The organism is Piscibacillus salipiscarius (genome assembly GCF_042685285.1).
GTDB lineage: Bacteria > Bacillota > Bacilli > Bacillales > Alkalibacillaceae > Piscibacillus > Piscibacillus salipiscarius.
In genome coordinates, this window is sequence record NZ_JBHUMZ010000021.1 from 115,344 (window position 1) to 173,014 (window position 57,671).

60 protein-coding genes and 1 riboswitch (1 of these 61 only partly in view) are annotated in these 57,671 nt (G+C 39.8%); of the genes, 9 read left to right on the plus strand and 51 right to left on the minus strand.

Annotation, left to right across the window (positions count from 1 at the left end):
* Positions 1–53: 53 nt before the first annotated feature.
* The 14 genes from ACFSW4_RS09230 to gnd form a co-directional block, all read right to left on the minus strand.
* Entirely contained in the window at positions 54–959 is a 906-nt protein-coding gene (locus ACFSW4_RS09230) for an ABC transporter permease (protein WP_054751797.1), read from the minus strand.
* A 14-nt stretch (positions 960–973) separates the two neighbouring features.
* Complete coding sequence (locus tag ACFSW4_RS09235; protein WP_377328837.1) at positions 974–1,978, minus strand: ABC transporter permease; 1,005 nt, start codon at positions 1,976–1,978, stop codon at positions 974–976.
* An 83-nt stretch (positions 1,979–2,061) separates the two neighbouring features.
* Complete coding sequence (locus ACFSW4_RS09240) at positions 2,062–3,744, minus strand: ABC transporter substrate-binding protein (protein WP_377328839.1); 1,683 nt, start codon at positions 3,742–3,744, stop codon at positions 2,062–2,064.
* A 53-nt stretch (positions 3,745–3,797) separates the two neighbouring features.
* Positions 3,798–4,769, minus strand: a complete 972-nt coding sequence (locus tag ACFSW4_RS09245; protein ID WP_377328841.1) for an ABC transporter ATP-binding protein — start codon at positions 4,767–4,769, stop codon at positions 3,798–3,800.
* The gene (locus ACFSW4_RS09250) at positions 4,766–5,758 is read right to left on the minus strand and encodes an ABC transporter ATP-binding protein (protein ID WP_377328843.1); all 993 of its coding nucleotides are present in this window, start codon (positions 5,756–5,758) and stop codon (positions 4,766–4,768) included. Before ACFSW4_RS09250 ends, ACFSW4_RS09245 begins: the two co-directional genes overlap by 4 nt.
* 619 nt (positions 5,759–6,377) lie before the next feature.
* Entirely contained in the window at positions 6,378–6,695 is a 318-nt protein-coding gene (locus tag ACFSW4_RS09255) for a cytochrome-c oxidase (RefSeq protein ID WP_279401256.1), read from the minus strand.
* Positions 6,696–6,809: 114 nt separating this feature from the next.
* Positions 6,810–7,706 (minus strand): AEC family transporter, encoded by an 897-nt coding sequence (locus tag ACFSW4_RS09260; RefSeq protein WP_377328845.1) that lies wholly within the window; start codon positions 7,704–7,706, stop codon positions 6,810–6,812.
* 78 nt (positions 7,707–7,784) lie between these two features.
* The gene (locus ACFSW4_RS09265; RefSeq protein WP_054751803.1) at positions 7,785–8,048 is read right to left on the minus strand and encodes an HPr family phosphocarrier protein; all 264 of its coding nucleotides are present in this window, start codon (positions 8,046–8,048) and stop codon (positions 7,785–7,787) included.
* Between the two features lie 24 nt (positions 8,049–8,072).
* Complete coding sequence (dgoD, locus tag ACFSW4_RS09270; protein ID WP_054751805.1) at positions 8,073–9,221, minus strand: galactonate dehydratase; 1,149 nt, start codon at positions 9,219–9,221, stop codon at positions 8,073–8,075.
* Between the two features lies 1 nt (position 9,222).
* Positions 9,223–9,870, minus strand: coding sequence for a bifunctional 4-hydroxy-2-oxoglutarate aldolase/2-dehydro-3-deoxy-phosphogluconate aldolase (locus ACFSW4_RS09275; RefSeq protein WP_054751808.1), 648 nt, complete (start codon positions 9,868–9,870; stop codon positions 9,223–9,225).
* 206 nt (positions 9,871–10,076) lie between these two features.
* Entirely contained in the window at positions 10,077–11,357 is a 1,281-nt protein-coding gene (locus ACFSW4_RS09280; protein WP_054751810.1) for a TRAP transporter large permease, read from the minus strand.
* Positions 11,332–11,892, minus strand: coding sequence for a TRAP transporter small permease (locus tag ACFSW4_RS09285; protein ID WP_054751811.1), 561 nt, complete (start codon positions 11,890–11,892; stop codon positions 11,332–11,334). Before ACFSW4_RS09285 ends, ACFSW4_RS09280 begins: the two co-directional genes overlap by 26 nt.
* A gap of 130 nt (positions 11,893–12,022) precedes the next feature.
* On the minus strand, positions 12,023–13,081 hold the full coding sequence (locus ACFSW4_RS09290; RefSeq protein ID WP_054751813.1) for a TRAP transporter substrate-binding protein: 1,059 nt from the start codon (positions 13,079–13,081) through the stop codon (positions 12,023–12,025).
* 37 nt (positions 13,082–13,118) lie between these two features.
* Positions 13,119–14,015 (minus strand): phosphogluconate dehydrogenase (NAD(+)-dependent, decarboxylating), encoded by an 897-nt coding sequence (gnd, locus tag ACFSW4_RS09295; RefSeq protein WP_054751815.1) that lies wholly within the window; start codon positions 14,013–14,015, stop codon positions 13,119–13,121.
* Between the two features lie 178 nt (positions 14,016–14,193).
* Between gnd and ACFSW4_RS09300 the strand changes: the two genes are divergently transcribed.
* On the plus strand, positions 14,194–15,051 hold the full coding sequence (locus ACFSW4_RS09300; RefSeq protein WP_054751817.1) for a MurR/RpiR family transcriptional regulator: 858 nt from the start codon (positions 14,194–14,196) through the stop codon (positions 15,049–15,051).
* A gap of 12 nt (positions 15,052–15,063) precedes the next feature.
* On the plus strand, positions 15,064–16,527 hold the full coding sequence (locus ACFSW4_RS09305) for a gluconokinase (protein WP_377328850.1): 1,464 nt from the start codon (positions 15,064–15,066) through the stop codon (positions 16,525–16,527).
* 385 nt (positions 16,528–16,912) lie between these two features.
* Here the strand turns inward: ACFSW4_RS09305 and ACFSW4_RS09310 are convergent, their stop codons facing one another.
* The 12 genes from ACFSW4_RS09310 to ACFSW4_RS09365 all read right to left on the minus strand — a co-directional run bounded on the left by ACFSW4_RS09310 (position 16,913) and on the right by ACFSW4_RS09365 (position 28,844).
* On the minus strand, positions 16,913–17,968 hold the full coding sequence (locus ACFSW4_RS09310; protein ID WP_377328852.1) for an N-acetylmuramoyl-L-alanine amidase: 1,056 nt from the start codon (positions 17,966–17,968) through the stop codon (positions 16,913–16,915).
* Positions 17,969–18,117: 149 nt separating this feature from the next.
* On the minus strand, positions 18,118–18,972 hold the full coding sequence (locus ACFSW4_RS09315; RefSeq protein ID WP_377328854.1) for an N-acetylmuramoyl-L-alanine amidase: 855 nt from the start codon (positions 18,970–18,972) through the stop codon (positions 18,118–18,120).
* Between the two features lie 194 nt (positions 18,973–19,166).
* A complete protein-coding gene (locus ACFSW4_RS09320; protein WP_377328856.1) occupies positions 19,167–20,012 on the minus strand; it encodes a fumarylacetoacetate hydrolase family protein in 846 nt (281 codons plus the stop codon).
* Between the two features lie 20 nt (positions 20,013–20,032).
* Positions 20,033–20,860, minus strand: a complete 828-nt coding sequence (locus ACFSW4_RS09325; RefSeq protein ID WP_377328858.1) for an aldo/keto reductase — start codon at positions 20,858–20,860, stop codon at positions 20,033–20,035.
* Between the two features lie 143 nt (positions 20,861–21,003).
* Positions 21,004–21,537, minus strand: coding sequence for a chromate transporter (locus ACFSW4_RS09330; protein WP_377328860.1), 534 nt, complete (start codon positions 21,535–21,537; stop codon positions 21,004–21,006).
* Positions 21,534–22,091, minus strand: a complete 558-nt coding sequence (locus ACFSW4_RS09335; protein ID WP_377328862.1) for a chromate transporter — start codon at positions 22,089–22,091, stop codon at positions 21,534–21,536. Before ACFSW4_RS09335 ends, ACFSW4_RS09330 begins: the two co-directional genes overlap by 4 nt.
* A 478-nt stretch (positions 22,092–22,569) precedes the next feature.
* On the minus strand, positions 22,570–23,562 hold the full coding sequence (locus ACFSW4_RS09340; RefSeq protein ID WP_377328864.1) for a C-terminal binding protein: 993 nt from the start codon (positions 23,560–23,562) through the stop codon (positions 22,570–22,572).
* Positions 23,563–23,580: 18 nt separating this feature from the next.
* Positions 23,581–24,546, minus strand: a complete 966-nt coding sequence (locus ACFSW4_RS09345) for a sugar kinase (protein WP_377328866.1) — start codon at positions 24,544–24,546, stop codon at positions 23,581–23,583.
* A gap of 32 nt (positions 24,547–24,578) precedes the next feature.
* A complete protein-coding gene (gene rpiA, locus ACFSW4_RS09350; protein ID WP_377328868.1) occupies positions 24,579–25,256 on the minus strand; it encodes a ribose-5-phosphate isomerase RpiA in 678 nt (225 codons plus the stop codon).
* Position 25,257: 1 nt separating this feature from the next.
* Positions 25,258–26,262: a LacI family DNA-binding transcriptional regulator gene (locus ACFSW4_RS09355; protein ID WP_377328870.1), complete on the minus strand. Its 1,005-nt coding sequence runs from the start codon at positions 26,260–26,262 to the stop codon at positions 25,258–25,260.
* A 238-nt stretch (positions 26,263–26,500) separates the two neighbouring features.
* Positions 26,501–28,111, minus strand: coding sequence for a gamma-glutamyltransferase family protein (locus ACFSW4_RS09360; protein WP_054751838.1), 1,611 nt, complete (start codon positions 28,109–28,111; stop codon positions 26,501–26,503).
* A 280-nt stretch (positions 28,112–28,391) separates the two neighbouring features.
* A complete protein-coding gene (locus ACFSW4_RS09365; RefSeq protein ID WP_054751840.1) occupies positions 28,392–28,844 on the minus strand; it encodes a DUF2188 domain-containing protein in 453 nt (150 codons plus the stop codon).
* Between the two features lie 99 nt (positions 28,845–28,943).
* Here ACFSW4_RS09365 and ACFSW4_RS09370 point away from each other — a divergent pair, with 99 nt between their 5' ends.
* Complete coding sequence (locus ACFSW4_RS09370) at positions 28,944–29,780, plus strand: YitT family protein (protein ID WP_377328872.1); 837 nt, start codon at positions 28,944–28,946, stop codon at positions 29,778–29,780.
* Positions 29,781–29,813: 33 nt separating this feature from the next.
* On the opposite strand, the gene ACFSW4_RS09375 is transcribed toward ACFSW4_RS09370, so the two are convergent.
* Positions 29,814–30,185, minus strand: coding sequence for a hypothetical protein (locus tag ACFSW4_RS09375; protein ID WP_054751844.1), 372 nt, complete (start codon positions 30,183–30,185; stop codon positions 29,814–29,816).
* A gap of 59 nt (positions 30,186–30,244) precedes the next feature.
* Complete coding sequence (locus tag ACFSW4_RS09380) at positions 30,245–30,499, minus strand: DUF2188 domain-containing protein (protein WP_054751845.1); 255 nt, start codon at positions 30,497–30,499, stop codon at positions 30,245–30,247.
* A gap of 224 nt (positions 30,500–30,723) precedes the next feature.
* Here ACFSW4_RS09380 and ACFSW4_RS09385 point away from each other — a divergent pair, with 224 nt between their 5' ends.
* A complete protein-coding gene (locus ACFSW4_RS09385; RefSeq protein ID WP_054751847.1) occupies positions 30,724–31,377 on the plus strand; it encodes a peroxiredoxin in 654 nt (217 codons plus the stop codon).
* 15 nt (positions 31,378–31,392) lie between these two features.
* Entirely contained in the window at positions 31,393–31,611 is a 219-nt protein-coding gene (locus ACFSW4_RS09390) for a winged helix-turn-helix domain-containing protein (RefSeq protein ID WP_054751849.1), read from the plus strand.
* A 1-nt stretch (position 31,612) separates the two neighbouring features.
* Here the strand turns inward: ACFSW4_RS09390 and ACFSW4_RS09395 are convergent, their stop codons facing one another.
* The 4 genes from ACFSW4_RS09395 to ACFSW4_RS09410 all read right to left on the minus strand — a co-directional run bounded on the left by ACFSW4_RS09395 (position 31,613) and on the right by ACFSW4_RS09410 (position 34,783).
* Positions 31,613–32,803, minus strand: coding sequence for an MFS transporter (locus ACFSW4_RS09395; RefSeq protein ID WP_377328874.1), 1,191 nt, complete (start codon positions 32,801–32,803; stop codon positions 31,613–31,615).
* A 187-nt stretch (positions 32,804–32,990) separates the two neighbouring features.
* Positions 32,991–33,512 (minus strand): hypothetical protein, encoded by a 522-nt coding sequence (locus tag ACFSW4_RS09400; protein ID WP_054751853.1) that lies wholly within the window; start codon positions 33,510–33,512, stop codon positions 32,991–32,993.
* A 61-nt stretch (positions 33,513–33,573) separates the two neighbouring features.
* Positions 33,574–34,527: a nucleoside hydrolase gene (locus ACFSW4_RS09405; protein WP_054751855.1), complete on the minus strand. Its 954-nt coding sequence runs from the start codon at positions 34,525–34,527 to the stop codon at positions 33,574–33,576.
* An 82-nt stretch (positions 34,528–34,609) separates the two neighbouring features.
* Positions 34,610–34,783, minus strand: coding sequence for an anti-repressor SinI family protein (locus tag ACFSW4_RS09410; protein WP_377328876.1), 174 nt, complete (start codon positions 34,781–34,783; stop codon positions 34,610–34,612).
* A riboswitch (cyclic di-GMP riboswitch) is annotated at positions 34,764–34,853 on the minus strand. (Overlaps the previous gene by 20 nt.)
* A gap of 100 nt (positions 34,854–34,953) precedes the next feature.
* Between ACFSW4_RS09410 and ACFSW4_RS09415 the strand changes: the two genes are divergently transcribed.
* The 3 genes from ACFSW4_RS09415 (at position 34,954) to ACFSW4_RS09425 (ending at position 38,071) form a co-directional block, all read left to right on the plus strand.
* A complete protein-coding gene (locus ACFSW4_RS09415) occupies positions 34,954–35,679 on the plus strand; it encodes a Crp/Fnr family transcriptional regulator (RefSeq protein WP_054751857.1) in 726 nt (241 codons plus the stop codon).
* A gap of 65 nt (positions 35,680–35,744) precedes the next feature.
* The gene (locus ACFSW4_RS09420) at positions 35,745–37,100 is read left to right on the plus strand and encodes a hypothetical protein (protein WP_377328878.1); all 1,356 of its coding nucleotides are present in this window, start codon (positions 35,745–35,747) and stop codon (positions 37,098–37,100) included.
* 416 nt (positions 37,101–37,516) lie between these two features.
* Complete coding sequence (locus ACFSW4_RS09425) at positions 37,517–38,071, plus strand: hypothetical protein (RefSeq protein ID WP_054751862.1); 555 nt, start codon at positions 37,517–37,519, stop codon at positions 38,069–38,071.
* 96 nt (positions 38,072–38,167) lie between these two features.
* On the opposite strand, the gene ACFSW4_RS09430 is transcribed toward ACFSW4_RS09425, so the two are convergent.
* From ACFSW4_RS09430 to panD, 15 genes are all read right to left on the minus strand, one after another.
* Entirely contained in the window at positions 38,168–38,926 is a 759-nt protein-coding gene (locus ACFSW4_RS09430) for an IclR family transcriptional regulator (RefSeq protein ID WP_054751864.1), read from the minus strand.
* A gap of 23 nt (positions 38,927–38,949) precedes the next feature.
* Entirely contained in the window at positions 38,950–40,266 is a 1,317-nt protein-coding gene (locus ACFSW4_RS09435) for a hypothetical protein (protein WP_377328880.1), read from the minus strand.
* Positions 40,267–40,293: 27 nt separating this feature from the next.
* Positions 40,294–40,695, minus strand: a complete 402-nt coding sequence (locus ACFSW4_RS09440) for a PaaI family thioesterase (protein WP_377328882.1) — start codon at positions 40,693–40,695, stop codon at positions 40,294–40,296.
* Positions 40,696–40,710: 15 nt separating this feature from the next.
* Positions 40,711–41,685: a hydroxyacid dehydrogenase gene (locus ACFSW4_RS09445; protein ID WP_377328884.1), complete on the minus strand. Its 975-nt coding sequence runs from the start codon at positions 41,683–41,685 to the stop codon at positions 40,711–40,713.
* Between the two features lie 284 nt (positions 41,686–41,969).
* Entirely contained in the window at positions 41,970–43,157 is a 1,188-nt protein-coding gene (locus ACFSW4_RS09450; RefSeq protein ID WP_377328886.1) for a thiolase family protein, read from the minus strand.
* A gap of 14 nt (positions 43,158–43,171) precedes the next feature.
* Complete coding sequence (locus tag ACFSW4_RS09455) at positions 43,172–44,323, minus strand: acyl-CoA dehydrogenase family protein (RefSeq protein ID WP_377328888.1); 1,152 nt, start codon at positions 44,321–44,323, stop codon at positions 43,172–43,174.
* A gap of 14 nt (positions 44,324–44,337) precedes the next feature.
* The gene (locus ACFSW4_RS09460; RefSeq protein WP_054751874.1) at positions 44,338–45,117 is read right to left on the minus strand and encodes an enoyl-CoA hydratase/isomerase family protein; all 780 of its coding nucleotides are present in this window, start codon (positions 45,115–45,117) and stop codon (positions 44,338–44,340) included.
* Positions 45,118–45,129: 12 nt separating this feature from the next.
* Positions 45,130–45,975 (minus strand): 3-hydroxyacyl-CoA dehydrogenase, encoded by an 846-nt coding sequence (locus ACFSW4_RS09465; protein ID WP_054751876.1) that lies wholly within the window; start codon positions 45,973–45,975, stop codon positions 45,130–45,132.
* Between the two features lie 15 nt (positions 45,976–45,990).
* Entirely contained in the window at positions 45,991–47,958 is a 1,968-nt protein-coding gene (locus ACFSW4_RS09470; protein ID WP_377328890.1) for a TRAP transporter permease, read from the minus strand.
* 26 nt (positions 47,959–47,984) lie between these two features.
* Positions 47,985–49,037, minus strand: coding sequence for a TAXI family TRAP transporter solute-binding subunit (locus ACFSW4_RS09475; RefSeq protein WP_377328892.1), 1,053 nt, complete (start codon positions 49,035–49,037; stop codon positions 47,985–47,987).
* Between the two features lie 17 nt (positions 49,038–49,054).
* A complete protein-coding gene (locus tag ACFSW4_RS09480; protein ID WP_377328894.1) occupies positions 49,055–49,708 on the minus strand; it encodes a 3-oxoacid CoA-transferase subunit B in 654 nt (217 codons plus the stop codon).
* The gene (locus ACFSW4_RS09485) at positions 49,695–50,378 is read right to left on the minus strand and encodes a CoA transferase subunit A (protein WP_377328896.1); all 684 of its coding nucleotides are present in this window, start codon (positions 50,376–50,378) and stop codon (positions 49,695–49,697) included. Before ACFSW4_RS09485 ends, ACFSW4_RS09480 begins: the two co-directional genes overlap by 14 nt.
* A 264-nt stretch (positions 50,379–50,642) precedes the next feature.
* Positions 50,643–51,380, minus strand: a complete 738-nt coding sequence (gene nfsA / locus ACFSW4_RS09490; RefSeq protein WP_054751879.1) for an oxygen-insensitive NADPH nitroreductase — start codon at positions 51,378–51,380, stop codon at positions 50,643–50,645.
* Between the two features lie 161 nt (positions 51,381–51,541).
* On the minus strand, positions 51,542–52,525 hold the full coding sequence (locus tag ACFSW4_RS09495) for a M20/M25/M40 family metallo-hydrolase (protein ID WP_054751881.1): 984 nt from the start codon (positions 52,523–52,525) through the stop codon (positions 51,542–51,544).
* Between the two features lie 195 nt (positions 52,526–52,720).
* Positions 52,721–53,116, minus strand: a complete 396-nt coding sequence (gene panD, locus ACFSW4_RS09500) for an aspartate 1-decarboxylase (protein WP_054751882.1) — start codon at positions 53,114–53,116, stop codon at positions 52,721–52,723.
* 140 nt (positions 53,117–53,256) lie between these two features.
* On the opposite strand from panD, the gene ACFSW4_RS09505 reads away from it, so the two are divergent.
* Positions 53,257–53,430, plus strand: a complete 174-nt coding sequence (locus ACFSW4_RS09505; RefSeq protein ID WP_279401269.1) for an aspartyl-phosphate phosphatase Spo0E family protein — start codon at positions 53,257–53,259, stop codon at positions 53,428–53,430.
* A 151-nt stretch (positions 53,431–53,581) separates the two neighbouring features.
* Here the strand turns inward: ACFSW4_RS09505 and uxuA are convergent, their stop codons facing one another.
* The 4 genes in view from uxuA to ACFSW4_RS09525 are tightly spaced (at most 27 nt apart) and all read right to left on the minus strand, a layout consistent with a single transcriptional unit that may run on beyond the window.
* Positions 53,582–54,610, minus strand: a complete 1,029-nt coding sequence (gene uxuA / locus ACFSW4_RS09510) for a mannonate dehydratase (protein ID WP_377328898.1) — start codon at positions 54,608–54,610, stop codon at positions 53,582–53,584.
* 5 nt (positions 54,611–54,615) lie between these two features.
* Positions 54,616–55,230, minus strand: a complete 615-nt coding sequence (locus tag ACFSW4_RS09515; protein ID WP_054751885.1) for a bifunctional 2-keto-4-hydroxyglutarate aldolase/2-keto-3-deoxy-6-phosphogluconate aldolase — start codon at positions 55,228–55,230, stop codon at positions 54,616–54,618.
* A gap of 19 nt (positions 55,231–55,249) precedes the next feature.
* On the minus strand, positions 55,250–57,055 hold the full coding sequence (gene uidA, locus ACFSW4_RS09520) for a beta-glucuronidase (protein ID WP_054751888.1): 1,806 nt from the start codon (positions 57,053–57,055) through the stop codon (positions 55,250–55,252).
* Between the two features lie 27 nt (positions 57,056–57,082).
* Positions 57,083–57,671, minus strand: partial view of an SDR family oxidoreductase gene (locus ACFSW4_RS09525; RefSeq protein ID WP_377328900.1) — the 3' portion only. 251 nt of this gene lie beyond the right edge of the window; only the last 589 of its 840 coding nucleotides appear in the window; its start codon lies off the right edge, out of view; the stop codon is at positions 57,083–57,085.

A 57,671-nucleotide genomic window follows, 5' to 3' on the forward strand; every position in this document is an offset into this window, starting at 1 on the left:
TAAAGACCCAAGCTAAACGTCACCGTTCTAGTTTGGGCCTTTTTATGAACCTATTAACTTTTCATCTTCGGATCCAGAGCATCACGCAAACCGTCTCCCATTAAGTTAAACCCTAACACAGTCAGCATAATTGCTAAACCTGGGAAAATCATCGTCCATGGAGCAGAAACGATATATTGCTGCGATTCACTTAACATCATTCCCCAGTCCACTTTTGGCGGCTGCGTTCCTAACCCTAGGAAACTTAATGCAGCAATTTCAATAATAGCTGTTGCAATCGCAAGCGTCCCTTGAACCACCACTGGCGTAATGCTATTAGGAATAATATGTTTAAATAATATACGCCTGTCGTTCATGCCGACAGCCCGTGCTGCGGTAATAAATTCTTCTTCTTTTACACTTAAAACTCTGGAGCGAATTAAACGTCCAAAATTCGGTACGTTAATAATCGCAATCGCAATTAAAGCGTTTTGTAAAGTTGGTTCAAGAATCGTTACAATCGCAATCGCAAGTAGAATACTAGGAAACGCTAGTAAGACATCGAATATACGAGAAATTAACGTATCCACCCAGCGACCGTAGTAGGCTGCAATAACCCCTAGCAAACTACCGACAATAATCGATCCAAATACTGCAGCAAACCCACCTGTTAGTGAAATTCTAGCACCGTGAATAATACGAGATAAAATGTCTCTACCAAAATCATCTGTCCCAAGCCAATGATCACTTGAAGGCGGCTGAAGCCTGTCGACTAATTGACCAGATGAATGGCTATAAGGTGTTAACCATGGAGCAAATATTGCCATGATTGTAAAGATCAATACAATAATCGTTCCAGTAACGGCTATTTTATTCTTTTTAAAATTCCTCCAGGCATCTTTCCAAGGAGAAGCAGGCTGCGTGACAGCTTGTTGATTTTTTACTTTTACAGTATCTTTCTTTACTTCAGTTTGTGGCATGACTTCTCCTCCCCCTAGTTGTATTTAATCCTTGGATCTACTAAGGCATAAAGTAAGTCCACAATAAGGTTGATAAATACAAAGATTGTTGCAACTACTAATATACCTGACTGTATAACTGGATAGTCTCTTGCTAATATCGCGTTATAAATATAAGTCCCTAAACCAGGCCATCCGAAAATAGTTTCGGTTAAAATTGCCCCACCAAGTAATAACCCTGCTTGAAGCCCAATAACCGTCATAACAGGAATGATGGCATTTTTTAAAGCATGTTTATAGACAACAATAAAACCTTTAACACCTTTTGCTTTAGCCGTTCTAATATAATCCGATTTCATGACATCTAACATACTCGACCTAGTGATGCGGGCGATAATTGCCATAGGAATCGTCGCTAAAGCTACACTCGGTAACACAAGATGACTCAATACGTCCTTAAATTGCCCCCATTCACCTTGTATAAGCGTATCTATAAAATAGATGTGGGTGATGGGATCTATTTGCGTCGCTGCATTGGTCCGGCTTGTTGATGGTAGCCACCCTAACTCAACAGAGAAAACATACTGCTCTAGTAATCCTAACCAGAATACCGGCATAGATACACCAACTAATGCTAACACCATAACGGCATAGTCTAGCATTCTATTATGAAACCAGGCACTGATTATACCAGCATTAACCCCGATAAATATCGCAATTCCCATTGCCACAATGGTCAGTTCGACCGTCGCCATTAAGTGTGGAAACAACTCTGAAGCGATGGCGCGATTCGTCTCAATAGATATTCCAAAATCCCCTGTTAAAAGACCACCAACATACTCAAAATATTGAGTATACCAAGGCTGATCCAATCCTAAGTGCCTTTCCATTTCAGCGATCGCCTCTGGAGATGCACGCTGTCCTAATTTAATTTGTGCTGGATTACCTGGAATTAAGTAAATAATTGAAAATACGAAGACACTCATACCAAACAGAACGGGAATTAACATGAATAACCTTCGTAATATATATGATGTCATGTTGCCCATACACCTCCTATGTTGAATAATGCATATGTATAAGATAAGGGAGTGTTAAAACACCCCCTTATTCCAAGTCAAACTTATTTTTTCTCAACATTTGTTACAGCTTCAGAGCCTGTTGCGTGCGGAACATATCCTTCAATGTTTGAACCAACAGCAACTACTGGTGTTGAGTGTACAAGTGGAACCCATGGTGCATCTTCATTTACAACTTCTTGAGCTTCTTTATAAATCTCAATACGTTCTTGTTCATCTGTAATACGCTGAGCTTCTAATAACATCTCGTTATACTCTTCGTTTTCGTAATCTGTGTAGTTACTACCACTACCGATTCCTAATAGCGTGTGTAAGAAGTTATCAGCATCACCGTTATCTCCAGTCCAACCTAATAAGAATGCATCAAAGTCACCAGCGTCAGCTTTTTCGATGTAAGTACCCCAGTCAATTGTTTGAAGGTTAGCCGTTACACCAATTTCTGCAAAGCTTTGGCGTAGTACTTCAGCAATTTTCTGTCCTTCTGGAATGTAAGGACGAGGAACTGGCATATACCATAAATCGAATTCAAATCCGTCGCCATAACCAGCTTCTTCAAGTAGCTGCTTCGCTTTTTCTAGATCATACTCATAGCCTTCTAAACTGTCATTATATCCAGCGATACTTGGAGGCATATAAGTTGTAGCTGGTTCTGCTTGACCATAATAGAACGCATCAATTAAGTCTTTTTTAGGTACCGCATGACTTAATGCCTTACGAACCTTTACGTCTTGTAATGGATTATCGCGTCCCATTGTGAACCCTAAGTACCCAATGTTCATCGATGGACGCTCTAATACTTTAACGTCTGGATTTTCCTTAATATCTGCTACTTCTGACGGGTTAACGCCATCTACAACGTCAACTTCACCGTTTTTAAGAGCGTTTAGACGAGCTGTGTTATCAGGAATAACTGTATAGATTACTTTATCTAACTTAGGTAATCCATCTCTCCAGTATTCGCCATTTTTCTCTAACACGATTTGCTGATCCGGCTTCCACTCTACGAACTTAAATGGACCCGTACCAACTGGGTTAGAAGTATAATCTTCACCATGTTCTTCAATCGCTTCAGGGCTAGACATTCCGAATGGACTCATAGATAAGTTCTTTAAGAACGTCGCCTGTGGTTTATTTAGCTTGAATTCAACTGTATAATCATCAACAGCTTCAACAGACTTAATCACGGCTCCATCTTCCCCTTTAAAACCACCAAACATCGTGAAGTAAGGGAATTGACCAGCATCACCGTTCATCCAACGTTCAAAGTTAAAAACAACATCTTCAGCATTAAAGTCTGTGCCATCATGGAATTTAACGCCTTCTTCTAAGAAGAATTTATACGTTAAACCATCATCAGAAACTTCCCAATCATGTGCTAACGATGGTACGACTTCAGTACTATCTTCAGCAAATGTTACTAATCCTTCAAAAATATTTTCAGTAACACGGAACGTTTCACCTTCAGTCGTTGTGATTGGATCTAACGCTGTAGAGTCCCCACCACGTGCATAAACTAACGTGTTACTATCTCCTGCAGCACTCTCACCTTCAGTTGATTCGCCTTCTGAAGATTCACCCTCTGATTCGCTTTCAGATTCAGTGCCCTCTTCACTACCTTCTTCTGGCTGTTCTTCCGTTTCGCCTGATTCGCCGCCGCTACAACCTGCAACAGCTACAGCTAAAAAGGCAGCCATCAATAACATTAATAGCCAAGATTTTTTGACCATGTGCTTTATTCCCCCTTATGAATAATTAAAATATATTTCATTAATCGCTAGAATCATTCATATAAATGACAAGCGACGTAATGACCAGATTCTTTCTCCTCAAAAGCAGGCCTTACTTCCTTACACACATCCATTGCAAATGGACATCTTGTGTGGAATGCGCAGCCTTTTGGCGGATTAGAAGGACTCGGAATTTCACCGCCAATAACATCTTCATCCTCAACTTCAAGTTCTGGGTCTGGAATAGGCACTGAACTTAACAATGCCTTCGTATATGGGTGAAGCGGATTGTCATACAGTTCATCTACATCTGTAAGCTCCACTAAACGCCCTAAATACATAACTCCAACTCGATCGCTAATGTGACGCACAACACCTAAGTCGTGTGCGATGAAAATATAAGTTAAGTTAAATTTCTCTTGTAGGTCTTTTAATAGATTTAAAACCTGTGATTGAATCGAAACGTCTAATGCCGACACTGGCTCGTCTGCAATAATTAACTTCGGACGAGTCATTAGTGCCCTCGCAATCCCAATTCTTTGACGCTGCCCGCCACTAAATTGGTGTGGGTAACGCTTAGCATGATATTCATCCAGACCTACAACCTCAAGAATCTCTTTAACCATTTGTCTGCGTTCTTTCTTATCACCGATCTTATGTACAATTAACGGCTCTTCTAAGATTTTCTCAACGGTTTGCCTTGGGTTTAAAGAAGCTAATGGGTCTTGGAAAATGAGCTGCATTTCCCTTCTAAGCTTTTTCATTTCAACATCTGATAGGTTCTGAACCTCTTGATTTTCAAAAGATATAGTGCCTTCGGTAGCTTCTAGTAATCTTAATAACAAGCGGCCCGTTGTCGACTTACCACAACCCGATTCACCGACTAAACCAAGTGTTTCCCCTTGCTTAACCTCAAAGGAAACACCATCGACCGCTTTAACCTCTCCTACTTTTCTACCAAATACACCGCCTGTGATAGGAAAATACTTTTTTAGATTTTTAACTTCCATTAATGTTTCCGTCATGATTGTTCCCCCTCTTCATCAAGCAAGAAACAACGTGCTGTATGATTTGGATCTTTTGTTTCGTATAATTCAGGATTTTCTTCAAAACAGCGATCAAAGGCGAATTCACACCTCGGTGCAAATCGACACCCTGCTTTGATTGAGCCAGGTTTAGGTACGTTACCTGGAATAGAATATAAATGGCTAACTCTGTTTCTGATGTCAGGAATCGAAGCAAGAAGACCTTTTGTGTATGGATGCTGAGGATTGTTAAAAACCGTTTTAACATCCGCTTCTTCGACCACTTTTCCTGAATACATGACTGTTACCCTGTCGCAAACCTCTGCGACTACACCTAAATCATGGGTAATCATAATAATCGCCATGTTTAGCTTTTCATTTAACTCTTTCATTAATTTTAATATTTGCTTTTGAATCGTCACATCTAAAGCTGTAGTCGGCTCATCTGCGATTAATACTTTAGGGTCACACATAAGCGCCATCGCAATCATGACTCTTTGTCTCATACCACCTGATAATTGGTGTGGATAATCATCTAACAGCTCTTCAGCTCGTGGTAATCCAACTAGCTTTAATTTATCGATTGCTCTCTGACGTGCTTCTTTTTTACTAATCCTTTTGTGTGTCAGTAATGCTTCAACTAGTTGATCTCCAATTCGGAACAATGGATTTAACGATGTCATGGGTTCCTGGAATATCATTGCAATGTCATTACCACGCAACTTACGCATCCTTTTTTCAGAAGCATGGACTAAATTTTCGCCATTAAACAAAATCTCACCACCGACGATCTTTCCTGGTGGCTTTGGAATTAACCCCATGACTGAAAGGGAGGTAACACTTTTTCCGCATCCGGACTCTCCGACAATTCCGAGAATCTCCCCTTCTCTTACGAAAAAGTCAACATCATCAACAGCTGGCACTTCACCATCATCTGTAAAAAAAGATGTTCTTAACCCTTTTACCTTAAGCTCATAATCTTTCAGCATATTGATCCGCCTTTCTCTCTATCGATGCCTCAGGCTATGTATTCACTAAAACATATAAGGCTTATCCTAACCGTGGGCAAAGCCATTTTGTTAATAAAATATGTACAAATTCACAATAAAAAGAATTTAGTGAAAATTCATATGTTTGTGATTATAAATATTATAAAAATATTCTGTAATTGTCAATATAATTATGTCTTAAATATAGGCTAAATTAATTATTTAACTCCTAGTTTGATGTTAATACCTAAGCTCACACGCAATTAAAAAAGATTAAAAAAGACATATGACTAAATCATCATATGTCTTTTCCAAACTAGATATTCATTTAATTTAATTCTGTAAATACTTATATGCGGACAAAAATCATGCCATGGAGACTGTTCATGGTCTCATGCGATCAATTCTCCTCGTAATACAAACAAAACTCTGCTCCAATACAAACACTTTCACCAAGAATACGGACAATTAACACGAAAATACGAACACTATACCACAAAATGCAGACAAAACTCTCACTAATGCGAACAAAACTCACAAAATTGTGGACACTCACCTCATCACGAGTACACCCCTCAAATATAATGAAAAAACTAGCCTCTCCGGCTAGTTTTTACCATTAATCTCTCACATTAACAAACACGTTGATTAGGAATAAGATGACACCGAGCACTACAGCGTAGGACATCATCATTCCAAATGCGACGAACCCTGCAAATTCAGCTCCTTGAATATACTGAGCTAGGGCAATCATCATAAGTGGTAACCCGATAGTATGAAGCCAGAAATGGGTTTTTGCCATCCAGCTCCCAGCTGCTTTTGGATATAATTTATAGATGACGGCAGCTAAAGCAAATGATACCCAGCCAATAAGATTAATATGCACATGTACGCCTGTGAGCGCGTAGTCATGTGCTTGAGACATGTATTGCCCCATCAAAACGCCTACTAAAAAATATAAGACCGAAAGCCTAAACATCCATACGACCATGCAATTCACCTTCTCTCATAAGGTTTTAAACTAATTCATCTTATGAAAGAAAGTTCCATTTTATACTAAAAATATGAGTAATACGGACAGGGACACAATGCTTAATAATGTCGTCACTAACGTTACACTTGAAACAAGATCAGGCCTTGATCTGAATTCCAATGCAAACATCGTAGTGGTCGCAGCTGTCGGCATGGCAGCTAAGATAATTAATACTTTTCCTAGTAAATCCGACACTGGTAACAACATCACACAAACCCACGCAATCACAGGCATGATGATCAGTTTGATGGCTGTACCTAAAGCTACTTTTCCAGTTTCAAACTGTTTAAATTTAATGTTCGCAAGCTGCATCCCTAACACAATCATCATAAGTGGCAACGCGACTGCTGCCATGAAATCGACCATTTCAACGACGCGCGAGTGCAAGTTAACACCTGTAAAATTAAGGCCAAGCGCCACGATAATCGCATAAGTTGCAGGCATTTTGAACACTGAATAAACGGCGTATCGAATCTCATAATTGCCTCTAGAAGCATAATAGACGCCAAATGCATTCATGATAATGGTCTGAACAGCCATAAATAAGATCGCATACCTAAAAGCCTCTTCTCCTAAAGCAAATAGTACAATCGGCGTTCCGTAATTTCCTGAATTCATAAAAGCAGTTGCTAAGATCATGCCACTTTCTTCGCTGCGTTCCCATTTATTAATCAAAGCAAATAATTTAGTAATCGCTATAATAGCAAACAGTAAAACAAAATTTACGAGGACAATGATGGAAAATTCGCCACCAAAATTTTCATCATAAAAAGCTTGAAACACTAAAAATGGGATGAAAACATAAATGGTGACAGCTGAGACAGGTTTGACGTCTAGCTTTTTCCACATTTGTAATAAGTACCCGATTATAAACACACTTATAATTGGCAGCACAACTTGAAGAAAGATCCCCATAAGTACACCAGCTTCCTATCAAATATCTTGATGTTTAATCAAAAGGAAAGCGCCTGATTACAGACGCTCCCACAAAAACTATTGATTTAAAAAATCTTTAATCGCTTCTAACGCTTCTTTAGCATCCGGCCCTTCACAAATAATCGTCACTTCATCATCACCTGACAACTGAAGATTTATTAAGCCTAGGATACTTTTTAAATTCGCTTCTCTCATACTACCATGAACATTCTTTTTTAAAAATATCTCTGCATCATATTTTTGTATTAACTGACTTAAATCCATAATCGTTTGAGCATCAGTCAACTGAATGCGAATATTCTCACTAATGGTTTCTGACATAAGAGCACCTCCAAATTGAATTGATTACCACTCGGCAACGGTTCCGTCTTGATGTCTCCACACAGGGTTGCGCCAGCGATGACCTTTTTCAGCCATTTCTTTAACATAATCTTCATTAATCGTAATTCCTAGCCCAGGACCTTGAGGCAACTTCACATGTCCGTTTTGATAGTCAAAAACGGATCGGTCTTCAATATAGTCTAACAAGTCGTTACCTTTATTATAATGAATGCCTAAGCTTTGTTCCTGAATAAACGCGTTATGACTTGTCGCATCCACTTGTAAACACGCAGCAAGCGCAATTGGACCAAGTGGACAGTGAGGAGCTAACCCCATATCATAAGCTTCAGCCATGCTTGCAATTTTCTTAACCTCTGTAATACCACCAGCATGTGATAAATCCGGCTGTATAATATCAACGTAACCATCTTCAAAAAGAGGTTTAAAATCCCATCTTGAATACATTCGTTCACCTGTCGCAATTGGGGTGGCTGTATGATTCGCAATATCTCTTAATGCTTCATTATGCTCAGGAAGAACGGGTTCTTCAATGAACATAAGCCTGAATGGTTCAAGTTCCTTTGCTAACATTTTAGCCATTGGTTTATGAACTCGTCCATGAAAATCAATACCGATTCCGATGTTTGGCCCTACTGCATCTCGAACAGCTCGAACGCGTTCGACAACTTGATCCAGTTTATCGTGCGTATCGATATACTGAAGCTCTTCAGTTCCGTTCATTTTAATCGCATGAAAACCTTTGTCTACAACTTCCTTTGCAGCCGCTCCAACGTCAGACGGCCTATCACCGCCAATCCATGAATATACCTTAATGGACTCACGGCAAGCACCACCCATCAACTCATAAATAGGCGCGTTATAATACTTACCTTTAATATCCCATAACGCCTGATCAATTCCTGCAATCGCACTCATTAAAATAGGGCCTCCGCGATAAAAGCCAGCACGATACATAACATTCCAATGGTCTTCAATATGAAGAGGGTTTTTTCCTATTAAATAGTCTTCAAGTTCATGAACCGCAGCTTGAACTGTTTCAGCGCGCCCTTCAATGACAGGTTCACCCCAGCCAACGATACCTTCATCTGTCTCAATTTTTAAGAAGCACCACCTCGGCGGCACGACATACGTCGTTAGCTTTGTAATTTTCACTTTATGCACCCCTTCCTTTACCGACCTCAGTTTTAAACGCTTCAGCTTTCGCTTTAAGACCAGCCCAGTCTTCTTGTTCGATTAAAGTTTTATCAATTAAAGATCCGCCAATTCCAACAGCAACGGCCCCATTTCGTATGAAGGATGCTGTATTATCAACATTCACACCACCTGTTGGAACCATCGGAATATGACCTAATGGGCCTTGCAGATCTTTTAAGTATTTTGGACCAACCGCTGATGCAGGGAAAATTTTCACAACATCAGCGCCGACACGGTGAGCCTTAACCATTTCAGTTGGTGTTAAAACACCAGGAATCGAAATAACGTCACGGTCCGCACTCACATTAACAACATCCTCATCAAAAGATGGTGAAAAAATAAACTGCGCCCCTGCATCTATTGCTTGAGTCGCTTCCTCAACAGTCAATACCGTACCGGCACCAATTAAAGCTTGATCATTAAAATGGTCTCTTAATTCCTTAATGGACTGGTAAGCATCTTCACTATCAACCGTAAGCTCAAGCACATTAACTCCAGCACTCACTAGCGTTTCAACTAACGGAAATAATTTGGTCTTTGGGACACGTCTTAGTACCGCAACAACGCCTGATTCCTTAAGTCGCTTTAGGTCTTCCAACTTACTCATATCATGCACTCCTTAGATGTTAAATAAGATATCTATGTGACAGGCGGCGCTTTCCGCGGGCACGACTCGAGCCTCCTCGAGCTCATACTTCGCTCTGTGGGGTCTCGAGACTCGTGCTTTTCCCGCAGGAGTCGCCGCCATCATTCAACAACTGTTATATAAAAAGCAACTGACAGAATGGTCATGACCACTCTGTCAGCTAATGGTTAGTCTCCAAATGAGATTAACCATAATGAAATTTCAGGTATAAACACGATCATTAAGACAGAGAACACCATTGCGAAGAAAAAAGGTATAACAGCCTTCGAAATCCGTTCAATCGAGAGACCTGAGATTCCCGATGCAACGAACAAGTTAACCCCAAGCGGTGGAGTAATGAATCCAATCGCAAGACTCACAACCATGATGATACCAAAGTGAATCGGATCATACCCAATATTTGAGGCAATTGGAAGTAAGATTGGCGTTAAAATAATGATCGCGGCTATTGTATCCATGAAACAACCAACTAGTAATAATAGGGCTGTAATCAGTAGAATTAGAATAATTTTACTATCAGTTAAGGCTAACATCCACTGAGCGATCTGATTTGGAATTTGTTCAATCGTTAATAGCTTACCAAATGCATTTGCCGTACCAACGATAATTAATACTGTTGCCGTTGTTAAAGAAGAATCAGCAATGATTTTTGGTAAGTGTTTAATTTTCAACTCTCTGTGTAGGAATAAGCCTACAAGCATTCCATAAACAACTGCTACAACAGCTGCTTCTGTTGGTGTGAAATAACCACCATAGATTCCACCTAAAATAATAATTGGTATGATCATCGCCCATTTAGCATCCCAAAACGTGTTCAGAATATGGCTAAACGTTACCTTCTCAAGCGTACCTTTGTAACCTTTCTTCTTCGAGTAAATATACGCCCACGCCATTAGACCAACAGCAACTAAAATACCAGGTAAAATCCCAGCGATAAACATATCACCGACTGATGCACCACCAGTTACACCGTAGATGACCATCGGAATACTTGGCGGAATAATAACACCGAGCGAGCCTGCTGCTGCAACGGTTGCCGTCGCAAATGGCTTATCATACCCTTTACGGACCATTGCTGGAATCATAATTGAACCAATCGCTGCAACGGTTGCAGGACCAGAACCTGAAATCGCTGCAAAGAACATACAAGTGATAATAGTCGCTATCGCGAAGCCACCTGTTTTACTACCAACGAGTGCGTTTGCGAAATTGAATAACCGCTCCGAAATACCACCTTTACCCATGATCTCTCCTGCTAAAATAAAGAATGGTACCGCCATGATCGGGAATGAATCCAATGACGTAATTAATTCCTTCATTAAGAAGAGGATTGGAACAGATTCAGAATACATAATCGTAACTAGCGTTGAGATCCCTAACGCAATTCCAATCGGAACACTTAGAAGTAATAATAATGCGAAACTACCGAACAGGACCGTTACTGTCATCTGTTAACTCCTCCTCTTCTTCTAAAATTCTTTCTCGTTCGTCAGCGACGTCTATTTCTTTTTTACCAATAAGCATGAGCACTTGATGATACATATTTTGCAAGAGACGGATTACAGTAAGTCCCATACCAATTGGTGCTGCTAAATAAACAATTCCCATTTCAACCTGTAAGGCAGGTGACTTTTGCCCAAGTCTTAATAAGTTAGAAGAAATTTCTGAACCGTAATAAACCACTAATGCTGCAAACACTAGGAATAAAATATTCGCAATGAGTGATAATACAATTTTCCATTTATCTTTTAATAAAACTAACATGACATCTACTTTGATATGCCTTTGTTTCTTAACGCCATAACTAATACCGATATAAACAAGCCATATAAAGCAGTAACGACCTAATTCTTCAGACCAAGAAAGAGAATTTCCCGTCTCCCTCATTACAACTTGTAGAAAAATAACCGCAGTCATAACCGATCCTAAAATAACGAGCAGCCATTCTTCTAAATGTTGTTCAATTTTCTTTAAAATGACCATGTTTTCACCTCAATGCTTACCAATTTCCCCGTATTATAAAGTTTTAAATAATAAGGCAAAACTCTTGCCACCCAATTGGGCAGCAAGAGTTTAGGTGGGGCACCTGTTGTTATATCATGTGATTGATCAATTATTCTGCTTTAGCTTCCTCTACAGCTTTCATAATGCCGTCAACTGTTTCTGCTCCGATATCACTCTTAAATTCTTCGATAACAGGCTGAACAGCATCTACCATTTTCTGACGCTCTTCATCGCTAATTTCTGAATACTCCATACCTTCTTCTTGTAAATTCTTTAGGTATTTAGCGTTAGCTTCACGGTTTAGTTTGATCTGATGCTTACCAGCTTCTTTAGCTGCAGAACGAACGATTTCTTGCTGTTCTTTAGAAAGTCCATCGTAGAATTGCTTACTCATTAAGAATACGAATGGGCTATAAACATGGTGCGTGTTAGACACGTAATCTTGTACTTCATAGAATTTCTCTAAATAAATTGTTGCGTATGGGTTTTCCTGACCGTCAACTGTACCTTGCTGTAGTGCAGTGAATAATTCAGTAAATGCCATTGGTGTTGGGTTCGCACCTAATGCTTTAAATGCTTCAAGGTGTAGGTCATTTTCCATAGTACGGATTTTTAGACCTTCAAAATCTTCAATTGTTTTAACAGGACGTACGCTATTTGTTAGGTCACGGAAACCGTTTTCCCAGTAAGCTAGTCCAACTAAGTCTTTCTCTTCAAGCTTTTTAAGTAGACCCTGTGCTACATCACCAGCTAACACTTTGTCTGCTACTTCTTCGCTTGGGAATAAGAATGGAATATCGAATACACTGAATTCTGGAACAAAGTTAGCAATAGGTGCTGTCGATGGAATTGTTACTTCCTGAGTACCTAATTGTAATGCTTCAGTCATCGTACGGTCGTCACCTAGCTGACCACTATGATAAGTTTCCACTTTAATCGCACCATCAGTTTCTTTTTCAACAATCTCTTTAAATTTTAGTAGTCCTTTGTACTGTGGGTGCTCAGAGTTTAGACCAATACCAGCTCGGATCACCTTTTCGCCACCTTCTGACTCTGAAGCGCTTTCATTTTCACCATTCTGTCCTTCACTTTCGCTATCTCCACCACCACAAGCAACTAATACAAATGCTAGTAGTGATAAAGCAAATAAAGTCATTAACTTTTTCACTTCATACAACCCCTTTAATAAATTTTTATAAATAAAATTATTTCTTCACAACTTCATGTCCACCAAATTCGTTTCTTAATGCTGCAACCACTTTACCAGAGAACGTGTCATCTTCCTGCGAACGATAGCGCATCATAAGTGACATCGCGATCACTGGCGCAGCCATTTCAAACTCGATGGCGCTTTCAACAGTCCATTTACCTTCACCTGATGAGTTCATAACGCCTTTAATGGATTCTAAGTTGCCATCTTTAGAGAACGCGTTTTGCATGAGCTCAATCAACCATGAGCGTATGACAGAACCATTGTTCCAAACTTTTGATACCGCTTCATAATCATAGTCAAATGGACTCTTCTCAAGAATTTCAAACCCTTCAGCAATGGCTTGCATCATGCCATATTCAATTCCATTGTGAACCATCTTTAAGAAGTGGCCACTCCCACTACGGCCCGTGTAAAGGTAACCGTTTTCAACTGCGGTGTCTTTGAAGATTGGCTCGATTTGTTTAAACTGTTCCTGGTCCCCACCAATCATGTAGTTTCCACCATGACGAGCTCCTTCAGTACCACCACTTGTTCCTACATCGAAAAGGAAAATTCCCTTTTCCTGTAGCGACTCTGCAAGACGAAGGCTATCTTTATAGTTGGAGTTACCACCATCTATCACTCGATCACCCTCATCAAGCACATGCTTGAGCTGATCAACTACCTGATCGGTAACCTCTCCAGCTGGAACCATAACCCAAACGGTTCTTGGTTTCTCAAGCTTGTTTACCAGTTCGTCCAAACTGTTAGCTGGTGTTGCTCCAGCCTCAGCGATGCTCTGGACTTGGTCTTTATTTACGTCATTAGCTACAACCTGATGTCCATGGTCCATGAGATTTAATGCTAAGTTATATCCCATTTTCCCAAGACCAATTAATCCAACTTGCATTTGGTAACTCCTTTCTCGAAACAATATGAAAATTTTTTTCTCAACTTTGATTATACAATAAATTTTTCTTACATCAATACTTTTATTAAAATTTTTTTCACATTTATCTCTTCATTTTGAAAAAAATTTCGTTTAGGCTATTATTATAGTAGTAAAGTTATAGTGCGGAGGTTTTATCATGACTGAACAATCTCAAAAATTTGTTCTCAATCGAATCAGAGGATCGATGAGTCAATTTAGTGAAAAAGAAAAGCAAATAGCTACATATATTTTGCGTAACCCTCAACTAATTATCCATACAACCATTAATCAGGTAGCAGATGATCTCGGAATAGCTGAGGCAACGGTATTTAGGTTTTGTAGACGATTAGGTTTTAAAGGCTATCAGGCATTAAAAATTGCACTTGCAGCCGAGGTTGTAGCACCTATTGAAGATATTCACGAGGAAATTAGTGAAGATGATTCAGTTCTTGAGATCACTGAAAAAGTCTTCCAATCAAATATTCAGGCGATTGAGCGCACCAAAGAAATTCAAAACGGCAACACACTGGAACAAGTCATTGATCGCATAATAAAATCTGATTGCGTTTATTTTTTTGGAAATGGTGGCTCTGGCATTGTGGCGCAAGATGCTCAGCATAAGTTTTTAAGAATCGGCGTCAATGCTCATGCCTACGCTGATACGCATTTGCAGCTCATGGCAACATCTCAAATGACCAAAAATAACATCGCCTTTTTTATTTCACATACAGGGGCGAATATTGACTTATTAGATGTGGTTGAAATGGCAAAGGAACGAGGCGTCTTTACAGTTGCCATCACAAACTTCGCAAAATCACCACTCTCTGAAGCAGTTGACGTACCGTTATACACGGTGTCAGAGGAAACAGAGTATCGCTCAGAAGCTTTAGCTTCAAGAATCGCGGAACTCAGCATCATTGACGCACTTTATGTCAATTATCATATTAAAACATTAGAAAAATCCACTTCGGCTGTGAATCGTATGCGACAAGCCATCTCAAAAAAACGTTTATAAAGGATGTTTTCAATGACATGCATACTAGGTTTAGACATCGGAACAACAAGTGCAAAAGCAGTTTTATTTGATTTAAATGGAAAGGTATTATCAGAAAGTGAAAAACCTTACCCAATCCTTCACCCTGAAGCTGGCTGGGCTGAACAGGACCCTGCTCAGATAGAGAAAGCTACAATTGAGGCTATTCGTGAAACCGTCTATGAACATTCAGACAATCTAATTGGAATTGGCTTTTCAACGGCTATGCATTCCTTGATTGCGATGAATCAGAACGGTCAGCCATTATCGAATGCTATTATTTGGGCGGATAAACGAAGCTCGGACGAATCACCCGAGATCTCATCAAGCATCTATTTGAACACAGGCACACCGCTTCATCCGATGAGTCCACTAGCTAAATTAAAATGGCTGAATAAATATGAGGTTGAGTATTACCAAAAAGCCGATTTTTTTGTTTCAGTAAAAGAGTACTTGATTTATCGCTGGTTTGGTGAAAAAATCGTCGACTATTCAATGGCTGCTGCAACAGGTCTGTTTAACATTCATGAACTTAAATGGGATGAGGCAGCCTTAAAAGAAGCTCACTTATCTAAAGATCAATTGTTTGAGCCCGTTTCACCTTATACCTCTTTAACGAATATGCGCAAAGAAACTGCAGAACAAATGGGGATTAACCGACACACACCAATTGTGTTGGCCGGAAGCGATGGTCCACTAGCCAACCTCGGAATTGGAGCGATTAATCCTGGTGAAACTGCCATTACAATTGGAACAAGCGGTGCGATTCGTCAGTTTTCAAGTGAACCGTTACTTGATTCGAAGCAAGAAATTTTCTCTTATTCATTTACAAAAGACTCTTGGATTACCGGCGGGCCGACGAATAACGGAGGGATCGTTTTAAAGTGGGTTCAGGATTTACTGTCAACCGAACATCACCTTCTCTCCATGGATGAGATGACGCAGCTAGCGAAAACAGTTGAAGCAGGTTCTGAAAAACTATTATTTATGCCTTATTTAAACGGTGAGCGTGCTCCGTTTTGGGATGCCAAGGCAAAAGGTAGCTATATTGGATTACAGCCACACCATCAAAAACAACACCTTATTCGGGCAAGTATGGAAGGTGTTATTTACTCGATCTATCACATTGGTCACGTTTTGGAACGATTAGGGAATCATCACGAAACACTCTTCGCAAGTGGTGGTTTCGCCCGTTCTTCCCTTTGGTTACAAATGTTGGCTGATACATTTGGAAAACCTGTTAAAGTACCTGAAAGTCATCAAAGCTCTGCTTGGGGCGCGGCCTGGGTTGCATTATGTGCGATTCAGAACTATCAGCTTGAAGATATTAAACAGTCGATTCCGATGAAAACAGAAATTGAACCTGATTTAGCGAATCATCAAACGTATCAAGAGCTATTTGATATTTATCAAGGGTTGTATGAACAACTAAAAGATACATTTCATCGGTTAAGTTAAGAAAGAAGGATGGGACAAAAGAAAAATAGCTTTTCTTTAAACGAATATTGAGTGTAATTAGCGTAGTCAAAATGCAAGACTCCTGGTCGGCTAAGGTCGGCCACGTCCTGCGCCTGCGATTACTCGGCGCAAACTTAAGCAAAGAAGTAATGCAAGTAGCATTTGTGGCCAACGCCGACACTAGATCGTCCAGATCGTCGCAGAACAGCACGAGCTGAAAATCACGCCAAACGAACAGGAGAGAGTTTGGCGAAGCCCGCGCCGTGCCTGCGGAAAGCGAAGCATTTTGACACAGCTAAAAAATGAAGACGAATATTAGGGATTGACCTCTCCTCTAATATTCGTCTTCTTCTAGATTAAACATACTTTGTCCCAGCATCCTTATTTAGTCAAAATACTTTAGAAGACCGTTTTTAATGGCTTCGGCAACTTCTTTATGATAACTTTCACTTTGAATAATCTCTAATTCACTTGGATTCGTAATGAACCCTAACTCTAACAATACAGACGGAGACTTCGTATTCGTTAACACTTTATATAAAGCTTTTTTAGCACCTCGACTTTTAATTGACGGATCATCATCTAAGGCTAGTTTCATAGATTCAGCTAACTCACCGTCTCTATGATAGAACACCGTTGTCCCGCTTACTGTAGAATCATAGAATGAATCATAGTGAAGGCTGACAAATGCATCAGGATTATGCTTTTTACTTATTTCCACTCGTTCTTCTAAAGTTAAGTAATGGTCCTTCTCTCGAGTTAAAATAACCTTCGCACCAGCATCCTTTAGCTTATCCGCTACGACAAGACCAGTATCTAATAATAAATTCTTCTCTAAAACACCACCTACACCGACAGCACCAGCATCTTTTCCGCCATGCCCTAGATCTAGTACGATTTTACGACCTTCTAAAGAATTATCCTTTGATTCTCCTGGTTTCGTCATTAAAAATCCAGCTATCCAGCCTGTTTTGCTATCACCTAAATCAACTTCAACCCAATCACCTTGCTTGCTAACTAAACGAAACTTCTCACCTTTTTTTGAGAAATCAATAATCTCATGGTCAACACCTGGACCTGATCGGATATTAATTTGTCCTACGTTAACTTTAATCTTTTTAGATTTCTTAGCAGTATCCGTATTCTTTTCTTTATCGTTTTCCTTTTCTTGTTTAACTTTCTTCAAAAAGTGCATCGACACCCAAACTTCTTCACCATCATAAAACGTTTTTGCCCAGCCTGACTTTTCCGCAAACTTTCTTATTTGATCACCTTTACTCAAGACAGCTACGATCGTGGAGTCAGCATTCGGCTTCTCACGAACATTTAAATAATCAGCTGTCACTTCATAGACTGGTTGCTCGTCCGCTTGTACTGTTAGTGTCATAGAAAACAAGATTACTAGACTAAGCACCAGTAAAACTTTCGTAGAAAATTTCATCTACAAACCCTCCCTTTCAATGAGTTGATTCTAGTTATGTCCAATCTCTCAAATAAATAAACATGCGATTGATATTTTTTAAGATTAATAGTTTGTAAGCACAAAAGAACCGCACTATGAGTTCCATAGTACGGTTTAAACTCTCAATATTAATTAAAGTAATCAATCAACCCATTCTTCACAGCATCTGCAATATTTTGCTGGTATTGATTAGTTTGAATGATGGATAAATCAGTAGGATTAGAAATAAAACCTAATTCAATTAAAGCTGAAGGAGCTTCAGTATGAGTTAATACTTTGTAGAACGCAGGTTTGATCCCGCGATTTTTTAGTGATGTATAATCGTCTAATGAATGATGTAATGATGATGCAAGGTTTGAGTCATTAAAATAGAATACGGTCGTTCCGCTTGCTGATGAATTTCTGTAGGAATCATAATGAAGGCTGATAAAAGCGTGCGTCAGATATAAATTACTTAATTCAGCTCGTCTTCCCAGGGATAAAAAAGTATCATCTTGACGGGTTAGAATGACAGTGGCACCAGCTTCCCTGAGTTCTTCTGCAACTTTTAAACCAGTTTGTAATAACAAGTCTTTTTCAAAAACTCCGCCAGCACCAATGGCACCGACATCCTTACCACCATGACCAAAATCGAGCACAATATTGTAACCATCTAATGTTGCTGAAGTGGAGTTGATTGGATTACTTGATTGATGATGATTAACTTCTGTCTCACTCGCATGACTGTCTAGCTTTACGAGATAATGTTTAGCAACCCAAACTTCCTGACCATCTAAATAAGTCTTGACCCAACCATAAAACTCTTCAAACACCCTAACTTGATCACCTTCGTCTAATTGGGCCAACACATCTGCTTGGTAAGACGGTCCTTCTCGTACATTCAAGTTATCCGTTGTTACTTGATAGATTTGCTCTTCAGCCTGGATGGTTAAAGGAATAAATATTATGGCTAATAATACGGCTAAATATATAACCTTTTTCATTTATCCACCTCCATTTAATAGTTTTACAATATATTACCGTAAGCTCACTCTAGTAAACTAAAATGGAGTAATTTCATACAAAAAGACTATGTAATAAGTAAATCTAATTATAAAGTTCTATTAATAGTAAAAATCCGTACTTAGATGAGTCATCTAGTACGGATCTTTTTATTGACTAAATAGATAATATTCTACTAACTTACTATAGTATTAGTTAGTGTACCAATTCCTTTAACCTCAATGGAAACAGAGTCTCCTGCCTTCAGAAACTTAGGCGGATTAAAACCTTTACCAACTCCACTTGGGGTCCCCGTTGCGATGATATCTCCTGGTTCCAGAGTCATCCCTTGCGAGAGTATTTCAATAAGTTTTGCTACTGAAAAAATCATATCTTTCGTGTTGCCATTCTGTCTAACTTCGTCATTGATCTTCGTCACGATTGACAGTTCTTGTACATCCTCAATCTCATCAGCAGTTACAATATATGGACCCATAGGCGCAAAGGTATCCAAGGACTTCCCTTTAAAGAATTGCTGGTGCTTCTTCTGAAGATCACGAGCTGTTATATCATTCATGATAGTATACCCAAACACATAATCTAAGGCGTTTTCCTTAGTAATATTTATTCCTTTTTTGCCAATAATGACGGCTAGTTCACCTTCATAATCTAACTGTTCTGTTACATGGGAATGAGCCTTTACAGGTTGTCCATCTCCAATCACACTAGATGGCGACTTCGTAAATACAACCGGATCTTTTGGAATCGAATTAGGATCATTCGTCATTTCCATGGCATGTTCAGAATAGTTCTTCCCAATACACATGATGTTTTTATTTGGTCGATATGGAGGTAAAATTTCCACCTCATCAAGCTTTACAAACTTAGTCAGATCTTGTTCCAGGTTTAAGTGATGAAAATTTTCGATGATGGAACCCATATTAGGGAAAAACTGAATCAGATGATCTGAATAATAAATTCCATCTTCTTTTAGTACGCCCCAGTAAGTCGTATCTTGATACTTAAATGTCAATAGCTTCACAGGAAGCAGCCCCTCTCCCATTAATCAAATTCATTTGGATTCATACCTGTACGATCATTTTGATTCATGCGATTAATTTGATCCATTTCATCTTCTGACAAATTAAAATCAAAGATATCTGCATTATCACGAATTCGGCTCGGAGTAACTGATTTAGGGATCGTGATGACATGATTCTGCACATCCCACCTGAGAATGACTTGAGCTGGTGATTTACCGTGTCGTTCGGCAATTTGAGTAATTGTTGGATCTTCAAATAGTCTTCCTCTTTTTAATGGAGACCAAGCTTCCATTTGAATATCCTCTTTGTCACAAAATGTCTTTACTTCTTGTTGTGTAAGGTGTGGATGGTATTCAATTTGGTTAATGACTGGTTTGACATTAGCTTTTGTGAAAAGCTTCTGCAAATGATGAACATGAAAGTTACTCACGCCAATCGATTTAATCACACCTTCTTCATATAAACGCTCCATCGCTTTCCAAGTGTCTTGGAAGTGTTCTTTGACTGGCCAATGAATTAAGTATAGATCAAGATACTCCTGATTGAGTCGTTCTAGACTTCTTTCAAAAGCACGCAATGTTTCATCATAACCTTGTTCATCATTCCAAACTTTTGTTGTAATAAACAGATCTTCACGAGCAACATCTGTTTCACGAATTCCCTCGCCTACACCTGTTTCATTACCATAAAATGAAGCTGTGTCGATTAATCGGTAACCATGATTCACTGCAGTTCTTACAGCTTCGACAACTTCTTTTCCTTCTTCTGCTTTATAAACACCAAGCCCGAAACCTGGCATTTCGACTCCGTTGTTTAATTTTATCCGATCCTGTAGAGATTGAATCATCATACATCCTCCTTTTGAATCTAATTATATCGAAACATGAATCAAACGTTCAATCAAATCAATGCTTAATCGACATCTTGGGGAAATTTGAAATATTTCCTCGGAAATATTGTAGAAAATTGAAAAGGCTGTTTCGACAAACATTATGACAGGAACACAGCGCCATAAATTAATGACCCAGCTACAACCCAAGCTGGATGAATTTTCAACTTTTCAAGTAGGAATAAACTGACTCCAACTAAAACTATAGTTTGAACCCAGCCTGCTGATTCGACGGATGAATCAAAGAACTGAAAGGTTAAGAAGCCCATTAAAACAGCAATAATTGGTCTGACGTAAGCCGTAATTCTTTTGACTTTTGGCGAATCTTTGTATTTTGTAAGTAGACCTAATAACAAAATCATTGCAAGTAACGATGGGACAATCGTCGCCAGCAAAGCAACCGTTGAACCTAGAGCTCCAGCTACTTCATAGCCAATATACCCTGCCATTTTTGTTGCAATCGGCCCCGGAAGTGCATTCGCGAGTGCTAACACTTCCCCAAATTCCGTTGTTGTCATAAACTCATAATTTTTAACAACTTCATGTTCCACAAGGGGAATTGACGCAGGTCCACCACCATAGCCAACAACCCCGGGTATAAGAAAGGCAACAAATAACTCCCATAGTTCCTTCATGATGACTCACCTGCCTTTTGGTTAGGCTTAAAGATCGCAAATAAAATTAGTGCCGCGATCAAGATAGCAGGGTGAACACCCATTATGTACAGAATTGTTCCAACTACAATAAGCATTATTGCATACAACCAACCTAGGTCTTTCTTTGATTTTTTCACAAAAGACCAGGTTAAAGTGAGTAATAGCACTCCAACAACTGGCATGATCGCAGAAGTCATCCCTTGCACAATGCTTGAATCACGGAATTTAATTAAAAATCCGATTAGGAAGATCATAATTAAAACCGTTGGCAAGACAGATGAAATTAGAGCCGATAGCATCCCGATCACTCCGCCGACCCTATAGCCAATATACCCTGCCATTTTAGTTAAAATTGGCCCAGGAAGCGTGTTAGAAATCGCTAGTAAATCACTAAATTCTTCATCCGTCATCCATTTATATGTATCGACAACTTCTTTATAAACTAAAGGGATTGTAGAGGGTCCTCCACCATATCCCAGCATGCTAGATCGAAAAAAACTGATAAAAATATCTTTCTGCAACGTCCAGTTCATGTCGTTCACCTCATCTTTACGTATTATATCACGGTGATGAACGCGATGAAAATTTAGGGTAATGTCTCTCTATCGATGCGCTTGTGCCCTCTAACTACATTTGCCGTTTCCCTATCGACATTCGCAGCTTCCCTATTTACATTTTGACGCTCCCCTATTGACACTCTGACGCTCCCTATTGACATTCAACTCTCCCTAATGACGTTCATGCATTTTCTATTAACATTTATGTGTGATTTCAGCATCATAGAGACAAAACTTTAGCTCATGCGAACAATTTAGCCGTATATACGAACACTTTCCCTTGGAATGCGAACAATTAACCTGTATATACGGACAATACCTCTGTATATGTGAACAAAATAGACAGAAATATGAACAAATCTCTCAATCATGCGAACAGTTCTAGCTATTATGCAGACAGTCTCCGACTCAGTCCATTAAAAAAGCTATCCAACAAAGGATAGCTTTTCATATATTATTTTTCTTTCAAATCGACGTGGTCCTTAACGTCTTGATTAACTAAGTAAGTCGGGAAATAGCCTGATAGCACATCGGCTACATTTTGTGCTGCTTTACGCTTTAACTCCGCTTCTGATTCAACTGAATAAAAAGCAGAGTGCGGGTTTAAAATGACTTGGTCCATGTTAAGGAATGGATGGCCTTCAGGAATTGGTTCGGTCTCAAGCACGTCTAACCCAGCACCTGCGATTTCTCCATTTTCTAGTGCTTCAACTAGCGCATCCTCATCGATGACTGGCCCGCGTGCTGTGTTAATGATAAACGCATGCTCTTTCATCTTTTTAAATGCATCGTGACTGACAAGTTTCTCGGTATGCTCATTTAATGGAAGGTGAACAGATACATAATCAGACTGCTCATACAGCGTATCAAGCTCAGCTAGTTGAACATTCATAGATTCCGCTACTTCTTCCGGCACAAATGGGTCATAAGCAATCACGTTAATGCCAAATGCCTGCGCCTTCTCGGTTAATCGCTGAGGAATGTTGCCAAAACCAATTAAACCAAGCGTACTGCCACGCATGCGGTAAATTGGAATGGCCACTTTATAGTCCCAGTTTCCATTTTTCACTTCATTGTTCATCAGCGTCACTTTACGCACACTAGATAACAATAAAGCCATTGCGTGATCCGAAACCTCATCTAAGCAGTAGTCGGTTACGTTTGAAACTACCACCCCACGTTCAGTTGCGGCATCAAGATCAACCGTATTGAACCCGATTCCGTAACGAGCGACTATTTTTAAGTTAGGAAGGTTTTCAATAACCTTACGAGAGATGGGTGCATACTGATTCAGAATGGCATCTGCATCATGACACCTTTCAATCACTTCATCCTCCGTTTGGCATTGTTCAAGTGTTAGCTCAATTCCCATTTGTTCAAGCACTTCTTTTTCTGGGGCAAATGTATGGTAATTGTAATCTGTCACGACAACTTTAAATTGACTCATAAGTCATACTCCTTTGTATTAACGTTTGACATCTCGGTTTTCATCATCTGGCTTCATGAAGCGTTCAACAGCGCTAAGTGTCGGCAGCCCTTCAATATCGCCTTTCATTCCGACAACCATTGCACCAATCGCATTCGCACGTCTCACTACAGTTTGAAGTGGTTCATCCTTTAACAAACCACTAATCACGCCTGCGGCAAACCCATCTCCTGCTCCAACTGGGTCTACCACCTGCTTAACAGGAAACCCTTCCACATAAGCTTGCTCATCTTTTGAATGAATATAAGCACCATTACTTCCTAGTTTCATGATGACCGTTTTGTCACCATGATGGCTCAGGCTTTCTGCAACTTCCTGAGCAGACTCTAGCCCTGTCATAAACTGACCTTCATCAAGTCCTGGTAAAATAACATCGGCTTGATCTGCGATTTCATTTAATACTTGTTTCGCCTTCTCTTTAGACCAAAGTTTCAAGCGTAAATTAGGATCAAACACGATTTTCAACCCATGTTCTTTTGCAATTTCAATTGCTTTCATCACTGTTTGATACCCTGTTTCACTAAGTGCTGGTGTAATCCCAGTCACATGTAACACCTTAGCCTGAGAGATGTATTCAAGATTCAGTTGTTCTGGTTTCATCAAACTCGCAGCTGAGTTTTGACGGTAGTAATAAACATTTAAATCCTCAGGAGAAAGCTGTTCTTTAAAGAGCAACCCAGTCGGCGCTTCGTTTGTGAATTGGCACGACGACACGTCCACGCCTTCACCGCGAATCGTTTTTAACACATATCTTCCGAAAGGATCATCGCCTAATTGACTAAACCACCCTACCTGATGACCCAGTCGTGCAAGGCCAATTGCGACGTTGGATTCTGCTCCGCCAATCTTTTTTGGAAAATGACTAACATAATCTAATGGAGCCATTTGATCAGGCTGAAACAGCACCATCGTCTCGCCTAATGTAAATACATCAATCTGACTCATGTTAAATCCACCTTTATTTATATTCGTATACGCTATCTTTTTAATACTTCAACGCCATCATCACGTCCAATTAAAACGTCATCGACGATGTCAAAAAACAATCCCGTTTCTACTACGCCTAATAACTGCTTTAACTGTTCGTGGAGTTTTTTCGGTTCATGAATGGCTTCGAACTGACAATCTAAAATATAGTTATCATTGTTCGTAATAAATACCTGACCATCTTCTTCTCTTAAAACTGTCGAGCAGCCTAATGCTTCGATGTTCTTTTTCGTCAGCTGCCATCCAAACTGGACAACTTCAATAGGTAACGGAAAGGCACCAAGACGGTCGACTTGTTTTCGGTCATCCGCGACGACAATAAAGCGATCAGCTGCCATGTCAACGATTTTTTCACGAAGCAGCGAACCTCCGCCGCCTTTTATTAAATTAAAAGCTGGGTCAATTTCATCTGCCCCATCTATGGCTATGTCTAACTGATCAACCTCTGAAAAGTCAGTGAGTGGAATACCAAATTCATTTGCCCACTTTTCGGTTTTAACCGATGACGGAACCCCGCGGATATGTAGGCCTTTCTTCACGCGATCTCCAAGTGCCTGAAGCATGTAATACATCGTAGTTCCAGAACCGAGACCCACTAACATCCCATCTTGAATGTATTCTGCCGCTTTTTCACCTACAGCTTGTTTTTTACGATCAACATGTTCCATATTAAACCCTCCATGCTTGAGTGGTTTCTCGTTCAACTAAATGAACGGGTACAACGATTCGCCCGTTCGAGTCCAAATGGTTCTCTTGCATTGACTGAATTAATCGTTCAGCAGCTTTCTCACCTAACTGATCTGTCGATTGGTGGATGGTAGTTAGTGCAGGATAACTGTACTGGCTAAATGTGACATTATCAAACCCAATAATTTGAACGTTATCCGGCACTTGAAGACCATGTTGCTGAAGAGCTTTTAACGCTCCTATTGCCAAAATATCTGAGCTCGCAAAAATCCCATCAAATGACTTACCGTTCTTTAATAAGTCAGCTATTTCTTTTTGTGCGGCGTCGACATTAAATGGAATTCTGCTGATGTGTAACGGTCTTAGATGTTGCTCCTTCAATCCTGCCTTGAATCCTTGTTCACGTTGGTTAATTGGTAAAATATCACGCTCATCTCGCAGCATAATGATTCGTTCAGTTCCGCGTTCAAGCAAAGCCTTCGCAGCTAAATATCCACCATACTCGTGATCCGACTCAATGACTGGCATCGTCTCATCCATTTTTTCTAACTGATTGACGCATATAACTGGAATATTTAACTCTTTAACTCGATTAACCTGATTGCGATATCCTGAAACATAAATTAAACCATCCACACCACGCGACTCTAAATCACGCAACATGAGTTCTTCCTTATTAGCATCTTCACTCATGTTGTAAATATTAATAGAATACCCTTTTTTCATAAGAACACGCTCAATCGCAACTGCAATTTTCGCAAAATATTCATTCGTTAAATCAGGTAGTACGACACCAACACTATTCGTCTTCTTCGTTCTTAACCCTTTGGCCATCGCATTCGCTTGGTAGTTATACTGTTTCAGCACATCAAGAACTCGTCTCTTTGTCTCCTCAGAGTAGCCTCCAGAGTTATTTAAAACCCGAGAAACTGTCGCCGTCGACACTCCAAGAATATCTGCGATCTCTTTAATCGTCACCTTCGCCATAACCGTCACCTAACTATTCACAAATTACGTAATCGATTACGTAATATAGTAAAAAATACGTTTCATATCTTGTTGCGTAATCGTTTACGTAACTTATCATACATTTTTTTGATTAAAATTTCAACGTGGAATCTATTAGTCGTAATGTATATAGGCATTAGTGCCCTTTCTATGGGTGTTTGTCCTTTCGATGCAAAAAAACTCTCACGCCATCACTAGACGCAAGAGTTTTCCAACATTATAGTACCGCTATATGACCATCGGTTCGTGGCTCTGTTCCTCCGCACAAGACGCCCGTTTCCGGATTTCGCCAAATAATTTGACCTCGTCCAAACTCACTATGATATAAGCTTCGTTTAATCACGTGGCCTCGCCTTTGAAGTGCTTGAGCGAGATGTTCGGGAAATGTCGGGTCTACATGCACGACTTTTTCCTTCATCCACTGCCACCTTGGGGCATCGAGTGACGCCTGAGGGTTTAAACCAAAATCAACCGTATTCATTATAACCTGTACGTGACCTTGAGGCTGCATGAAGCCACCCATCACGCCAAATGGCCCAACGGCTTGTCCGTCTTTTGATAAAAACCCAGGGATAATCGTGTGATACGTCTGTTTACCAGGTTTCAGTGCGTTGACATGGTTTTCATCAAGCTGGAACGTATGTCCACGGTTTTGCATGGCAATACCTGTTCCGGGAATGACGATTCCAGAGCCGAAGCCCATGTAATTACTTTGAATGAACGATACCATATTTCCATCACCATCAGCCGTTGATAAATATACCGTTCCACCGCGCTGTGGCTCACCTGGTGTCGGGTCAAGCGCTTCTTCTCCGATTAGCTCACGGCGCTTTTCGGCATAGCCTTCCGATAGCAATTGTTCAGCTGTCACATCCATATGATCTTGCTGAGTAATGTACTCAAGTCCGTCCGTAAAGGTGAGTTTAATGGCCTCAATTTGTTTGTGGTACGTATCTAGCGAATCTTTCTCATTAAACTCATAACCTTTTAAAATATTGAGCGCCATTAACGTAATAATTCCCTGACCATTCGGCGGAATCTCCCAAACGTCATAACCACGGTAATTCACTTTTATCGGATCAACCCACTGCACTTGATAGTTTTCTAAATCCTCTTTAGATAAATAACCATTATGCTTTTTGAAAAATTGATCGATGACATCAGCAAGCTTGCCTGAGTAAAAGGATTTAGCCTTTGTAACAGAAATCTCTCTTAACGCATGTGCATGACCTGGCGATTTCCAAATTTCACCGGCTTTAGGCGCCCGTCCTTCAGGTGCAAATGTTTTAAACCAATCTTCAAAAATATCTTCTTTAAAAATATCTTTGAACTTTTTATATGCCGACTCCCAGTGAAAAGCTAACGTTGGGCTAAGAGGAAAGCCTTCCTCCGCATAGCGAATCGCAGGTTCAAATAAATCCTCAAACGGCAGCACTCCAAACCGTTCAGATAACTCAGCCCAAGCAGCCGGGGTCCCCGGAACGGTCACTGGTACTTTTCCAAACGTCGGCATTTCGTCATACCCTTCTGCCTTCAGCTTTTCAATTGAAATGTTTTGAGGCGCGTATCCACTTGCATTAAGCCCGTGGATTTTCCCATCAACCCACACAATCGCAAAGGCATCAGATCCAATTCCGTTCGATGTCGGTTCAACTACCGTAAGCGCAGCAGCCGTTGCAATCGCTGCATCCACTGCGTTTCCACCTCTACGAATCATTTCAAGCCCCGCTTCAGCAGCGAGCGGCTGAGATGTTGCCACCATTCCATTTTTGCTATAAACCGCATGACGTCTCGACGCATACGGATAATACATGCTATCGAATTCCATGTTGTCTCCTCCCCATATGTACGATGTCTAACTTTTAAGAAAACTTTTTAAAATTATAACATACGAGGCCGAATTTTCTAGTGCAATCGGGGATTTGTCTAGTAAGTTGCTAAAATTGTCTAGTAAAACTACGAAATTGTCTAGTAAATTTGCGATATTGTCTAGTAAATTTCGGATTTTGTCTAGTATTTTCACGAAATTGTCTAGTAAATCAAGAAAATTGTCTAGTAAAGCTCTGAACTTTTAAGCAAGAAATAAAAATCCACCACGTGGCGGATTTTTACTCATCCTCATATGAATGGGTTTCTTGCACATTTCCGTCTGAGTCCTGAATTTCTAAATACGTTCCTTTATTCTTCGCAATCTCACGTCCACGTTTCACTGCTTCATCCTTCTGGTCAAACACATCCGACGCTTGATCAGCTGTTTTGGTTTGAACAGCCCAGCCATCATCGTGCTTAATAACCATCACACCCCGTTCCATGAGTTCAGGGCGACTGCTATGGTCATCATGGTCTTTAAGCTCCTTGGCTGATTTATCACGCATCTCTTGTCTTTCCTGGTCATTCGCGTTGTCATACCACTCTTTAGCCTGCTCAGTCCCAATCGGAATGGCCTGGTCTTCATCATAGCCATCTTCAAGCATGGCATTGATAATTTCGATGGCTTTTAAACGCGTCGCTTCATTTAAGTTTTTCAATGAACTAGGGTAATCTTTTCGATCATAAGGCATATGAACACCTCCAAACTGTTATACTTTAGCTATTCCACTTTGAACTAACTTCAAACATTGCTAAAATAAAAATGACTACTCTTAGACAGGGGGCATTCCATGTACCGCAACATTAAGGACTTATTATTTATTTTATTTGGTTCATTTTCCTTTGCATTTGGGATTAACTATTTTGCTATTCCCAATATGCTATCAGAAGGCGGCGTCATCGGGATTACCATTATTACGTATTACCTTTTTGAATGGTCCCCTGCATTAATGAACTTCTTACTTAATGCAACTTTACTCGCACTTGGGTACCGATTTTTCACTAAAAGAGCAACCATTTATACCATCTTAGCTTTCGGAATATCATCTTTATTCCTTTATATAACAGAAGGTTGGGGTCATGAGATCGTAGGTGACACATTACTTGCCGCATTATTTGCAGGGATATTCGTCGGGCTCGGAATCGGCTTGATGTTCCGCTCAGGTGGCACGGCTGGTGGTACAACGATTCTTGCCAAAATGTTAAACAAGTTAGTTGGCTGGGATGTAGGACCGACTATTTTATTTATTGATGTCCTCATTATTTTGGCTTCAGCCTTTGTCATCGGCCAGGAAAAAGCAATGTATACGTTGATAGCGGTATATGTAGGGTCGAAAGTCATTGATATTGTCGTTGAAGGGGCTAGCCAGCGAACAGCCGTTATGATTATTTCTGGGGAAGGCGAGCGCGTACTCGATGACATTACAAGGCGAATGGCTCGTGGCGTGACCGTTCTAGAAGGTCGCGGAGGTTATTCCAACCTTAATAAAGAGGTCCTTTACATCGTGATCAATAAACGCGAAATCGTTCAGCTAAGAAAAATTATAGAAAAGATAGACCCTGATGCCTACGTAACAACACACAGGGTTCAGGAAATCTTCAAGACAGGCTATAAAGGTGGTAAATAATAAGCGTACCCGCACACAATCGCGGGTACGCTTTTATTCAATCTCATATGACGCTTCATACTCTTCAATAAATTTAGCAACTTCATCTTCTTTCGCTGAATAAAATAGTGGATTATGAAAGCCTTCATCATGCGAATCATAGACAAAATAAATTGGATACTCATAAGAAATAGGGACGGGAACTCGGTCTCGCTTAGCATCATCTAACCCTGTTGGCCCCATTTGATCGACTGACTTATAGTCCATAACCCATTCTCCGTCGCCACTTTCAATCCACGCATTAATTTCTTCATCTGAATCGCCGATATGCTCTTTATAAACCATGAGTACAAATAAGCGGCCTGTACAATCGGGCTTCTTCTCCTCTTGCTTTTCATTACCAAACAATTTACTAAATAACCCCATGCGTCCTCACCCTTTTTTCTATATACTATCATATATAGAAAATTTTAGTACGCAAAATTTTACTCTTTTACATCATCATAATTAAAATTCTCATTAATATCCCCGTCTTCACCTCGAACTTGGACATACGATTCATATTCATCTGAGATCTCATCTGCTCGCTTGAGTGCTTCTTTTTCAGTCGCAAAAGTTTCATGATCATTCTCTTGATTAATTAGATGGACAATCCAGTCGTCCCCTTTACGTTTGACGATCACACCATGCTCCTTCATCTCTGGCCTTGCCCCACTATGTTGACTATTCTCTTCAGACATATTTAACCTCCTTGAGTTTATCCTCTTCATAATATGGGTATATAAATAAAAAAATATAAATCATTTAAATGACGTTATGAGATACTTCGCACAAAATTAGTACACTGAGAATATTTCAAAAATTATTGCAAATCATTTTGGAATGTTGGTTCATTTTTGTTATGATTAGAATATAATAAATCATACTAAACTTATAGGAATTATAATTTAAGGAGGAATCACTTATGTCAGAAGAACAACAAAATCCAATAAGCTTACCTAGAATTGGGGACAAAGCTCCAAACTTTGAAGTGAATACAACACAAGGACCTGTTAAATTAGAGGACTACAAAGGATCATGGCTGGTGTTGTTTTCTCACCCAGCAGATTTTACACCAGTTTGCACAACAGAGTTCGTAGCCTTTCAGGAGATTTATCCTGAATTAAGAGAATTAAACACTGAGTTATTAGGATTAAGTGTCGACAGTGTTCAGTCTCATATTGCGTGGGTACGTAACATTGAGGAGAACTTTAATACCAAAATTGAATTCCCTGTTATTGCAGACTTAAGCAAAGAAGTAGCAACTAAATATGGTATGATTCATCCCAACGATAGCGGCACTGAAGCAAGCCGTGCTGTGTTCGTTATTGATGATCAGCAAGTGATCAAGTCTATTATTTACTACCCACTAACGACTGGTCGTAACATGGCTGAAATCGTTCGTTTAGTCAAAGCACTACAAACTACGGTTAAACACCAGGTGTCAACGCCTGCTAACTGGACTGAAGGCGATGACGTTTTAGTACCACCACCAGCTTCACAGCAGCAAGCTGAAGAACGCGCAAATGATGATAGCGTTGAAGTGATTGACTGGTACTTAGCAAAGAAAAAGTTATAAGCCAGGTGAGCCCAAATGCCTTGTGGTAAAAATGAAACGACACTCGCACCTTCGCAAATCGAACTGTTTTTGACCGCAATTGAGAACTCAGGCAATGTTGATCAAATCAGAGAAAAAGTTAACCTGCCCGTTTTTAAGGTCAGAAGTGCATTGCGCGAGCTTGAAGGTGCAGGTTATATTGAAGAAGTAAACGAAGAATATGTTTTAACTGATAAAGGAATGGCCTCACTCTAACTCAGAGCGGGGCCTTTTTTGCATTTCGATAAAAGAACAATCCAGATAATAGAGGCAAAATAACGGCGACGAACACAACGCCATTCCAGCCAAACTGTGTCCAAATCACGCCAACACCAGTCCCGCCTACGGTTACACCAATATAATAACTAAACAAATAGATACTCGTCGCTCCGCTCTTGTGATGTTTCGCGGTTGCACCAACCCAAGACGAAGTAAGCGAATGAGCTGTGAAGAAGCCGAGGCACATGACCGCAAGCCCGAGGATAATCACGACCACATTTGAGATGACGGTCATCAACACTCCTGTCGCCATGATTATTAAACCGCTAAATAAAATGCGAACCGTTCCATATAAGTCCGCTAGTTTTCCTGCAATAGGCGAGCCAATGACACCCATTGAGTACGTTAAAAACAAGAGCGAGATCACTTGAATGGATAAGAAAAAAGGATCACCTTCCAAGTAGAAAGGCAAGTACACCCAAATCCCCGAAAAGCTCACTTGAATCATCATTCCGAAAATAAAAGCATAAATCAGCAGTGGATTTTTCAAATGAATAAACATCCCTTTTAAATCCTGCGAATAGGGCTGCTTTGAACTAGTGAAAGATTTTGATTTAGGTAATACGACTAAACACAATAGGGATATGACAAGTCCAAACACACCTAACACATAAAAGCTTGACTCCCAGGTATAAGCCTCTGCCCAGAAACCGCCAAAGACTCTGCCTGCCATACCGCCAAGAGCGTTACTTGCGATATAAATCGTGACCGCTAAAGCGCGGCTGCCTGCTGCAACTTCTTCCGTTATGTAGGCAACGGCAACAGCTGGAAGGCCTGCGCAAAAGATCCCGACTAGTAACCTTAAAAACACGAGTGCATAAAACGAATCAACCAATGGCATTAAAAAGAGTGGCACGACCGATAACAACATCGTCCACTTTAAAATGCCAATTCGTCCAATTCGGTCCGAAACAAATCCAAACGCAAGCAAACTAATCATAAGTGAAAACGATGCAACGGAAAATAATAGACTCGACTCAGTTGCTGATACTCCAAATTCTTTTGCTAGAATAGGTAAAATAGGCTGGATAATATAAAGGTTTGAAAAGATAAAAACAGATGCCAGCATTAACCCTAGTGACAACTGCCAAAACCGCCCGTCCCTAAACGAATAGGCCGACTCTCCCATGTTAATCCTTCTTTCGGTGCCATTAGTTGTCCATCATTTTATCAAACTATTGATGAAATCTCATCTAATGTAAGTTGTCCGTCAAAGCGTATCAGTCACTTTGGGAAGTTTATCGGTCACTTTTAGAATTTTATCAATCAGTTTTGGAAAATTATCGGTCGCTTTTTCTCTACAAAAAAAGACCCCTCTAGAGGTCTCCATGCCAGATGATTTCGCCTTTTTGCTGATTGGGATCCACATTGACGTTAAAATTATGCTTTTCATAAAAATACGTCAGACGATTTAAATGATCCCAATCACGCTCAACTAAATCACCTGTAATATATTGATAGTTAAACTCTTTGACTAAATCTTTTAAATAATTCATTAAAATAGACCCATACCCTTGATCCTCAGGCCCTTTTATATCGGCAATATGAACGGTTTGTTCATCTTTAAATTCAAGCTGCATACAGGAATCCCAGTGGCCTTTAAATGGTCCTGCGCAATCATTGACCATCAGCTGCCCCTTCTCATCATCAGCATCCTTAAACACAATCACCCAATTATCCTGCTTTGTTTGGTCAATGCCAACAATGTCATATTTCTTTGAGATTTCCTTTATATTTTCACGCATTCGAAGAACTTGGAACTCCATGTTCTCAAGTTCAGCTTGTCGCTCCTCTTGAGTCTGTTCAGCTTCAAGCTCTAATAACCTTGGAAAACTCATCGAATGCCCCTTTCTTTAAAACTCAAACACACAATTGGGCATTATACAAGAATTCTCACATCTATGCAAGTTCATAGCTTCGGATCGAATCGATAAACAAATCGACTAACCTTTCCCGGTCCACATCATGAAGTACGTAGGCATTTGGCTGCCTTCCTAATGTGTCTAAGTAATCAACAAAGGTCGTACCTGCGGTTAAAGGTGAGTTACGTTCAACCGTAACATAATAAAAATTACCACTAAATAGACTCGGGTCAATAATATAGGCTGCAGCGCACACATCATGGAGCCTGACTACATCTTCAAAGTAAGTCACATTAAAAGGCGAACCCATAGATGCTTCCTGGTAAAACTTCAGCATTCGGTAGACCTTATCGGATAAATCACTATTAATTGCACGAATGTTCTCAAGCTCGGGTTCCGTTAAAAATGCTTGCCTCGTCGCATCAAGGCCACTCATGATGACAGGAACGCCGGACCTAAAAACTAACTCCGCAGCATCAGGGTCTGCATAAATATTAAATTCTGCTGTCGGAATAACATTACCTCCCATCACCGCACCGCCCATCATCGAAATCCTTTTAATATTCGACTTTAACTCAGGATGGGTACTTAACAACAAGCCGACGTTCGTTAACGGCCCGCTCGTCACAATGGTAATTGGCACATCCGATTTAGAGATGACATCATACATCGCTGATATCGCTGTTCTTATACTTCCAGGAAAATTAGATTTAGGAAAAACCACATTTCCCGTACCTGTTTCGCCATGAAAATCTGGTGCTGTCTCAAGTGACTTAAAAATTGGCTTATTTAAACCTCGAGCAACCTCAATCTCCTTACCTAAGTAACTCACCATTTTTAGTGCATTTTCATATGTTTGGTTCTGCTCTAAATTTCCAGGGGCAGTTGTAATTAATTGAACATCCAATTTTTCATGAATGAGCGCTACCAACAACATCATAAAATCATCTATGCCAGGATCTGTATCAATAATAACAGGAGTTTGTGCCACAAAAAAACCTCCAATAAAAATGAACTTTACTTCATCTTATTGAAGGTGACCTGAAATGTTGTTAAGATTATACAGGAAAATATTACAACTGACGTTTTTGCTCAATGAATTGTTTAACGTCCTCCAAGCATAACCCAAGCTCCCTAGCTTCCTTAAGTAATTCCACCCACTCTCGGTCTAACAACTGATCACTTTTTTCCCGAACTGACACCGTTTGTACTCCTCCCCACATGATCAGAGGCAGCTGTGCTATCATAGGCCACCCCCAGACCCTTAGACCACCAGCTTTGCGTCCCACTCTTTCAAGTGGTTTGCCTTTTCTAGAACAACTGGTATTTTTTTCTTCTAATTGATATACTATTCTAAAATAACGAAAACTTCTGTTAAGTACTTAACATTAAGTCATATTTTTAGGGGGAGAATTTGATGAAATATGATGAACTATGGTACTTATCTAAAATCGGATTTCTTGAACATGTCGCACCTCCTGCGAGCAATGAGCTCATAGGATGCATCAAACATGCAAGATATAATCGTAATGAGGTCATACGAACGCCTGACAACACCAAGCATGAGTTGGGTTTTATCAAAGAAGGCTCCGTGAGATTGTATACCATTAACGACGAAGGAAAACAGTTCACGTGCAGCCTATTAGGTCCAGGAAGTACCTTTGGTAAAATGAGATCCTTTTCACTACATATGGATAATGTTTATGTAGAAGCGATCGAGCCAACGCACTTTTGTACAGTTGATGAGGAAAGTTTTATGGCACTCGCAAACAAATACCCTATTTTATTGCACAAAGCTTTAGAAACATTAAGTGATCGGCTAAAAGAACGGGAAGAACGCCTTAAAGTCATGGCACTAGATCACTGCAAGGATAAAGTCATTCACCTGCTTCAAATGATTTACGACCGTTACAATAGACCATCACATGACCAAGAGTTCTACACCATCACCTTACCCATCACCCAGCAGGAACTTGCCAACATGATTGGTTCAAGCCGTGAGTCTGTCTCTACTGTTTTAAACGAACTTGCCGAAGAAGGACTCGTGAAATTTCCTAAGCGCAAACAAATAGATGTGCATTTTTCGCTAGTACAAGACGACCCCAACCCTAAATACATTCAAGATCTCTATCAAAACTATTAACAAAAATATGACAGTGTACTTTCAAACCCCTATAATGAAAGTAAACAGTAAAAGGACGTATCAACATGAAGTGGATCATCATTAGACCCCTTTTTGCATTACTAATGGGGTTTACCTATTTATTATCACAATTTATCGATTCAGACCTGCTTCCAATTCTGGTTAGTCTATTTGCGACGATTACGGTGATGTCTTACATACCTTATTTAAGTAAAACTCCGATGATACTTATAAGCACGTTGCTGATTTTAAGTGTTATCTTTTTACTAAACGGAAGCGGGCTCATGAAATTATTTCACGGGATGAGAGAAAATGTAGGGTTACTGGCAATTTTTCTTTTCGTTCCATTAATCTCCCTTCCAATTAAAAATGGTCAGTACTTAGACTACATGAACGCCATTTTTAATCATTATGTTAAAACATCCAAACAACTCTATACGTATTTAAAAATATCGATATTAGGTATTGGGTCGGTTATGAATTTGGGTACGATTCCAATTATGTACCATTTGACCGAAACATCTTCGTTTATTGATTATCGCGATACCCGAATCAGAGCGCTGACAAGAGGGTTCTCACTAAGCTTTTTATGGTCGCCTTATTTCATTTCAATCGCTCTCATTTTAACTTACTTTAATGTGACTTGGGTTGAATTATTCCCGTTCGGGTTCGCTTTTGCCCTAGCTGGATTCATCTTAGGCCTTTTTACAATGGGATCGATTAGCGAACCAATAAAAATCGTAGAGTCAGACGAGAACATTTCTATTGAAACAGCTAAGCGTAAGTTATTTGAACTTTTATTAATCATCATCGGTATGACCGTCATCACGATGACCATCGAACACTTTGTGGATTTATCAGTATTAACCATCATCCCAATTATGGCGATCATCGTGTCTACTATATGGTCACTCTTTTATCAGTCACCGAAAGAATTCGGAAAAGAATTAGTGGACTATACTCAGGGCCGGCTTCCTAAAATGGGAAATGAACTATCCCTGTTTATCGCTGCGGGCGTATTCGGCGTCGCCATATTAGATGCAGGCGCCAGCGAATGGATTATCTACTTAATTGAGGCAAGTGGTATTAACCATCTATTAATATTAATTCCAGTCCTAGCCCTTGTCGTGAACTTACTATCATTTATTGGCGTGCACCCGATCATAACGAACACAGCCCTGGCCATCACTTTGAGTTCAAGTCCGATGTTCGAGGGTGATCATTTGCTGTTAAGTATCGGATTACTGACAGGCTGGATGCTCACGATCCTCATCTCGCCACTGTCCGCAACAAACCTAATGGTCGGAAACTTGACTGGCACCAACTCCGTCCATGTTGGCCTGAAAATGAACTGGCAATTCACGATCATTTTATATGGTGTTTTTTATATACTAATGGTTGGAATATATTATCTGACGTAGAAGTTAACCCGCTCACGATGGGACGTGAGCGGGTTTTGTTCGCTTTTCTAGGGGAACTGTTCGCGTCACGACGACTTTTGTTCGCATCTCCGACTCAACTGTCCGTATCTTGCGACTTTCTGTTCGCATTTCCTCGCCAACTGTCCGTATCTTAAATCAAACTGTCCGCATTGGCGTGAATTTTGTTCGCGTAAGCATGAGTCTTGTTTCCATTTGCCGTTGAATTAAACGTATGACGCGATGGCTCGTGCGCGTCTAATACAAATTATCTGATTTTTCTAAATATACTGTTTACTTAATTGGTTAAACGTGTTAAAATACGTTTAAAACTGAAAATTCGACAATATTTGGAAAGGAGGTGAACCTCCCCTCGCTTGTTTGGCGTCTAAATTTTTAGAAAGAGGTGGGTATTAAACATGGACATGCTAAAAAGCTTTAAGCCACAACGTAAACTCGTTCCAAATGTGGATTACGTAAATGTAAGCCACATGGTGGATACTGGCTCTGAGTTTGTCCCGTACTATGAGTATGCGAATATAACCCACACTCAATTGATCCGTTTGGACTATGAGGTATTGTTAGCTCACCTGATGCAAACGGGCAAACCTTTTAAAGCACTGTATCCAATCATCAATGAATTTAGCATCAATAACCATCTTTTTCGCATTCATTCGCATCCAGTTAATACGTCAACTGCCTTTAGTGCCGGTCTTGGCATTATTAAAAATAAAAACAGGCAACTGAAATGCGAATATTACCTTTATGATTATTTTTGCGAGGCATGGATGAGTCCATCTGAACAAAGGTACTACGCAACATTAAAAAGAGAGCTTTATATGCTACTAACATTTGGAGTTGAAAGTAACTTAGTGTCCGAACTCTACCAATCTGACAACTTCGATCGCATTGCTCCGCTTCTATCCCTCGACCATGATTTAGGTCATAAAATAGAGCAAGCTTTATCCAAATAATTCACTTCACAATATTACCCTTAAACATCTCCAACGGGGTAACGACCTGTTGGATTTTTTGTGCACAATAAAAAGACGATCCTATTAAGATCGCCTTTACCCCTCATACCCGAGTTCTCTTGATATTTTTAAACTGTTTTCAATGACGCTTGATAAAATCGTATCCTCATCCTGCTCAGTCAATTCTCTCATAGGTGTACTAACACCTAAAGCGGCTACTACTTTTCCGTTGTAATCAAAAATAGGCGCTGAAAAACCGATCGTATCTTTAAAATGTTCAGATCGACTAATAGAATAGCCTCTTTCGTAAATCACCTTTAAGCCTGCTTTAATTTCTTCTTCATCCGTAAGCGTGTTAAGTGCTAATTTTTTAAGTTCAACACCTTTTAAATAATCATCGATCTCTTCTTCACTTTTGTATGCCAATAAAACTTTAGGTGCTGACCCTGCATATAAAGGCGCGCGCTGCCCCACTCTTACGACTAAACGAACAGGCTTTTTACTACCAATAGTTTCAACATAAACTGCCTGATTCCCTTCAGACACTGTTAAATGGACCAATTCGTCTAAATCGTCATTTAGTTCCCTCATATGAGGTAATGCGATTTTATTAATTTCTAGCCCTTCTTTAACGACATTTCCATACTGTAGTAGCTTTAACCCAAGACGGTAGGTCACTTCCACATTTCCATTTCGATCTTTAATAATTAATCCCGCTTCTTCAAGTGAACTGACTAATCTAAAGACCGTTGTTTTTGGAAGACCTGATTTTTCGGTTAATTCCATTAGCGTAAGGGTTGGCTGATCCTTAAAACAATCTAATAGATTAATAGCTTTAACTAAGCTTTTACTCATGAATACCCCTCAAATCTCTAATCCTAATAAATAACATTTATAACATAAACATAAATCATTGCTACAGACGTGATGGTGATAAAATATAAACCGTTCCACTGATAGGCCACTCTAATACCATTTGTTCGAACACATGAACTAATAATGATATTTAAAGCGTTCAAAGGACTAATCGAGGCCGACAACATCCAAGTAAAAATACACATAAACGCGGCACTCATCATACTCATTTGAAGATCTAAGCTTAAGAGAACAGTTAACACAATTGGCACACTAACGATTTGGTGTATGCCAACCATTGCTAAGACTGTTACAAATAAAATAATAAATAAAAACAAGATAACCAATGACTTTTCTGATGACCACAAAATCGCATTTCTTAACAGATCATCAATTGGTGTATGGAGGAGTGCACTGCCAAATAAACCAGCGCTTAGAAACAATGCGACTTCCATACTTGAAAAAGATTTAACCTGTCTCGAATACGCTTTAATTTCTGAAAGAAACTCTTGACTATTAAACCTTATTAACTGATATATAAGCGGAACTGATAGACATAAAATACTTACTAATAGTAACATCGACCATCCTGTCAATAATTCAAGTCCAACAAGTAATAATAAAATAATGAAGACATATAAAACAAACAGCCAAAATGCTCCGTTTATTTTTATTTTACTAGAATTAACATTGGCTGAAAAACCTTTAAACAACATCCATGCCAACAGTACTTGGATTGTTGCAAAACTTAAACCAATCGGTAAATATGATTGAAATGACAAATCAGCTGTAACTAAGACAATCCCAACTGATGCATAAAAAGGAGACCATAAGATTGCAGGTGTAAACCCGTTATAATAAGCCTTTGACAGTAATCGGTTAGGAATTTTCAAATCATATATAAAACTATGAACAATACGTAAGGAGCCCATATTTAGTATAGGAGACAGTATGAATACTAACAAAAACACACTTTTGTACGTTCGTTTATAATCGTCAATCACATATTTTAAGTTATTGACGAGCCGCTCTATGATTCGCTCTTGTTTTAACGGAATCGAAATAAGTGGTGCCAATAATATAATAGATAATAATGCTAGATTCTGTGTTATTCCGTCCAACAATTCAAAAGTTCTATTTCCATAGAAAAAATGAATCATCACACCAGATGTAAATAAGAAGCTTGTAAGCATTTTCGCTCTAACAGGTAATTTAATTAAAGCTAGAATGAATACAATTAAACATATTACGATATAAACTGCTTCAACTAGTGGGTGATTCACAAAGTTTTGAAAGATATAATATAAGCACATGAACATGACAGCATAAAAATATAACACACAGATCCCGGCTTCCGACTGACATAATTAGTCTTTTTTAATCAATTTAAACGTTCCATTGGCATGTACTAACAACTCACCTTGTTCATCAAAAATTTGCCCTTCGACAATGGCTGTTGTTCGTGTACGTGAAATGATTTTTCCTTCTGAAAATAATGTTCCTTCTAAGACAGATTTAATAAAATTCGTATTTAATTGGAGTGTTACGACTTCATCAAAACCTAGAGACTTACAAGTAAATCCCATCGTCGTGTCCACCATCGAAACTAATACACCACCGTGTACCGTTTCTCTAACATTTGTAAATTCATTTTTAATAGGCAGCTTTAATTTAACATTACCTGGATTAGCTTCATGCAATTCAAGTCCAACAAAATTCCAAAAAGGGCTTTTCTCAAAACCCTCACGAATAAACGGATTGACTTCCATAATTATTCACCTTCTCTAATTAACGATTGTTTCAACTTTTTCTCCGAGTATAGCTTTAATAAGATTTCTAGCAATGGTTTCTGTCGTCTCCCTTGCTGCTTCTTCACTAATGCCACCAATGTGAGGTGTCATCACAATATTGTCTAATCCAAAATAAGGGTGATCATATGGGGGTGGCTCAGGGTCATAGACATCCACCGCTGCTCCCATTAATTTTCGTTCTTTGAGTACAGTTGCCAGATCCTCTTGGTTGACCACTCCGCCTCTTGCTGTATTGATAAAAATAGCATTTGGTTTCATAAGATCAAAATGTTTTTTATTAATCAATTGTTTAGTATGTGGACTCAGCGGAATATGAACACTTGTGACATCTGCATGTTTAAAAACATCCTCAATATGAGTTGTGAACTGATAACCTAACTCTTCTTGGATTTTATGGCGTTCTTCCGTGATTTGACGCACATAAACTAGAACATCCATATCAAAAGAAGTTTTCATCATACTAGCGACTTTTTGCGCGATAGAACCGAACCCGACTAGCCCGAGCGTTTTTCCCTTTAACTCGTATGTAAATTTACCATCACGATAACCAAAATTCCCTTTTTTCATCTCCTCATGAAATGGGACGATATTTTTCATAACTGAGAAAATTAGACCAATCGTATGCTCAGCAGTTGCCTGGCTGTTAATTTTAGGAGCATGTAAAACCTTAATTCCTTTTTGCGTAGCATACTCGACATCAATATTATCCAGTCCGATTCCTGCACCCGAGACCGCCTTTAAATCTTTGGCTGCATCAATCATGGCAGACGTAACCCGAGCAGGTGCACGTAAAATAATACCATCAACACGATGACTCTTGAGATACTCAATGATCTCATCTTCACGAAACTCCTCGAACTTCTTCACATGAGCAAGCTCATTTAAAACTTCTTCACCTTTTGGATAATACATCGGCAAAATTTGTATGACGTGAGGTCGATTAGACATCCGTGTCCCTCCTAAATTTCTTTTAAATAAGAATAACTTGCAGATTAAAGAACGGTTTCCTTCGAAATACGGTCAAATCTCAACTCGATACGAACACTTCATTCAAATATGTGAACAAATTCCGCCCGGATACGAACACTTCACGCAGAAATGCAAACAAATCTCGCCCTAATACGGACAGATTCCACAAAAATGCGAACACTTCCACGTTATATACGGACAATTCACCTCAGACGATAAACAGTTATAAGAAAGCCAGTAATCTCACATTACTGGCTCACTGACTAATCTAAATACTCTACAATCGTTGAAATGCCTTGGCCTCCCCCAATACAAAGGGTTACTAAGCCGTACTTCTCGCCGCGTCGTTCCATTTCGTGTAAGAGCTTCGTCATTAAAATAGCACCTGTTGCGCCGATCGGGTGGCCTAATGCAATGGCGCCCCCGTTGACGTTGACTTTTTCGGGATCCATTTTACTTTCGCGAATGACTGACAATGCTTGTGCAGCAAAGGCTTCATTCAGTTCAATTAACCCAATGTCGTCAATCTTAAGGCCGCACTGCTTAAGAGCTTTTTCAGTCGAGTAAACAGGCCCGATCCCCATAATATCTGGCCCAACACCACTTACAGCTTGAGCGATGATTTTGGCCTTAGGCTTTAGCCCGTATTCTTTCACCTTATCTCCGCTCATCATGACGACAGCTGCTGCGCCGTCATTTCGCCCTGAAGCGTTCCCAGGTGTCACTGATCCACCTTCTTTAAACACAGCTGGTAGTGTGCTCAACTTTTCAACGGACGTCAGCCTAGGGTGTTCATCGATTTTAAATTCCACAGTTTGTTTGCGCTCTTTCACTTCGTAAGGGACAATCTCTTTTTCAAAGCGTCCAGATTTAATCGCCTCATCGGCTAAAACTTGACTGCGATGAGCAAATTCATCTTGCTCTTGACGGGAAATCCCGTACTTCTCTGCTAGATTTTCAGCCGTATAACCCATTGTTAAATCACCATACTTTTCGCGAGGCTGAGAGCAAGGCTGACTTTCTGTATTCGGGTCTAGTAAAAGTCCATTGCCAGCTCGGTATCCATAGCGAGCGTTACGGATGTAATATGGTGCTGTACTCATACTCTCAGCACCACCAGCTACGACAACGTCTGACAATCCTAACTTAATCTGCATATCCGCATTATTAATCGCCTGAAGCCCAGATCCGCACTGGCGATGAACTGTATAACCTGTCACCTCTTCAGGTAAACCGGCACGTAGAGCTGCTACTCTACCTAAGTTCGAGGTATCTGCACTTTGTTTTGCCTGACCTAAAATGACCTCGTCAACTTTAAGCTCCGGATTCGTACGCTTCAATGCTTCACGAATGACTTTTTCAGCTAAAAAATCAACCTCAACCGTTTTGAGCGCACCGCCCATGCGGCCAACCGCTGTTCGAACCGAATCAACAATATACGTTTCTTGCACATCAAGCACCTCCATTATTTACGTGTTTCGCGTATGAGCTCACCAGCAATAATATTTCGTTGAATCTCTGATGTTCCTTCGTAAATTTTAGTAATACGAGCATCCCTGAAATAACGCTCGATAGGATAATCTTTCATATAACCGATTCCACCATGAATTTGCACGGCGAGATCAGCCACTTTGTTGTAAACTTCAGAACCGTATAGTTTCGCAATAGCCGCTTCTTTAACCACACGCTTACCTTGATCCGTCATCCAAGCAACTCGGTACGTTAATGAACGTAATGATTCAATCATCATCGTCATCTCAGATAGCATATGCTGGACGGCTTGAATTTCAATAATTGGCTTGCCAAATTGGGTACGTTCATTAGCATATTCTAAACAATGTTCTAGTAATTTCTCGCAAGAACCTAGGTTTCTAGCAGCAAGGCCCGCACGACCATTTGCTAGAATTTTAAGCGCGTTAACGTAACCTCTGTTCACTTCGCCTAATACATTCTCTTCTGGCACTTCCATGTCTTCGAAAAATAGTTCAGCTGAATGTGAACCGCGGAGTCCCATTTTCTCTTCAACAGCGCCTAACTGAAATCCTGGGAAATCTTTTTCCACAATAAAAGATGTGATGCCTTTAGCACCTTTTTCAGGATCGGTGACTGCCATGACCGTAAATACCTGGCCATCGACCGCGTTTGTAATGTAGTGTTTCGACCCATTAATAATGTACTTATCACCTTTTTTAACCGCCGTGGTTTTGAGGTTTGCCGCATTTGAACCGGCACTAGGTTCCGTTAACGCAAAGGCACCAATGTATTCCCCAGTTGCCATTTTGGGTAAATACTTTTTCTTCTGCTCCTCAGTACCAAGTTCCACAATGCCAACCGATCCGATTCCGGTATGGGCCCCAATTAACGTCGTATACCCATTATGCGTTTTGCCAAGTTCTTCATAAATCGCACATTTGCCGACCATGTCTAAGCCTAATCCGCCGTATTCTTCAGGAATACTTAAGCTAAACAGTCCCATCTCTTTTGATGCTTCTACAATCTCTTCAGGGATTTCATTATCTTCTTCAATTTTCATCGCTAATGGTTCGACTTCATCTCTAACAAATTTACGCACATTTGATCTAAGAAACTCGATATCTTCTGATAAATTAAAATCCAATGCTGACAGCTCCTTTATCGGTTATTAAAATTCGGCTTTCGTTTCTCTATAAAAGCGCTCGTTCCTTCATGCTTATCTTCTGTTCCAAATGCCACAGCCTGTGATAGTTTCTCAATCCACATCGCCGCATCACCTGATAGATCGTAACCATGATGCACGGCCTGTTTAGCAAGCTGAATCGCAACAGGTCCTTTCTTTAAAATCGGATCTATTACTTCATTAATTTTTTCATTAAGATTATCGCTAGCAATGCTATACTGCACAAGCCCAATCCGATGAGCCTCTTCACCGCTAACAAATTTTCCTGTCAAAATCATATCTAGCGCGTGACCTTTTCCAACAATTCGTGAAAGACGCTGCGTCCCGCCTGCACCAGGGATTATTCCTAAGTTAAGCTCAGGCAGTCCGAACTTAGCCCGTTCCGTTGCGATTCTGATATCACAAGCTAATGCAAGCTCGCAGCCACCTCCTAGGGCATAGCCTTCAACGACTGCAACTGTTGCTTTAGTAGACTTTTCGATTTGACTATACAAGCCCTGCATCCCTGGCACTAAAGCTTCCAAAGGCTCACGATCTCTTAGCTGCTTAATATCGGCGCCCGCAGCGAATGATTTGCCCCCAGCTCCTTTAAAGACAATGACTTTAACTTCAGGGTCAGCCTCAGCTTCTTGAACTGCCAGACCGATTTCCCTAAGCATCGTTTGATCTAGTGCATTCCGGACGTCCGGACGATTTAGCGTTAGCCAGAAGATTCCTTGGTCACGTTTCACCTCAATATTCTGAAAAGTAGACAACTAGATTCCTCCTTACGAATAGTCATAGAATCCGCTACCAGATTTACGGCCATAACGTCCTGCTTTCACGTATTTAGTTAATAATGGTGATGGACGATATTTTTCACCTAATGTTGCATGCAAGTACTCCATGTTACGAAGCCTTGTATCAAGTCCTACTAAATCTGCGAGTTCTAGCGGCCCCATCGGATGATTGAGTCCTAGTTTCATAGCTTTATCAATATCCTCAGCACTTGCGACTCCTTCCATCAACATGTTCATCGCTTCGTTTCCGATTAAACAGTTCATGCGTGATGTTACAAATCCAGGAAACTCATTCACTTCAACCATTTCTTTGTTTAACTTTTCCGTAATGTCACGAACAAAGTTGACTGTTTCAGTTGATGTTTCAAGACCTTTGATTACTTCAATCAGCTTCATTTTGTGAACTGGATTGAAGAAGTGCATCGCCACGACTTGATCAGGGCGAGACGTCTGAGCCGCAATTTCAGTCGGGCTCATCGTTGATGTGTTTGTGGCTAGAATCGCTTCTTTCTTACAAACCTCATCTAGCTGCTGGAACACTTTAATTTTTATATCCATTTTTTCTAAAACGGCTTCAATCACTAAGTCAGCATCTTTTGCTGCTTCAGTTAAATCAGTCGTATAACTTAAATGCTGAGCTGCGGTTTCATGCTGCTCTTTTGTAATAAAACCTCTCTCAGCACTGCCTGACAGCAGTTTCTCAATATCACTTTTAGCATTCGTTAAAGCATCTTCACTAATATCGTTTAAAAACACTTTAAAACCTGAAATGGCACTAGCATAGGCGATTCCTTTTCCCATCACACCAGCACCGACAACTGTAATTTGCTGCATAAACCATTTCCTCCCTTATGAAGCTTCCTGTCTAACGAGTAAATCTTGCCTAAACTTTTTTTGGAAAATATAAACTAGAACTAATACCACAACACCAATTGCATCTGTAAATAAATCTGGAATCACCATACAGACAGAACCCGCAAATAAAACTAATCGTTCATACCAGAATGAATGTCTTAACATCCAACCTTCTGCCGCAATGGCAATACCAATAATTCCGATAATCGCAGTCACAACTGATAATAATGTTTCTAATGGTCCGCCAATTAATAAAAGATTCTCACCATAAACAAACATGAATGGAACAATATAAGCTGCTAGACCTAATCTCATGGCTGTTAAACCCGTTTTCATCGGTTCAGATCCAGAAATACCTGCCGCAGCAAAAGCTGCTAAAGCAACTGGTGGAGTAATCGCTGATAACGTTGCAAAGTAGAAAACAAATAAGTGTGCCGCCATTGGGCTAACACCCATCTCTATTAATGCAGGAATCGTTAACGGAACCTGCACAATATAAGCTGCAACCGTTGGCAGTCCCATTCCTAGAATAATGCTCGTAATCATCGTAAAGATTAAAGCTAGTAATAATACGCCGCCTGAAATGTCGATAATAATACTACTAAACTTAAGGCCGATCCCTGTTAAACCAATTACACCGATGATTAAACCAGCCGCCGCACAAGCAATAGCCGTTTCAAGTGCAGCTTTAGCTCCCAAGTCTAAAGCGTTTATAATTTTCTTAAGACCAATACGATGTACCGCACTGATGGCTGCAATCACAATAGTCGCAACAATCGCATATAAACCTGCTTTCATAGGTGAAGATCCTATTGCTAGTAAATAAATAATTAAGACTAGAGGGATGAAAAATAGAAAACCTTTCTTAAATACTTCCCAAAACTTAGGTAGTTGATCTTTTTTCAGTCCTTCCAATCCGTTTCTTCGTGCTCGTAAATCAACTTGAATAAATAAACTGATGTAGTAAAGTAACGCAGGTACAATAGCTGCAATCGCAACATCCATGTAAGGTATGCCGAGGTAAGCTGCGATAATGAATGCTGAAGCGCCCATAATGGGTGGTACAATTTGACCACCTGTCGAAGCAACTGATTCAATAGCTGCCGCGAAATGCTTTTTGTATCCCGTTTTTCTCATAAGAGGAATCGTAAAAGCACCAGTTGTGACCGTATTCGCTACAGCACTTCCTGAAATCGTACCAAGAATAGAACTAGCTAAAATAGCTGTTTTAGCTGGGCCTCCTCGATACTTACCCATACCTGCTACAGATAAATTGATAAAGAATTGACCAGCTCCTGATACTTCTAAGAATTTACCAAATAAGATAAATAAGAAAATAAAGGTAGCTGATACACCTAAAGGCGTACTAAAAACACCTGTTGTCGTATAAAACAAATGATCAATAAACCACATAAGTGGAAATTCTCTGTGTCCGAGTGCACCTGGAACAAGATGGCCCCAAAGTCCATACACTAAAAAGGCTACTATGATAATGACTAGCGCATTTCCAACAACCCTTCTTGTAGCTTCAATCAGTAGAAGCCCTCCAACAATACCTAACGCTATCTCAAAGGTGGTAAGCTTCTCTATGTAACTCATTCTTGAGGCAATTTCTTGTGAATTGACCACGAAATAGGAATAACAAGCTATTGACAGGACCATAAGAATCCAGTCATACCAAGGGATAGGCGCATTTTTCGATAACTTTTTTGAAGGTTTATAAATCGCAAAAACTAACACTAACGCAAAACCTAGGTGCATTGACCTCTGCATAATTGAATCAAAGATCCCGAACAAGGCAGTGTACAAGTGAAAAAGGGACATAAGAATCGCAACAAAGGATATAACCTTTGCTGCAACTCCAACTAGTTCCCTATGCTTTGGTCTGACCACTGACTCTGCTTCAACCGCTTCTCTGTCATTGAAGTTTAGTTGTTCTAAACTATTCTGTTTATCTGACATGACATAACCTCCTCATAAAGGCTGCCTTACTCTAATGCACCAATTTCTTTGTAATAACGTTCAGCACCTGGGTGCATGTTTCCAACATTATTCTCTACAGAAAATTCAGCATTAAAGTCTGACATGACGCTAGAAATATTTGCCCAAGCATCTTTGTTCTCTACAACCATTTTCGTGATTTCATAAGCAACATCTTCATTAATTAAATCGTTATTGGCAAGTAGCACCGTGTAACCCGCAACAGTATTCGTATCCTCTTTAATATTTTCGTATGTGCCACCTTCGATTGTGTAAGGTAAGTAACCTTCATTAGCCGCATGTAGTTGCTCAACTGTTTCATCTTTTAATGGAATCAAACGAATGCCTAATGTTGTATCAAGTTCCTGATAAGTTGATACTGGAGCAGCTAACATTCCAGTAATCGCATCAATATGTCCGTCTCTTAATAACTGTGCAGCATCAGCTGTTCCAATGTACTCAATGCCTTCTAGGTCATCATACGACATATCGTTTAGTTCTAAAATTTCCTTAAAAGCAAGTTCACCACTATAACCTTTAATTCCAGGACTAACGATTTTACCTTTTAAGTCTTCTACAGTATGAATATCTGAGTCAGCTCTAACTGCGATATGGAAGACGTTTGGATAAAGTGTCGCTAGAGTACTAACATTATCAATTGGTTCTTCAAAAGCGTTTTTACCTTCTAATGCTTCCGGAACTGTTTGACCATTACTAAATCCAATATGAAACGTTCCTTCTCCTAAACCTAGTAAGTTTGAAACAGATCCACCTTCAACGACTGTTGTTGACGAACCAGGAAATAACTCATTCATCGTATCTGACATTGCACCTGCTAACGTATACCAAAATCCACCTACAGTCGCAGCTCCAAATGTAAATTCAGTAGGAGCCTCAACGTCCGCTGCTTCAACGTTTGTATCTACTTCTACGCTCTCTTCATCACCTTCAGACCCACTAGAACCACCTGATGACTCTTCACTAGGATCTGTTTCTGAACAACCAACCAATACAGCGAACATTAATAGAATAGCTGCTAATAATAAGCTTATTTTTTTCATTTTTTTTCTCCCCTTTTTTATATATTCATAGATTCTTGATTGACTGTGAAGTTCGCCTCTGTGATGTCTCTTAACTCGTCAATTGATATATCTGATAATATTTCAATCAATTCACATTGATTGTTTGAAAACTTAAATACCGCATGCTCGGTCACTAACATATCTACTTTTCTAGCCCCACTACTTGGAAAGGTTAAATTTTTAACAAATTTAGGGCTGCCATCCTTCGCCAAATGGCTTGATGCAATGATGATCTTCTTAGCACCGGCTACTAAATCCATTGCCCCACCGACACCTAAAATAGTTTTACCTGGTATGGCCCAGTTCGCGATTTCACCAGTTTCATCAATTTGCAGAGCACCAAGAACGGCCATGTCAATATGACCACCTCGAATCATGACAAATGAGTCTGCACTATCAAATAACGAAGCACCTACATCCATTGTAATCGGTTTCTTACTTGCGCTAATTAAATCCATGTTCATCTCATCTTCAGGTGGCGTCGGCCCCATTCCTAGTAGACCATTCTCTGAATGCAAATAAACTTTTTTATCGCCTAAATAATCAGGAATGAGCGTTGGAATTCCGACACCAAGATTGACAACATCACCATCGTTCAGCTCTTGAGCTACTCTCTTTGCCACCTTAACTCTTAAATCACTGTTCAACATAGACACCACCTTTCTTGATGTATTTATTAAGTACTACGTAGTCAATGAATAGATGTGGTGTAACAACATCCTCAGGAGGAATCTCACCTGTTTCAACGATCTCATCAACTTCCGCAATGACAATATCACTAGCTGTTGCCATGCCGACATTGAAGTTTCTTGCCGTGTGATCATAAATGACGTTGCCTAATGTATCCGCTTTCAAACCTTTAATAATAGAAACATTTCCTTTAATTGCACGTTCAAGTATGTACGTTTCTCCGTCAAATACTTTTTCTTCCTTACCCTCAGCTAGTTTAGTACCTGCTGCTGTTTTCGTGTAAAAGCCGGCAATTCCAGCGCCACCGCATCGTACGGCTTCTGCCAAAGTTCCTTGCGGAATCAACTCAATTTCAAGTTCGCCTTCAGACCAAGCGCGTACAGCCTCACGATTTGTTGTAAAATAAGAACCTTTTGCCTTTTTCAAGCAACCTGCATCTAAGAGCTTTCCAAGTCCTCTTCCCACTTCACCTAAATTATTACTGACAACAGTAAGGTTTTGCTTACCAGACTTTGCAATGGCATCAATTAAAGTTAATGGTGTTCCAGACATTCCGAATCCACCAACTAACAACGTATCTCCATTTTTGATAAGGTCCATTGCCTCATCAATCTCTATTAATTTTTTCATTAGAAAAACTCCCCCTTCCTTTTATTTGTATTCCGTTATACGGAATTAATGTTCCATTTTTATAACTTGGGTTAATTGTAAAAGACTATTTTTTAAAAATCAATACTTTTTAGAAAATTTAATAAATATTACTTTATGTAATATAGTTCTAACTTATTTTCGACTTACTCTCTCTATTATTGATGGTGCTTCTAACTACGTTCTTAACTCTTACCCTGTTAAACTTTTCAAATAAAAAAACGGCCCATGTAGGACCGTTTTACCTTAACTCAAATCAAATTGTTGCGACTCAACAAACTCTCTCATATGCTTACGACGCGGCTGCCCCATCATCTTAGCCATTGTTTCAGACCATGTGATCTGGCGCTTGTTTGCTGACCGTGATTGATAATAATGACTCATCGTTTCGTCATAGTTCTTAATGATTTCCTCATACTTAGACTCATCATACTCATTTTTATGCAAAATTGCCTCAACTGGAAGGCGTGGTTTCACCTCATGCTCTTCATCAGGAACACCAACTGTCATACCGAATACTGGGTAAACCTTATCTGGAAGATTAACGAGCTCACTGATTTGCTTCGGATTATTTCTCACACCACCGATGTAACAAATACCATATCCCATTGACTCTGCTGCCACAACAAAGTTTTGAGCAAAAAGGGATGTATCGGTCGTTCCAACAATAAAGTTTTCTAAACCTTCAGTTGTCAGTTCAACCCCTTGCTTTTGGCATGCATACTCCAGACGCTTTAAATCTGCACAGAACAATAAAACAACTGGAGCAGAATTAATTTGTTTCGGGTTATTACTGAGGTCTGCTAAGGCTTCAATTTTATCCGCATCCGTCACACGAACAATTGAATATGCCTGAACAAAATTAGAGCTTGCCGAATGCTGAGCTGCTTCAATCATTTCATGTAAATGTTCGCTTGGCACCTGATCCTCCTTATATAGACGAATCGATGTATGTTTCTTTAATAACTGTGTAACCTCGTTCATCACCATCAACCTTTCTTTATATGTCTATCTATTAAAATTACTAATTTTTATAGAATTAAACAAATAATATGTTTATAAAATAGGAGGCAGGGTATAGTAAGAGCAAGTTATAATCTCCCCATTAAAAAGGTGGATTCCAAAATTGGAATCCACCTCTTTTTTTATAGTTCAGGCTCTTCATAATAATAATCTACTGGTACTGGAGCTACTTCAGATTTTTCTAATGCTGGGGTATCTTTACGAGTAATTTGGTTAATGGCTGCTCCAACGATGTTTGCAACATCTTTCAGTTTATCTTTACTAATATATTCTATAACATCATCTTCAGTATGATACCACGGTTCAAGTGGTGTATGAATAAATAATGCAGCTGGAATACCTAAGTTATGAAACGGCACATGGTCACTACGTCCAAGTTCACTATAAGGAACTAATTCGCTAACTCGTGAGCCCGCTGCAGCACCAAGGTCCGTTACCATGTTCTTCTCACCATTTGCAGTGAACATCACTAAGTCGCCAGCATCAGCACTTCCAACCATATCAAGTTGGAACATAGCGACAGTACTTTCCACCTCTTCTTCAGTCATCGCCTCTGCATATTTACGAGAACCCCATAAGCCATATTCTTCTGCACCAAATGCGACAAATTTAATTGTCGTGTCAGTCGGTGTATTTGCATAAACACGAGCTAACTCTAGTAATGCTGCTGTACCAGATGCATCATCATTAGCTCCTGGCCCGTGCGGCACTGAATCATGGTGAGCACCTACAACAACAGTCTGACCTGTATCATGATTTTTCATCGGTTCTTTAACCGCTTCAACATTATAAGATGTAATCTCTTCTCCGCTGAAGCTATTAAACGTAAATTCATGCACTTGAACATTTTCATAACCATAAGACTCAAATTGTTCTTTTAAGTATTCGACCGTTTGTAGCTCACCTTCAGTCCCAGCTCCTCTTGGGCCAATCTCTTCAGAAAGGTACGAAACGTGGTCATAGATATTATCGACTTTGACTCGTTTCACTACTTTGTTGTCAAAAGCTTGATCCGACTCACCACCGTTTCCACCTGCTAAAGTTCCGTAAAAAGGAACCGTTGCTAAAAACATTGCTACCATTACTAGACTAAAAATCTTCTTCATTCATACCACTCCTCCTTTTAGGTTTGTTGACAAAATTCTACGTTATTTTTCAATTACCTTTTAATTCGGCAAAAAATGGTAAGAACGTAATAGAGGAATGGGATGTATGACCCAAAGTAATAAAAACTAGCCATGTGGCTTAAGGCTTATTATGATCAATTAAAAAATGGCCCATTAGCTGGGCCATTTTTTTGATCACTCCACTTCTACCTCTTCAGGCCAGTGAAGATCATGTTTTTCAACACTCGTAATTTGATTTTCTTTGTCGACAAATACAACACTAGGCTGTAATTTTTTAATCTCCTCTTCATCATACAGACCCATGCTCAGAATAATTACTAGGTCACCAGGTGAGAATAAATGAGCTGGTGGTCCGTTAAGGCAGATTTTACCCGAGCCTTCTGGAGCTGGAATAGCGTATGTTTTCCATAGCGTGGCATTGCGAACACTAGTAATCTGCACCATTTCATATGGTTTGATATTGGCTTCTTTCATTAATTTATAATCAATCGTAATACTTCCAACATAATCTAAATCCGCTTCCGTTACAGTCGCGCGATGGATTTTACCTTTACACATCTTACGTTGCATTCATTTCCCCTCCTGTTTTGAGTTAATTTCAGTATATTCAATTGAAAGTCTTGTTTCAAGAATAATAGATTTGGTAGTTTTAAAATGAATATGACCGGGTAAGGTATGTTCAACCCTTTATTTTACTAAATCTTGAGGTGATGAACATCAGACAGAAAGAGCAACTTTATCAAAATATTAAACAATTACGTGAGAGCATGATAGATTCCGGCTTGACTAAAGGACTTCACGATCCCGAAACAGTCCGTCTAAGTCAAGAATTGGACAGGCTATTGAATCAATATGAGAACACTCGCTGTAAGAAAAGTTATTAATGATAGCTGAGAGTTATCTAATTGAGGTTGAGCGTCTCCCTATTGATGTTCGTGCGCTCCTAATATCAATTCACCCTCTCCCTAACGACGTTAATCTCATCCAAAAACAAAATAGAAGCTTTTGCGCGTGCGCAAAAGCCTCAAATAAACATTATTTTATACTATCCAAAACGCCTGCAATGTACATGGCGCCGAGTGCACGGTCATAAAGTCCATAGCCTGGACGGCCTTCCTCACCGAAAATCATTCGGCCATGATCAGGCCTAGCTGGACCATTAAACCCAGTTTCCTTAAGCTTTTTAATTATGCCGACCATATCAAGTGAACCATCTTTATTCATATGAGAGACTTCTTGAAACGATTGTTCTCCGTAACGTTTAACATTACGTAAGTGTACGAAGTTGATTCTGCCTTGAGCCGTATCAATAATTTCAAATAAATCATTAGATGGGTCAGCACCAAAAGATCCTGTGCAAAACGTTAAGCCATTATTTGGACTATCTACTGCATCTAGTAGATACTTGATATTTTCTTTATTTTTAACGACTCGTGGTAACCCGAAAATGTTCCACGGCGGATCATCAGGGTGAATCGCCATCAGCACGTCTTCCTCTTCTGCGACTGGAATAATTTGTTCCAAAAAGTAAACCAAGTTGTCTAGTAACTGATCTTCCGTTATTTGCTTGTACTCCTCCATGATGCGCTTAAGTTCGTCCGTTTGATACGACAAATCCCAACCAGGTAAAGTAAGCTCTCCGCTTAAAGGATCTAATTCTTTTAACTCTTCCTCATCATAGTTTAACGAATTAGAGCCATCTTCTAGTGGCTTAGCTAAATCTGTTCTTGTCCAGTCAAAAACAGGCATAAAGTTATAACAAACTGTCTTAACACCAGCTTTTGCGAGATTTCGAATTGTTGTCTTGTAGTTTTCAATATAATGATCGCGTGTGTCTTTTCCTAGTTTAATATCTTCGTGAACTGGCACGCTTTCAATCACTGATAGATTTAGTCCGTGCGACTCGACATCTTGTTTTAACTCTTTAATTCGCTCTCGTGACCAAACTTCCCCGACAGGAATATCATAGATTGCCGTGACAATCCCAGTCACACTCGGAATTTGACGAATATATGCTAATGGAACTTGGTCGTCTTGTCCATACCATCTAAATGTAATCTCCACTCACTTTACCCCCTTACCTGTTCAACAAAAGCCTTGGCCTTCGCTTCAATCTCATCTAAATTGCCTTGAGTTAAAGAACCACCGACCCCGACTGCAACAGCCCCATTTTCAAACCACTCATTGACGTTTTCTAAGTTCACACCACCTGTTGGCATAATCGAAACATCGGGCAATGGTCCTTTAAATTGTTTGATCGCACTTGGCCCGAACTGGGCTCCTGGAAATAGCTTGATAACCTGAGCTCCGTACTGCAAAGCCGTCATCATTTCGGAAACCGTCATACATCCTGGTAAATAAGGTACTTGATGCAGATTACATAAAAGCGCGATTTCCTTTTTAAAACCAGGGCTAACGACAAACTGTGCTCCGGCTTGAATAGCGAGTTTAGCTGTTATGTCATCTAAAACGGTCCCAGCACCAACGACTACATTTGGATGCTCTTCTCGAACTTGCTCAATAGCACGCTGGGCACCAGGTGTTGTATACGTTAACTCAACAGCCTTAAAACCGCCTTTTATAACAGCATCAGAATATTGGACAGCTTCTTGACTGTCTTCAGCCCGAATAACGGCGATTAACTTTTGCTCAACCACTTTATTAAGCGTCTTTAACTGCTTCATCACATCAACTCCTAACGACTTACTCACCTTTTTTATAGCCGAAGCTCGGGATGTTGTGCCAACGTTTACGCATATAGTGCGCCGCTGATTTAGGCTTACGCTCACGAGTGAAGACACCTTTCTTATTACCTTGTACGCGAATTACGCCTTGACTCGTTTCAAAATCTGCAAAGTTCCAAATATGCTCACCGACAAAGTTTTCATGCTGATCAAACACTTTCTGGTTCGCCTCTAAAAACTTCACTTGATACTCTTCTGTGAACATGATGTCATCCATGTCATGGAATCCTGCAACCGTGTCAGCGCCATATTCGGTCATGATAACAGGTTTACCAGGGCAAACCTCTGCCCACTCTCTTAACTCTTGCGCAAGTTTCGCTTTTGCAACTTCTAAGTTACCACTTTCAACGTACCAGCCGTAGTAACGGTTTAAACTTAGAACATCGAGTTCATGCTCAATTTTAGCTTTATCAGGTGTTGCCATTAAAATCGTCACTAATGTCACAGGGCGATTTTGTGGATCCACTTCACGAGTTAAATCGATCAGCGGTTTAAAATACTCATAAGCGCCGTCTTCATAGGATTCAGGCTCATTAGCCACACTCCACATCAGAACAGCTGGGTGGTTTTTATCACGAGCGACTAAATCTCTAATGACTTGAGCATGATGTTCATACGTGCCAAGCTCTTTCCAAGTATCGCGTTTTTCGCTTGAGCCTAATAAACTTGCAGAGAAGTTTAAATGAAGTCCTACTGCTGGCGTTTCATCAATGACGACTAATCCTTCACGGTCAGCCAAACGCATAATTTCTTCTGAATACGGATAGTGAGCTGTACGGAACGAGTTAGCGCCAATCCATTTCATCAGGTTAAAATCCATCACGTTAATCGGTTCATTAAAACCACGCCCGCTAATAAAGGAATCTTCATGCTTACCAAAGCCTTTAAAATAGAACGGCTTGCCGTTAATTAAAAATTGATTATGCGTAACTTCAACTGTTCGAACCCCAAATGGTTCGTAATACTGATCAACGACTTCATCCCCGTCAACAAGTTCAACCTTTAATTGGTAAAGATACGCATCTAACGGTTCCCAAAGATTAGCATTTTCAATCGTCACCTGACCGTTTGAACCAGATGCTGTCGCTACTTCTTCGTTGTTCTCATCTAAAACTGTGACGTTAACTTGATGATTTGAACCCACGACCTCAACTTCATAATCAACAACACCATTTGAACCATCTAGATCTGTTACTACGGTCACATCGTTAATATAAGTTTTAGGTGTGGTATAAATTTTAACTGGGCGATGAATACCAGCATAATTAAAAAAGTCAAAGTTAGGTGAGTTTTCTACGACTTTTCCAATACCTTCGACTTCTCGTTCAGTATAAAGTCCGACAGGTAATGTTGTTTCATCCAAAATGTTGTTCACGGCTACAGTCACACGGTTCACACCTGGCTGAACAACGTCATTAATTTCTTTTTCAAATGGCAGGAAACCGCCTTTATTCTCGCAAACAAGCATTCCATTTACATAAACTTTAGCTTCATGCGTCACGGAACCAAAGCGAAGAACCAATCGTTCACTAAACGCATACTTTGGTACTTGAAATTCACGTTCATACCAAACCCACCCGATATGATTACGAATCTCTTTAATGACACTCACATCATTATAAGATGACGGAACAGCCATAGAAGATGGATTTTCTAAAGGCTTTTGGCTTACGCTTTCTTGAAGCTCAATTCCGTCTAATTTAAAATTCCAGATTCCATTTAAGTCAAAAACACCACGAGTATCTGTCGTAATTGGATATAACATATAAATACCTCCGTTTTTTATTTAAATTTATACACCTGAATAAGCTGAAAAGCCTCCATCAACCGGAACGATAATGCCGTTGACAAAGCCTGATGCTTGTTGATTCACGAGCCACATCAAGGTGCCAACTAACTCTTCTGGCTCACCAAAACGATCTTCTGGAGTCTGAGATAAAATTTTCTCAGCACGTTCAGATAACGAACCATCTTCTTTATAAAGTAAGTTTCGGTTTTGGTCGGTTAAGAAAAAGCCAGGCGCAATTGCATTAACGCGAACGCCTACTTTTGAAAAATAGACTGCAAGCCACTGCGTAAAGTTACTCACAGCCGCTTTAGCTCCGCTGTAAGCCGGAATACGGGTTAATGGAGTAAAGGCGTTCATCGAAGATACGTTAATAATCGTCGCACCTTCTGCGTTCACCATATCTTGTCCAAATACTTGAGTCGGTAAGAACGAACCTAAAAAGTTCATATCAAATAAATCACCAACAGCGTTTTGGTCTAAATCAAAAAACGACTGCTCACCATCGTCTTCAGTAAAATAATCATGTGACGTGGTCGCTTTTGGATCGTTACCTCCAGCGCCGTTGATTAAAATATCGCAAGTGCCGAACTGC

Excerpts from the sequence above, each read along its gene's own strand:
- ACFSW4_RS09230 (WP_054751797.1), bottom strand. The coding sequence starts at position 959 with ATGCCACAAACTGAAGTAAAGAAAGATACTGTAAAAGTAAAAAATCAA.
- ACFSW4_RS09235 (WP_377328837.1), bottom strand. The coding sequence starts at position 1,978 with ATGACATCATATATATTACGAAGGTTATTCATGTTAATTCCCGTTCTG.
- ACFSW4_RS09240 (WP_377328839.1), bottom strand. The coding sequence starts at position 3,744 with ATGGTCAAAAAATCTTGGCTATTAATGTTATTGATGGCTGCCTTTTTA.
- ACFSW4_RS09245 (WP_377328841.1), bottom strand. The coding sequence starts at position 4,769 with ATGACGGAAACATTAATGGAAGTTAAAAATCTAAAAAAGTATTTTCCT.
- ACFSW4_RS09250 (WP_377328843.1), bottom strand. The coding sequence starts at position 5,758 with ATGCTGAAAGATTATGAGCTTAAGGTAAAAGGGTTAAGAACATCTTTT.
- ACFSW4_RS09255 (WP_279401256.1), bottom strand. The coding sequence starts at position 6,695 with ATGGGGCAATACATGTCTCAAGCACATGACTACGCGCTCACAGGCGTA.
- ACFSW4_RS09260 (WP_377328845.1), bottom strand. The coding sequence starts at position 7,706 with ATGGGGATCTTTCTTCAAGTTGTGCTGCCAATTATAAGTGTGTTTATA.
- ACFSW4_RS09265 (WP_054751803.1), bottom strand. The coding sequence starts at position 8,048 with ATGTCAGAAACCATTAGTGAGAATATTCGCATTCAGTTGACTGATGCT.
- ACFSW4_RS09275 (WP_054751808.1), bottom strand. The coding sequence starts at position 9,870 with ATGAGTAAGTTGGAAGACCTAAAGCGACTTAAGGAATCAGGCGTTGTT.
- ACFSW4_RS09280 (WP_054751810.1), bottom strand. The coding sequence starts at position 11,357 with ATGACAGTAACGGTCCTGTTCGGTAGTTTCGCATTATTATTACTTCTA.
- ACFSW4_RS09285 (WP_054751811.1), bottom strand. The coding sequence starts at position 11,892 with ATGGTCATTTTAAAGAAAATTGAACAACATTTAGAAGAATGGCTGCTC.
- gnd (WP_054751815.1), bottom strand. The coding sequence starts at position 14,015 with ATGCAAGTTGGATTAATTGGTCTTGGGAAAATGGGATATAACTTAGCA.
- ACFSW4_RS09300 (WP_054751817.1), top strand. The coding sequence starts at position 14,194 with ATGACTGAACAATCTCAAAAATTTGTTCTCAATCGAATCAGAGGATCG.
- ACFSW4_RS09305 (WP_377328850.1), top strand. The coding sequence starts at position 15,064 with ATGACATGCATACTAGGTTTAGACATCGGAACAACAAGTGCAAAAGCA.
- ACFSW4_RS09310 (WP_377328852.1), bottom strand. The coding sequence starts at position 17,968 with ATGAAATTTTCTACGAAAGTTTTACTGGTGCTTAGTCTAGTAATCTTG.
- ACFSW4_RS09315 (WP_377328854.1), bottom strand. The coding sequence starts at position 18,972 with ATGAAAAAGGTTATATATTTAGCCGTATTATTAGCCATAATATTTATT.
- ACFSW4_RS09325 (WP_377328858.1), bottom strand. The coding sequence starts at position 20,860 with ATGATTCAATCTCTACAGGATCGGATAAAATTAAACAACGGAGTCGAA.
- ACFSW4_RS09330 (WP_377328860.1), bottom strand. The coding sequence starts at position 21,537 with ATGAAGGAACTATGGGAGTTATTTGTTGCCTTTCTTATACCCGGGGTT.
- ACFSW4_RS09335 (WP_377328862.1), bottom strand. The coding sequence starts at position 22,091 with ATGAACTGGACGTTGCAGAAAGATATTTTTATCAGTTTTTTTCGATCT.
- ACFSW4_RS09340 (WP_377328864.1), bottom strand. The coding sequence starts at position 23,562 with ATGAGTCAATTTAAAGTTGTCGTGACAGATTACAATTACCATACATTT.
- ACFSW4_RS09345 (WP_377328866.1), bottom strand. The coding sequence starts at position 24,546 with ATGAGTCAGATTGATGTATTTACATTAGGCGAGACGATGGTGCTGTTT.
- rpiA (WP_377328868.1), bottom strand. The coding sequence starts at position 25,256 with ATGGAACATGTTGATCGTAAAAAACAAGCTGTAGGTGAAAAAGCGGCA.
- ACFSW4_RS09355 (WP_377328870.1), bottom strand. The coding sequence starts at position 26,262 with ATGGCGAAGGTGACGATTAAAGAGATCGCAGATATTCTTGGAGTGTCG.
- ACFSW4_RS09360 (WP_054751838.1), bottom strand. The coding sequence starts at position 28,111 with ATGGAATTCGATAGCATGTATTATCCGTATGCGTCGAGACGTCATGCG.
- ACFSW4_RS09365 (WP_054751840.1), bottom strand. The coding sequence starts at position 28,844 with ATGCCTTATGATCGAAAAGATTACCCTAGTTCATTGAAAAACTTAAAT.
- ACFSW4_RS09370 (WP_377328872.1), top strand. The coding sequence starts at position 28,944 with ATGTACCGCAACATTAAGGACTTATTATTTATTTTATTTGGTTCATTT.
- ACFSW4_RS09375 (WP_054751844.1), bottom strand. The coding sequence starts at position 30,185 with ATGGGGTTATTTAGTAAATTGTTTGGTAATGAAAAGCAAGAGGAGAAG.
- ACFSW4_RS09380 (WP_054751845.1), bottom strand. The coding sequence starts at position 30,499 with ATGTCTGAAGAGAATAGTCAACATAGTGGGGCAAGGCCAGAGATGAAG.
- ACFSW4_RS09385 (WP_054751847.1), top strand. The coding sequence starts at position 30,724 with ATGTCAGAAGAACAACAAAATCCAATAAGCTTACCTAGAATTGGGGAC.
- ACFSW4_RS09390 (WP_054751849.1), top strand. The coding sequence starts at position 31,393 with ATGCCTTGTGGTAAAAATGAAACGACACTCGCACCTTCGCAAATCGAA.
- ACFSW4_RS09395 (WP_377328874.1), bottom strand. The coding sequence starts at position 32,803 with ATGGGAGAGTCGGCCTATTCGTTTAGGGACGGGCGGTTTTGGCAGTTG.
- ACFSW4_RS09400 (WP_054751853.1), bottom strand. The coding sequence starts at position 33,512 with ATGAGTTTTCCAAGGTTATTAGAGCTTGAAGCTGAACAGACTCAAGAG.
- ACFSW4_RS09410 (WP_377328876.1), bottom strand. The coding sequence starts at position 34,783 with ATGATAGCACAGCTGCCTCTGATCATGTGGGGAGGAGTACAAACGGTG.
- ACFSW4_RS09415 (WP_054751857.1), top strand. The coding sequence starts at position 34,954 with ATGAAATATGATGAACTATGGTACTTATCTAAAATCGGATTTCTTGAA.
- ACFSW4_RS09420 (WP_377328878.1), top strand. The coding sequence starts at position 35,745 with ATGAAGTGGATCATCATTAGACCCCTTTTTGCATTACTAATGGGGTTT.
- ACFSW4_RS09425 (WP_054751862.1), top strand. The coding sequence starts at position 37,517 with ATGGACATGCTAAAAAGCTTTAAGCCACAACGTAAACTCGTTCCAAAT.
- ACFSW4_RS09430 (WP_054751864.1), bottom strand. The coding sequence starts at position 38,926 with ATGAGTAAAAGCTTAGTTAAAGCTATTAATCTATTAGATTGTTTTAAG.
- ACFSW4_RS09440 (WP_377328882.1), bottom strand. The coding sequence starts at position 40,695 with ATGGAAGTCAATCCGTTTATTCGTGAGGGTTTTGAGAAAAGCCCTTTT.
- ACFSW4_RS09445 (WP_377328884.1), bottom strand. The coding sequence starts at position 41,685 with ATGTCTAATCGACCTCACGTCATACAAATTTTGCCGATGTATTATCCA.
- ACFSW4_RS09465 (WP_054751876.1), bottom strand. The coding sequence starts at position 45,975 with ATGCAGCAAATTACAGTTGTCGGTGCTGGTGTGATGGGAAAAGGAATC.
- ACFSW4_RS09470 (WP_377328890.1), bottom strand. The coding sequence starts at position 47,958 with ATGTCAGATAAACAGAATAGTTTAGAACAACTAAACTTCAATGACAGA.
- ACFSW4_RS09475 (WP_377328892.1), bottom strand. The coding sequence starts at position 49,037 with ATGAAAAAAATAAGCTTATTATTAGCAGCTATTCTATTAATGTTCGCT.
- ACFSW4_RS09480 (WP_377328894.1), bottom strand. The coding sequence starts at position 49,708 with ATGTTGAACAGTGATTTAAGAGTTAAGGTGGCAAAGAGAGTAGCTCAA.
- ACFSW4_RS09485 (WP_377328896.1), bottom strand. The coding sequence starts at position 50,378 with ATGAAAAAATTAATAGAGATTGATGAGGCAATGGACCTTATCAAAAAT.
- nfsA (WP_054751879.1), bottom strand. The coding sequence starts at position 51,380 with ATGAACGAGGTTACACAGTTATTAAAGAAACATACATCGATTCGTCTA.
- ACFSW4_RS09495 (WP_054751881.1), bottom strand. The coding sequence starts at position 52,525 with ATGAAGAAGATTTTTAGTCTAGTAATGGTAGCAATGTTTTTAGCAACG.
- panD (WP_054751882.1), bottom strand. The coding sequence starts at position 53,116 with ATGCAACGTAAGATGTGTAAAGGTAAAATCCATCGCGCGACTGTAACG.
- ACFSW4_RS09505 (WP_279401269.1), top strand. The coding sequence starts at position 53,257 with ATGAACATCAGACAGAAAGAGCAACTTTATCAAAATATTAAACAATTA.
- ACFSW4_RS09515 (WP_054751885.1), bottom strand. The coding sequence starts at position 55,230 with ATGAAGCAGTTAAAGACGCTTAATAAAGTGGTTGAGCAAAAGTTAATC.
- uidA (WP_054751888.1), bottom strand. The coding sequence starts at position 57,055 with ATGTTATATCCAATTACGACAGATACTCGTGGTGTTTTTGACTTAAAT.